The 42,951-nt window shown below is 70.8% G+C and carries 28 protein-coding genes; 17 read left to right on the top strand and 11 right to left on the bottom strand.

Annotation, left to right across the window (positions count from 1 at the left end):
• Window positions 1-723: 723 nt before the first annotated feature.
• Window positions 724-1,857 (bottom strand): ROK family transcriptional regulator, encoded by a 1,134-nt coding sequence (locus tag KGQ19_RS21330; protein WP_212010965.1) that lies wholly within the window; start codon window positions 1,855-1,857, stop codon window positions 724-726.
• A gap of 74 nt (window positions 1,858-1,931) precedes the next feature.
• On the opposite strand from KGQ19_RS21330, the gene KGQ19_RS21325 reads away from it, so the two are divergent.
• On the top strand, window positions 1,932-3,218 hold the full coding sequence (locus KGQ19_RS21325; protein WP_212010964.1) for an MFS transporter: 1,287 nt from the start codon (window positions 1,932-1,934) through the stop codon (window positions 3,216-3,218).
• Between the two features lie 74 nt (window positions 3,219-3,292).
• On the opposite strand, the gene KGQ19_RS21320 is transcribed toward KGQ19_RS21325, so the two are convergent.
• From KGQ19_RS21320 to KGQ19_RS21305, 4 genes are all read right to left on the bottom strand, one after another.
• Window positions 3,293-3,610, bottom strand: a complete 318-nt coding sequence (locus KGQ19_RS21320; protein ID WP_212010963.1) for a chorismate mutase — start codon at window positions 3,608-3,610, stop codon at window positions 3,293-3,295.
• A 79-nt stretch (window positions 3,611-3,689) separates the two neighbouring features.
• Window positions 3,690-4,262, bottom strand: coding sequence for a suppressor of fused domain protein (locus KGQ19_RS21315; protein ID WP_212010962.1), 573 nt, complete (start codon window positions 4,260-4,262; stop codon window positions 3,690-3,692).
• Window positions 4,263-4,311: 49 nt separating this feature from the next.
• Window positions 4,312-5,280: an aldo/keto reductase gene (locus KGQ19_RS21310; protein WP_212010961.1), complete on the bottom strand. Its 969-nt coding sequence runs from the start codon at window positions 5,278-5,280 to the stop codon at window positions 4,312-4,314.
• Window positions 5,281-5,376: 96 nt separating this feature from the next.
• Entirely contained in the window at window positions 5,377-6,519 is a 1,143-nt protein-coding gene (locus KGQ19_RS21305) for an FAD-dependent oxidoreductase (RefSeq protein ID WP_212010960.1), read from the bottom strand.
• A gap of 73 nt (window positions 6,520-6,592) precedes the next feature.
• Here KGQ19_RS21305 and KGQ19_RS21300 point away from each other — a divergent pair, with 73 nt between their 5' ends.
• A complete protein-coding gene (locus KGQ19_RS21300; RefSeq protein WP_307856470.1) occupies window positions 6,593-7,258 on the top strand; it encodes a TetR/AcrR family transcriptional regulator in 666 nt (221 codons plus the stop codon).
• A 93-nt stretch (window positions 7,259-7,351) separates the two neighbouring features.
• On the opposite strand, the gene KGQ19_RS21295 is transcribed toward KGQ19_RS21300, so the two are convergent.
• The 3 genes from KGQ19_RS21295 to KGQ19_RS21285 all read right to left on the bottom strand — a co-directional run bounded on the left by KGQ19_RS21295 (window position 7,352) and on the right by KGQ19_RS21285 (window position 8,791).
• The gene (locus KGQ19_RS21295; protein WP_212010958.1) at window positions 7,352-7,549 is read right to left on the bottom strand and encodes an IclR family transcriptional regulator domain-containing protein; all 198 of its coding nucleotides are present in this window, start codon (window positions 7,547-7,549) and stop codon (window positions 7,352-7,354) included.
• 17 nt (window positions 7,550-7,566) lie between these two features.
• Window positions 7,567-8,400: an SCO6745 family protein gene (locus KGQ19_RS21290; RefSeq protein WP_230419088.1), complete on the bottom strand. Its 834-nt coding sequence runs from the start codon at window positions 8,398-8,400 to the stop codon at window positions 7,567-7,569.
• 121 nt (window positions 8,401-8,521) lie between these two features.
• Complete coding sequence (locus tag KGQ19_RS21285) at window positions 8,522-8,791, bottom strand: helix-turn-helix domain-containing protein (protein WP_212010957.1); 270 nt, start codon at window positions 8,789-8,791, stop codon at window positions 8,522-8,524.
• A 104-nt stretch (window positions 8,792-8,895) separates the two neighbouring features.
• Here KGQ19_RS21285 and map point away from each other — a divergent pair, with 104 nt between their 5' ends.
• On the top strand, window positions 8,896-9,672 hold the full coding sequence (map, locus tag KGQ19_RS21280) for a type I methionyl aminopeptidase (RefSeq protein WP_212010968.1): 777 nt from the start codon (window positions 8,896-8,898) through the stop codon (window positions 9,670-9,672).
• 336 nt (window positions 9,673-10,008) lie between these two features.
• On the opposite strand, the gene KGQ19_RS21275 is transcribed toward map, so the two are convergent.
• Complete coding sequence (locus tag KGQ19_RS21275; RefSeq protein WP_368862130.1) at window positions 10,009-10,431, bottom strand: MarR family winged helix-turn-helix transcriptional regulator; 423 nt, start codon at window positions 10,429-10,431, stop codon at window positions 10,009-10,011.
• A gap of 163 nt (window positions 10,432-10,594) precedes the next feature.
• Between KGQ19_RS21275 and KGQ19_RS21270 the strand changes: the two genes are divergently transcribed.
• From KGQ19_RS21270 to KGQ19_RS21235, 8 genes are all read left to right on the top strand, one after another.
• A complete protein-coding gene (locus KGQ19_RS21270) occupies window positions 10,595-10,966 on the top strand; it encodes a cupin domain-containing protein (protein ID WP_212010955.1) in 372 nt (123 codons plus the stop codon).
• Window positions 10,967-11,337: 371 nt separating this feature from the next.
• Window positions 11,338-13,029 (top strand): MFS transporter, encoded by a 1,692-nt coding sequence (locus tag KGQ19_RS21265; RefSeq protein WP_212010954.1) that lies wholly within the window; start codon window positions 11,338-11,340, stop codon window positions 13,027-13,029.
• Window positions 13,030-13,255: 226 nt separating this feature from the next.
• Window positions 13,256-18,628 (top strand): type I polyketide synthase, encoded by a 5,373-nt coding sequence (locus KGQ19_RS21260; RefSeq protein WP_212010953.1) that lies wholly within the window; start codon window positions 13,256-13,258, stop codon window positions 18,626-18,628.
• Entirely contained in the window at window positions 18,629-21,979 is a 3,351-nt protein-coding gene (locus KGQ19_RS21255; RefSeq protein ID WP_212010952.1) for a type I polyketide synthase, read from the top strand. It begins immediately after the preceding gene.
• On the top strand, window positions 21,976-30,171 hold the full coding sequence (locus tag KGQ19_RS21250; protein ID WP_212010951.1) for a hybrid non-ribosomal peptide synthetase/type I polyketide synthase: 8,196 nt from the start codon (window positions 21,976-21,978) through the stop codon (window positions 30,169-30,171). Before KGQ19_RS21255 ends, KGQ19_RS21250 begins: the two co-directional genes overlap by 4 nt.
• A 39-nt stretch (window positions 30,172-30,210) precedes the next feature.
• Window positions 30,211-31,338 carry an LLM class flavin-dependent oxidoreductase gene (locus KGQ19_RS21245; RefSeq protein ID WP_212010950.1) on the top strand — a complete coding sequence of 376 codons (1,128 nt, stop codon included), beginning with the start codon at window positions 30,211-30,213 and terminating at the stop codon, window positions 31,336-31,338.
• Between the two features lie 141 nt (window positions 31,339-31,479).
• Entirely contained in the window at window positions 31,480-31,986 is a 507-nt protein-coding gene (locus tag KGQ19_RS21240; protein ID WP_307856468.1) for a flavin reductase family protein, read from the top strand.
• Between the two features lie 4 nt (window positions 31,987-31,990).
• Window positions 31,991-32,539 (top strand): MarR family winged helix-turn-helix transcriptional regulator, encoded by a 549-nt coding sequence (locus KGQ19_RS21235; RefSeq protein WP_307856467.1) that lies wholly within the window; start codon window positions 31,991-31,993, stop codon window positions 32,537-32,539.
• 72 nt (window positions 32,540-32,611) lie between these two features.
• On the opposite strand, the gene KGQ19_RS21230 is transcribed toward KGQ19_RS21235, so the two are convergent.
• Window positions 32,612-33,199: a TetR/AcrR family transcriptional regulator gene (locus tag KGQ19_RS21230; RefSeq protein WP_212010949.1), complete on the bottom strand. Its 588-nt coding sequence runs from the start codon at window positions 33,197-33,199 to the stop codon at window positions 32,612-32,614.
• 70 nt (window positions 33,200-33,269) lie between these two features.
• On the opposite strand from KGQ19_RS21230, the gene KGQ19_RS21225 reads away from it, so the two are divergent.
• From KGQ19_RS21225 to KGQ19_RS21210, 4 genes are all read left to right on the top strand, one after another.
• A complete protein-coding gene (locus tag KGQ19_RS21225; RefSeq protein WP_307856466.1) occupies window positions 33,270-34,427 on the top strand; it encodes an MFS transporter in 1,158 nt (385 codons plus the stop codon).
• Between the two features lie 199 nt (window positions 34,428-34,626).
• Window positions 34,627-35,823 carry a ricin-type beta-trefoil lectin domain protein gene (locus tag KGQ19_RS21220; protein ID WP_212010948.1) on the top strand — a complete coding sequence of 399 codons (1,197 nt, stop codon included), beginning with the start codon at window positions 34,627-34,629 and terminating at the stop codon, window positions 35,821-35,823.
• Window positions 35,824-35,890: 67 nt separating this feature from the next.
• Window positions 35,891-37,030 carry a glycoside hydrolase family 19 protein gene (locus tag KGQ19_RS21215; protein WP_212010947.1) on the top strand — a complete coding sequence of 380 codons (1,140 nt, stop codon included), beginning with the start codon at window positions 35,891-35,893 and terminating at the stop codon, window positions 37,028-37,030.
• A gap of 220 nt (window positions 37,031-37,250) precedes the next feature.
• Complete coding sequence (locus KGQ19_RS21210; protein WP_212010946.1) at window positions 37,251-39,155, top strand: arabinofuranosidase catalytic domain-containing protein; 1,905 nt, start codon at window positions 37,251-37,253, stop codon at window positions 39,153-39,155.
• Between the two features lie 140 nt (window positions 39,156-39,295).
• Here the strand turns inward: KGQ19_RS21210 and KGQ19_RS21205 are convergent, their stop codons facing one another.
• Window positions 39,296-40,114, bottom strand: coding sequence for a MerR family transcriptional regulator (locus tag KGQ19_RS21205; protein WP_212010945.1), 819 nt, complete (start codon window positions 40,112-40,114; stop codon window positions 39,296-39,298).
• Window positions 40,115-40,305: 191 nt separating this feature from the next.
• Between KGQ19_RS21205 and KGQ19_RS21200 the strand changes: the two genes are divergently transcribed.
• A complete protein-coding gene (locus KGQ19_RS21200; RefSeq protein WP_212010944.1) occupies window positions 40,306-41,334 on the top strand; it encodes an ornithine cyclodeaminase family protein in 1,029 nt (342 codons plus the stop codon).
• 1 nt (window position 41,335) lies between these two features.
• Complete coding sequence (locus tag KGQ19_RS21195) at window positions 41,336-42,904, top strand: aromatic amino acid lyase (protein ID WP_212010943.1); 1,569 nt, start codon at window positions 41,336-41,338, stop codon at window positions 42,902-42,904.
• The last annotated feature ends 47 nt before the right edge of the window (window positions 42,905-42,951 follow it).

Here is a 42,951-nt window from a genome sequence, read left to right as displayed (position 1 = left end):
CGGCTTCTCTAGACAAGAACCGATGTATCAGAGGTCTCGTTCACACCACCAACCAGCCCCTTGACACCCCCACCAAAACCTTAACTACGCGGCATTGTGCCGGTGGCCGGGGGTCAAGTTCGCGCTGAACAAAACCGCAGCTCAAATGGCCAACCGCCGCGCGCGGACTTTACCCCCGGACACCGGTGCTGTACCCATCGGGCTGACGACGCGACCGTGGGGAACGGACCGTAACCACCTCAGGGACCGCAGCCGCTGAGACTAGATCGGCCACCCTAGGGAACCGCGCTAGTTTCCCTGAGGTTGCCGAGGCCCGCCGGAGGCCCGGCTCTTCACCATGGCTCTTGACCTTGACCTTGACTGTGCTGTTGATCTTGTTCTTGATCTGGCCCTTTGCCCTTGCTCTGACTTGCTGGAGTTGAAGAGGCCTGAGGTGGGGCGGGGTTGTGAACGCGGAAACCGGCAGCCGAGTTACAAACCCACCGCCACGAACCCCGAACCGGCACAACTATGACCGAAGGCCGTAAAAATCGCCTTTCAACCCACACCCAAACCGCAACCCGGCCCACAAACCCCAGCACCCAGCAATCTCCACCCGCCAACGGATCCCACCCGCCGACCGGCACATCGCGATCCACGCCGCGAAAGCTCCCGGGCAAACGTTGCCTGATACAGCGCTACTAGTCCCAACGCCGCACCGTCGAGATCAATGCTCTGAGCAGGTCAGCCGCCGAATACCTCCTCGCGCGCCAGGTCGAGCCCGGTCAGCACGGCGCCGTGCAGCACGGCGTCACCCTCGACCGTGCTGGCCCGCACCTCGGTCTCGATCGGCGACTTGGTGGCCAACCGGGCCGCGACCAGGGCCGCGAGCGGTTCGCCGGCGGCCCGTCCGGCGCTGCCGCCGAGCACGACGAGCCCGGGGTCCAGGACCGAGATCGCGGCGAACGCGCCTTTCGCGATCCGCTCGGCGAGCTCTTCGGGAGCGATGGTCGCGCGGACCTCCGGTGCGATCGTGTCGCAGAACTCGGCGCCGTCGACCTCCAGCCAGCCGAGTTCGCCGGCGCCGCCTGAGGCGCCGCGGCGGAGCCGGCCGTCCAGTACGACCGCGCCGCCCACGCCCTCGTCCAGCCACAGCAGCACGAAGTCCGCGTGGCCGGCCGCCGCGCCGAGGCGGTGCTCGGCGACCGCCGCGAGGTTCACTTCGTTCTCCAGCAGTACCCTGACACCCAGGACGCGCTCGAGTTCGTCCGGCAGATCCGGTCGCCAGCCGGGCATGTCGGGTGCCGCGGTCGACTGGCCCGAGTGCGGGTGGACCATGCCGGGCGCGCCGATCACGACGATGTGCGGTTGGCGTCCGTTCGCGGCTTGCGTGATGGCTTCGGCCAGGGACGCGATCAGGTCGGGCGCGCGGCGCGGGCCGTTCGCAGGGGGCGCGATCGCTGGGGCGTCGGCGGCGTCGGCGGCATCTGTGGCATCGGCGGCTGCGGCGGTGTCGGCGGCGTCTGCGGTGTCTGTAGCGTCGAATCGCCGGGTGGCCGTCCCGACTGTCGCGCCGGTCAGGTCGGCGACGGTCGCTGTGAACCCGGTGCGGCGCAGGTCGACGCCGACGACGTGGGCCCGCTCGGCGATCAGCCGGTAGAGCCGGGCGTTCGGTCCGCGCCGGGTCTCCTCGGCTTCGCCCACCGACTCCACCAGCCCGGCCGTGCCCAGCCGTTCCACCAGGTCGGCGACGGTGGGCCGGGACAGTCCGGTCAGCTCCCGCAGCTGCGGCGCGGTCAGCGGGCCGCGCTCGATCAGCAGGTCGAGGGCCAGCCGGTCGTTGATCGCGCGGGCGGTGGCCGGGGTCGCGGTCTTCATGGGCCCATAGTAATCAGGAAGGGACCCTGATTATTTCACTTTCCATCAGGAAGGGTCCCTGATAGTTTCCTCCCGTGACTCAGCTCAGCACCCCGCAGCGCTCGGACAGCCCGCCGGCTCTCTACTCAGACGACCGGGACCAGGACCGGGTCCGGCACCGTGCCATCATGCTCATCTTCGTCGTCCACGGAATGGTTTCGGGCACTCTGGCCACCTCCCTGCCCTGGCTCCAGGCGCACGACCGGCTCAGCCCCACCGCGTTGGGCCTGGTGCTGTTCTGCGCGCCCATCGGCTCCTTCATCGCGATGCCGACGGCGAACCGCGTCGCCCACCGGATCGGCGCCGCGCGTGCCACGCGGTCGCTCATCCTCCTGTTGTGTCTGCTGCTTCCGGCTCCGGTCCTGGCCGGTGGCCCGGTCCTGCTCTTCCCGGCGTATCTGCTGCTCGGCATGGCCGCGGGCGGAAGCGACGTGATGATGAACGCGCAAGGCGTGGCGCTGGAACGGCGCTCGGGCCGATCGGTCATGTCCGGGCTGCATGGGATGTGGTGCCTCGGCAGCCTGGTCGCCGGTGGCGCCGGCATCCTCGCCGCGCAACTGCACCTGGATCTGCGCCTGCGCCTGATCGTCACGAGCGCCGTGCTGGTCGTCGGGGCCTGGTATGCCGGACGCGGGCTGAGCCCCGATACCTCCAGCCTCGGCGCGAACGACATCGGTGCGAACGGTCCAGACCAGAACGCTCCGGCGCCGCGCCGGTTCGCCCTGCCGACCCGCGCGATCCTCGGCATCGGCATCGCAGGCTTCTGCGGAACCTTCGCCGAAGGCGCGACCACGAGTTGGTCAGGGGTCTACGTCACCAAGGCGGTCGGCGCCGGGCCCACGGTCGCGGCCGCCGCCTACACGCTGTTCATGCTGAGCATGACCGCGACCCGGCTGTTCGGCGACGTGTTGGTGCGTCGGACCGGACCGGTCGCGGCGGTCCGCGCCGGGGGGATCGTGGCCGCGTGCGGCGGGGTTCTGGTCGTGCTGTTCCGCACGCCGTGGCCGTGCATGCTCGGACTCGCCCTGATAGGCATCGGGCTCGCGATGAACGTGCCCCTGGTGTTCAGTGCCGCCGGACGTAAGGGGAATTCGCTCGGTGAGAGCGTGGCCGGCGTCGCCACCATCACCTACCTGTCCGGGCTGATCGCCCCGGCGGCGATCGGTTGGACGGCCGGTGCCGCGGGCTATCCGGCGGCCTTCGCGCTGATCACCGTTTCCGCGGCGGCGCTGGCCGTGCTGGCCGGCGCGTTGCGGACGCGACCGGACCGCGCCCCGGCGTCTGCTCCCGTGCCGGGTCCGGCCGCCCCCGCTTGTTTGTAGCTCCCTGTGCGGCTCTGACTCCCTGTGGTTCTAACTCCCCGCGTGGTTCTCAGTCGTCGCTGTGGCGGTCGCGGTCACAGCGAGCGGTGGTTGCGGACCACCTCGTCGATGATGAAGGTCAGGAACTTCTCGGCGAACTCCGGGTCCAAGTGGGATTCCTCGGCCAGGAGCCGCAGGCGCCGGATCTGGACCGTCTCCCGGTCGGAGTCGACCGCCGGCATGCCGTGTTCGGCCTTGAGGCGGCCGACCTGCCGGGTGCATTTGAAGCGTTCCGCGAGCAGGTGCACGACCGCCGAGTCGAGGTTGTCGATGCTCGCGCGGAGCTCCAGCAGGCGGCTGTGCGCGTCCTGCGATGCGGCGTCATCTTGCCTGGTGGACAAATCGCTGGTCATGCCGGCAAGGGTATCGTCGCAGCATTCTTGGGTGCGTTACCCGCACAACCGTTGAGACGGTCGCGAGATCGGGGCACGGCTACAGGGCCGGAGCGCGGTTGATGTCCAGGATGTCGATGTCGTTGTCCCGGAAGACGTCCCAGAGGGCGTCGGCGCCTTCCTCGGCGACGAACTCGATCTCGGAGGGGGTGACCGGGATCAGGGTGATGATTTGCAGCTGGAGCCGGGAGACGCGGTCGTCGACCAGATCGAAGTCGGTGCCGAAGACCGGGTTGGGATAGGCGACCACGCCGTGGATCCGCGTGCCCTCGATGAGCGGGCTGTCGTGCTTGACGACGTCGTCGTACTCCAGCCCGGTCATCTGCCCGAGGACGGCGTCGGCGGCCATCGCGGTGAGGGTGCCGGCGGTCACGCGCTGGCTCTCGCGCAGGAAGCAGAACAGCTCCTGGGCCCGCAGCGTGCTGATCGGCTGGGTCCGCAGGCCGTTGGTGACCCAGGCGCTGACGCCGGGCTCCGGGAGCCGGTACTCGACCAGGTCGTATGGGCGCGGCGGCTCCTGCTCCGCTTCGCCGTCATAGACCCGGTGCTGCTCGCCCAGGAAGCGTCTGTAGTGGGCGAGCAGCCGGTCGGTGTTGCCGTCTTCGTTCCGCATGCGACCAAACCCTACCGGTGGTCAGGCAGGCCGTCGGCAGGGCAGTAGGTCAGCGGTTGATGAGCCGCTGCATGGCTTCCGGGTAGCGGTCGCCGGTGAGCTCGAACGCCGTGGCGGCATCCTGGATCTCCGCCAGGTCCTCGGCGCTGAGCGTGACGTTCGCCCCGCCGACGTTCTCCTGCAGCCGCTCGATCCGGCGCGTGCCGGGGATCGGCACCGCGTTCGGGTCCTCGGCGAGGATCCAGGCGATCGCGATCTGGCCGGTCGTCGCGCCGTGGCGCTTGGCGATCCGCTCCAGCAGGTGCACGAGCCCCTGGCTGGCCTGGATCGTCTCGTCGGTGAACCGCGGGAAGATCGAGCGGCGGTCGCCGGCGCCGGACACGTCCGCGGCTGAGGTGATGTTCCCGGTGAGGAAGCCCTTGCCCAGCGGGCTGAACGGGACGAAGCCGATGCCGAGTTCCCGCAACGTCGGCAGGATCTCCTGCTCCGGCTCGCGCCACCACAGCGAGTACTCACTCTGCAGCGCGGTCACCGGCTGGACGGCGTGCGCGCGGCGGATGACGTCCACCCCGGCTTCGGACAGGCCGAAATGCCCGACCTTGCCGGCCTCGATCAGTTCCTTGACGGTCCCGGCGACGTCCTCGATCGGCACCTCGGGGTCGACCCGGTGCTGGTAGAGCAGGTCGATGTGGTCGGTCCGCAGCCGGGTCAGGGACGCGTCGACGACCTCGCGGATGTGGTCCGGCTTGCTGTTCGCGCCGTTCTGCACGCCGCCCTCGATGTTGAAGCCGAACTTGGTGGCGATCTTCACCTGATCGCGCACCGGCTCCAACGCCTCGCCGACGAACGTCTCGTTGGTCCGCCCGCCGTACACCTCGGCGGTGTCGAAGAACGTCACGCCGAGGTCCACCGCCCGGCGGATCAGCGGTAGTGCTTCCTCCCGCGTGGTCAGGCTCATGCAGCCCAGCCCGACCGCCGAGACCTCCAGACCACCGCTGCCCAGGATTCGCTTGTCCATGTCCCAGTCCACCTTTCCGTTCCGGTCTCCATGACAATCGAACACGGGCCGGTCGGCGAGCGGGAGGCCCTGCTAGTACCTGGCAGCCACTACCTGTCAGGCGGCCTGGCCGCTGCGCCTGCCGCGGGGCCGGGGCCTGCCGCTGGGCATCACCCGCGCGGCGAGGTTGCGCGCGTCCACGCCCAGCCGGGTCTTCGGGACGAGCATCCCGGCCGCGAAACCGATGTTGCGCTGTTTCGGCGCGACCAGCTTGCGGTGCCGGTGCTCGTAGCCACGCAGCGCCTCGGCGACGTCGTCATGGTTCGCGAGCGCGTCGGCCAGTGTGTGGGCACCGGCGATCGCCAGGCTGGAGCCGTCGCCGAGCAGCGAGACGCACGAGGCGGCGTCGCCGACCAGCGCGATTCGGCCCCGGCTCCACGTGTCGAGCCGGACCGCGCTGACGGCGTCGAAGAAGAAGTCGTCGGCCTTGCGCAGCGCGTCGAGCAATCGGGGGACCTCCCACCCGGCGCCGGCGTAGGCGTCGAGCACGATGCCGCGGTGCCGCTCGGTGTCGCGGTAGTCGAGGTCGGGGAGCGCGGGGCCCCGGAAGATGAACGCGGCGATCGCCTCGCCGCGCGCGGGGTGGATCGACGCGAGCCGGCCGGGCGTGTTGTGGAGCAGCACCTCGTCGGCGTGTTCGGCGGGGCGGCCCAGGGGGAGCGTCGCGACGTAGAGGCCGAGGTGGTGGACGTGGTCGCGCTCGGGCCCGAAGGCGAGCCGGCGCACGGTCGAGTGCAGGCCGTCGGCACCGATGACGAGGTCGAAGCGGCGGTCGGGGGCGTGGTCGAAGCACACGTCGACACCGGTGGCGTCGGCGTGCAGCGCGGTGATCGAGTCGCCGAACAGGAACTCGGCATCGGGGCGGGCTGCCTCGTAAAGGATCGCGGCGAGGTCGGCGCGCGCTATCTCCACCTCGCCGCCGCGACCCCTGGCCGCGGGCGCGGGCATCCGTGCGATGCGCCGCCCGGACGCAGCGAGCAGCGTCACTGTCGTGGCCGCGGTCGCCGCCGCGCGCAGCTGTGGCAGGACGCCCATCGCCTCGGCGACGGGAACCGCCGGTCCCCGCACGTCAACGGGGTTGCCGCTGGAACGCGTGCCCGGCGAGCGTTCGACGACGGTGGGGCGCAGCCCGGCGCGGGCGAGCCAGTAGGCGAGGGTCGAGCCGGCGATGCCGGCCCCGCAGATCAGGACGTCGGTCATGGGGTCAGCGTAGATGCAATCACTGCAAAGATGCAATCACTGCAAAACTGCCGTCGATGCGTACACTGGCCCGGTGAGCGATCAGCCCGAGGCGCCGGGACCGGCACCGGCGCCAGTACCCGCACCGGCGCCAGTACCCGCACCCCTGCGCGACCGGAAGCGAGCCCGCACCCGCCAGGCGCTCATCGACGCCGCGGTCACCCTGTTCGACCGCGACGGCTACGAGCAGACGACCATCGCCGACATCACCGCGGCGGCCGAGGTCGGGGCCCGGACCTTCTTCAACTACTTCGCGAGCAAGGAGGACCTGCTCTTCTCGGAGAGCGACGCCCGGGTCCGCACCGCGCTCGATGCCATCGCCACCCGCGCGCCGCACGAGGCGCCGACCGAAGCGCTGCTGCGCGCGCTGCGCGACGTCGGCGCGGTGAGCGACGAGATGGCGAGCCCGCAAGGGGCGCTGCGGTTGAAGCTGAGCCGCAGCGTGCCGGCGGTGCGGGGCCGTGCGCTCCAGGCCCAGCTGGATGCCCAGCGTGAGATTGCGCGGCAGCTTGCGGCGGCGTACCCCGACACGCTGGACGAGGTCAGCGCGGCGGCCGTGACCGGGGCGTTCATCGGCGCGATCACCGCCGCGTTGCAGGTTCTGCTTGAGCGGTCGGCCCAGCCCGAGGATCCGGCTGAGTTCCACCGGGTTCTGGTCGAGGCTACGGATGTGGCGCTGGCTCCGTGGGCGGGCAAGTAAGGGTTCTTATTGGCTGAGGGGGGCGGGCTCTGGTGCCGGCTCTGGTACTGGATCCAGTGCCTGCCTTGGTACTGGCCTTGGTGCCGGCTCCAGTCAGCTCAGCAGCGCGAGATCGTCCTCGATCCGCTGTGCCGCGCGCCGCAGGATCGGCAACACGTTCTGCTGAGCCTCGGTCGCACTGGTGCGAGCGGCGTGCAGCGAGACGTTGATCGCGCCTACGGCCCGGCCTCGCGGGCCACGCACCGGCACCGCGATGGACCGCAGACCCTCCTCAAGCTCCTGATCCAACATCGGCGACCGCTGGAGCGCTAGTCCTGCGCGGCGATCAGCACCTTGGCAACAGGTTCGAGCGCCGCGATGAGCTCAGCAAGCTCGCCCGCCGCCAGCCCCGCGTAGGGCTTCGCCGCGAGTTCGTCGGTGAGCGCCTCGATCCGCTGCTTGACCGCGCGCCCCTGCTCGCTTAGCCATCCGTCGTCGCCGATCAGGCCCCGATCGCGCAGCCCGTCGATCACCGCGGCGAGTTGTGCCGCCGGAAGGTGGTGGATCCGACCGAACTTCTCCGCCGGCATGTCCATGTCGAGGGCTGCGAGTACGTGTGCCTCGGTGCGGCCGATGCCCTCGCTCATCAGGGCCACGATGTGCCCGTCGCCGCGGTGCTCCCGAAGCAGGGAACCGGCGTGGAAGAAGCGGATCGCCACGTCGTCGGGGAGTGGGAGGGCGCGCAGTGCGGCGTACATGGGTCGGCCTTCGCACGGAGCGCTGGTCGCCGCCTTGAGCAACAGTTCAGTGGTGCGGGCGAAGGCGGGCTCCGCGATGCGGTCGGCGAGGATCCGCCGCAGGGCGTTCGCGCAGCCCTGGCGTCGGGCGGCGATCGCCGCTTCGGGGGTGGTGGTGCGCCACACCTTCGGGATGTGGCGGGCCACCTCGCCGGGGGCGAAGTTGTAGAACAGCGCGTCCACCACCTCGGGGCCGGCCTGGCCCAGGGGCGCGGCGCGGCCGGCGAAGTAGGTGTCCCAGTAGTCGGTGAAGCCCAGGGCGAACATCGTCTCGTTGGGTTCGTCGGCTGTGTACGGCAGGAGGCCGATCGGCTCCACGAGTTCGTACATCCGGCGTGCGACGTTGTTCCGAGCGGCGCTGTTCATCGTCGACTCCTCCTGCGGCAGGTCCGGCGCCCGTTGCGGGCATGCTCAATCACTTGGACGACTGCGCGATGCGAAACTCATCGCTCGGAACCCAACTTATTGCGCCGCGCTGCCCGACCGCTCAGGAGACCGCTTCCAGCCCCACCTCAGCGCCGTGCCACGTGGCGGCCAGTTCCTGCACCGGCACGTCCAGGGCCGCGCCGAGGCACACGATGGTGCCGAAGCCGGGCGAGGGCAGCCGGCCGGTCTCGATCTTGCGCAGGGTCTCGGGGGAGATGCCCGCCGCGTTGGCGACCTCGACGAGGTCGCGGTCCGCCCGGGCCCGGCGCAGCCGGGAGCCCAGTCGGCGGCCGGCTTCGAGTTGCTGGGGGGTCAGTGGTTGGCGGACCATGGGTTCAGGATACGGCTGGTATTTCTATACCGGAAGGCGCTACGGTGACCGGTATAGAAATACCGTAGGCGTCCGTGGATGCCGAGTCCCCCCGCGAGGTAGCCATGATCGAGCTCAAGACCCCTGCCGAAATCGAGCGTATGCACGTCACCGGGCGGTTCGTCGGCGAGGTGCTGACCGAGGTCGGGCGGCTCGCCGACGTGGGCGTCAACCTGCTGGACCTGGAGCGGCACGTGCGCGGGATGATCAAGGAGCGGGGCGCGGTGTCGTGCTACTGGGACTACTCGCCCTCCTTCGGGCGCGGCCCGTTCCGCAATGTCATCTGCCTGTCGGTGAACGACGCGGTCCTGCACGGCCTGCCGCACGACTACGTCCTGCGCGACGGCGACGTGCTGAAGGCCGACATCGCGGTCACGATCGACGGGTGGGCCGCCGACTCGGCGCGCACGGTCATCGTCGGGACCCCGGCCGCTGATGATCTGCGCATCATCCGGGCCGCCGAGGAGGCGTTGGAGGCGGCGATCGAGGAGGCGCATCCGGGCCGGCGGGTAGGGGATATCTCTGAGGCGATCTCGTCCGTGGCCCGCGGTTACGGATACCCGGTCAACGGCGAGTTCGGCGGCCACGGGATCGGCCGCACCATGCACGAGGGCCCGCACATCTCGAACACCGGCCGATCGGGCCGTGGCCTGGTGCTTCGGCCGGGTCTGGTCCTGGCTCTGGAACCCTGGTTCGCCAAGAGCACCGACCGGATCGTCTACGACCCCGACGGCTGGACCATCCGCTCGGCGGACGGTTCGCGCGCCGCGCACGCCGAACACACCGTGGCCATCACCGAGGACGGGCCGATCGTGCTCACCCGTCGGGAATCAGAGAACTGATTCTGAGGGCCGCGCCCGGTCGGCCGGGCCCGCCGATCGGGGCGCCGGTAGCACCCCTGACCTGGTATCCAGAGGTATCGGGAGCCGGGGATATCCCGGTGCGGTGCGGCATTTCGGCGGCGTTCGTGAATTCACCCGTTGACACACTGAACGGGATATCTGTTCGGTGCGGCGGCAATGTGCCGAGCGCACCGATATTGCGCACATCTCGTGGAAGATCGGCGGCAATGTCCGGTCGGGACCGGGCCCGGCGGACGCCTGATCGTCGCCGGAGTCCGGCCGCGCGTTCGGACCGGTCCGCGTAACCTGTCCGACCGCCGGGCCGGGCCAGGCGCCTCACCACAGCGGCCGCAGAGGCGGCAGATCCTCACCGGCCATCGTCCGGATGACCGCGGCCAGGCCGGCCCGCGGCATGGTCAGCCCGCGCTCGCCCAGTTTCTCGTTCAGCTCCTCCTCCAGCTCGCGCAGCACCGTGCCGGCCACGGTGAGATGCCGTAAGGCCTTGTCGGTCAGCACCACCAGCTTGCGCCGGCCGCCGGCCGGGTGCGGCAGGCGGCGCACGTACTTGCGTTCCTCGAGATCGTCCACGATCTGCCCGGCGGCCTGTTTGGTGACGCTCAGCTTCTCGGCGAGTTCGGTGCTCGTCGAGCCGGTCGTGCCCAGGGCCTGGAAGACCAGACCGTGCATCGGCCTGAGGTCGGAGTACCCCGCGACGTCCAGCCGGCGGACGAATTCGGAGAGAACGAGCTGGAACGCCATACCCAACAGGAAGGTCAGTTCGGAGCCCTCAAGTGGATCGATCGGCTTCTCGGGCGGGTCTGTCGGGTCGGTGGCGTCCACCCACCCATGTTGACATACACCAATCCCTGTTGCTTTGCTTAGGGTGCAAGTAAAGCAGCTTTATACGAGGAGCGCTGAAGCGATGTACGTGGTTACCGAGACTGAAGAGCGCACCACCCGGACCCCGGCCGGCGGGATGTTCGGCCTGGCCGCGCCGAGCCAGGGCGGCACCGAGGTCAGCACGTGGCGGGTGGAGATCGCGGACGGCCTTTCCACCCCGGTCCACCAGATCGACAAGGAGCAGGTCTGGATGCCCATCGCCGGGGCCTTCGAGGTGGAGATCGACGGCGCGGCCGAGCAGGTCAAGGCCGGTCAGGCGGTGGTCATCCCGGCCGGCGCCACCCGGCAGCTCAAGGCGGTCGGCGACACCCAGGCGCTGGTCGCGATGGCGGTCGGCGGCAAGGCCATGATTCCCGGCAAGGAGGACAAGATCCCGCTGCCCTGGGCCGAGTGAGCCGCGCCGGATCGGTGTGACGCAGCCTGGCCAGGGGCGGCCCCAGCCCCCCCGGCGGCCAGGCTGCGGTGCCGTCTCGGATCCGGCGCCGACCCGGGGCGAGATCGCGCCGGTCTCGCGCCGAACCCGCACCGCATCGCATCGCACAGCGGGCAAACCCGCACCGCATCCGGACCCGCACCGCACGCAGAGACGCCAAACCCGCACCGGCACCACACCGCACAGCACAGACGCCGAACCCGCACCGCACCGCACCCGCACCCGCACCCGCACCGCACCACACCAACGCCGAACCCACGCCGAAAGCACCAATTCGCAGGGTCCCGCCTGGCACCCGTTCCCAGCAATCAGCCACAAGTCTCGAGGACGCAATGAATCCTGATCTCAGCACCGGGCGCCGCCGGGCGATTCTGGCGCTGCTCGCGGTCACCGTACTGATCGTGGTCATGGACCTCACGATCTTGAACGTCGCCATGAACCAGATCCAGGCCGGGCTCGGCGCCTCCAACGCCGACCTGCAGTGGGCGCTGGACTCCTACCTCATCACCTTCGCGGCGTTCCTGTTCACCGGGGGCGTCACCGCCGACCGCTTCGGCCGCAAGAAGGTCCTGATCGGCGGTCTGCTGATCTTCGGCACCACCTCCGGGCTGGCCGCGTTCTCCACCAGTATCGGGGCCCTGATCCTGTGGCGTGCGGTGATGGGGGTGGGCGCCGCCGTGGTGCCGACCGTCACGCTGGCGCTGATCATCGTGATCTTCCCGCCGATGGAGCGGGCCAAGGCGATCGCGGCCTGGGCGGCGGCGGCCGGGGTGGCCTTCGCGGTCGGCCCGGTCCTGGGCGGCCTGCTGCTCGACAAGTTCTGGTGGGGCTCGGTGTTCCTGGTCAACGTGCCGCTGATCGTGGTCGCGGTGGCGCTGATGATCTGGCTGGTGCCGGAGTTCAAGAACCCGAACCCGGCCAAGTTCGACCCGCTGGGCGTGGTGCTGTCCATCGTCGCGGTCGCGTCCCTGGTCTACGGCATCGTGATCGGCGGCGACAAGAACGACTGGACCCGCGCCGACGTCCTGGGCCCGATCGCGGCCGGCCTGGTGCTCGCCGCGGTCCTGGTGTTCGTCGAGCGCCGGATGGCCTCCCCGGCCCTGGATGTCAGCCTGCTGCGGAACTCGCGGTTCTCGGCCGGCACCGTGGTGATCGCGCTGTGCTTCTTCGCGCTGATCGGCGCGATCTTCATCACGCAGTTCTACTACCAGGCGGTGCTCGGCTACTCGCCGCTGAAGGCCGGTCTGCTGGTGCTGCCGATGGGCATCGGCTCGATGGTGGTCTCGGCGCGCTGCCCGAAGCTGGTCGCCAAGTTCGGGCCGCGCATGGTGGTGACGGCCGGCTCGCTGGCGATGGCGATCTCCTTCGCGCTCACCAGCTCCTTCGGCGCCGGCACCGCGCTGGTGGTGCTGATCGCCGCGCAGCTGCTGTTCGGTCTGGGCTGGGGCTGCATCATGGCCCCGGCGACGGCCTCGCTGATGTCCGTGGTGCCGCCGATGAAGGCGGCGGCCGGGCAGGCGGTGTCGCAGACCGGCCGGCAGGTGGCCGGGGCGCTGGGCATCGCGGTGATCGGCAGCATCCTGGGGGTGGAGTACCGGGACTCGATCGGCAGCGCGGTGAACGTGTTGCCGGCCCATCTGCGCGACGACGCCGCCGGCTCGATCGGCGGGACGCTGGAGGCGGTCAAGTCGGCCGGGCTGACCACGCAGGCCCCGGCCCTGATCCACAAGGCGATGGACGCCTACCTGTCCGGCATGCGGGTCACGATGCTGGTGATCGCCGGCGTCGCGGTGCTGGCCGCGCTGGTCTCGTTGCGCTGGCTGCCGAACCAGCCGCCGGCGCCGCCGATGCCGCCGCCCGCGCCGCCGGTTCCGGCCGCCGCCGAGCCGGAGGGCGCCGGGTCCGTCGGGTCCGCCGTGTCCGAGCCCGCCGCCGCACAGTCGGCCACCGCACAGTCGACCGCGCAGTCGACCGCGGGCACCAACCCGGTCACTGGCGCGAATCCGTCGGGGGCCCCGGCCTGATCTGGACCGTCCGTACCGCGGTCCGCGCTGAGTGCTCGCAAACCCTTAAGGGTTTGCGAGCACTTGGCTATCTGCTCGAAACATGCAGCTCTAAGGGGTTGTTCCCAGTGTAACCCGACCGTAAGACAAGTAGCTTGACTCGGCGTTCCGGGCTCCCGTAGGCTCTCGATTCGAACCCTGATATGAATTTTCTTTTTCGGGTTGGGGGATCGTGTCTAACAGTGAAATGCTGAGTGAACTCACCGTGCTGTCAACGGGAGAACTCGCCGAATGGTTGCGTTCGGAGATTTCCCGGCGAGTGGGCTGTGCCCCGGAGGAGATCCGCGACGACGAACCGTTCTCCGCGTACGGACTTGATTCAATGCGGGCGACCGATCTTGCCGTCGCCCTTTCGGAATTGTGCGGCGATCATATATCGCCTACTGTGCTCTGGGCCTATCCCACCGTCGGCGCCCTCGCCGGGCACCTGGTGGGAGGTGTCACGGCCGCGGCCCCACCGCGACCGCGCACCCGCCGGGACGGCCCGCCGGAGCCGATCGCCGTGGTCGGCCTGGCCTGCCGGTTCCCCGGCGGGGCGGACGTCAGCCAGTTCTGGCGGCTGCTGAGCCAGGGCCGCGACGCGGTCCGCGAGGTGCCCGCCGAGCGCTGGGATGTGACAGGCCTGGTGGACGCCGATCCGGCGGCCGCCGGCACGATGGTCACCGCCCGGGCCGGTTTCCTGGACCAGCCGCTGGACGGCTTCGACCCGCTGTTCTTCGGGATCTCCCCGCGTGAGGCCCAGGAAATGGACCCGCAGCAGCGGCTGTTCCTGGAGGTCGCCTGGGAGGCGTTGGAGGACGCCGGGCTGGCCGAGGAGCACCTGCACGGCACCCGGACCGGGGTCTTCGCCGGCAGCATCTGGCACGACTACGCCGACCTGGCGGCCGGCCACCGCGACACCCTGTCCACGCACTCCGCGACCGGCCGCGCCGCCAACATGGTCGCCAACCGGCTCTCCTACGCGCTGGACCTGCGCGGCCCCAGCGTGACGCTGGACTCGGCCTGCTCCTCCTCGCTGCTGGCGATCCACCTGGCCTGTCAGAGCCTGTGGACCGGGGAGTCGGTGCTGGCCCTGGCCGGCGGGGTGAACCTGCTGCTCAACCCGGACACCATGGTGTCGCTGACCAAGTTCGGCGGCCTGGCCCCGGACGGGCTGTGCAAGGCCTTCGACGCCCGCGCCGACGGCTTCGGACGCGGCGAGGGCTGCGGCGTGGTGGTGCTCAAGCCGCTGTCCCGGGCGCTGGCCGACGGCGACGACCTCTGGTGCCTGATCCGCGGCTCGGCGACCAACAACGACGGCCTGAGCAACGGCCTGACCGCGCCGAACCCGATCGCCCAGCAGGAGGTGCTGCGCGAGGCCTACCGGGTCGCCGAGATCGCCCCGGAGCGGGTCGGCTACGTCGAGGCGCACGGCACCGGCACCATGCTCGGCGACCCGATCGAGGTCGCGGCGCTGGGCGCGGTGCTCGGCCCGGGCCGGGCCGAGCCGCTGGTGCTGGGCTCGGTCAAGACCAACATCGGCCACTTGGAGGCCGCCGCCGGCGTCGCCGGGTTCATCAAGACCGCGCTCATCCTGCGGCACCGCCGAATACCGCCGAGCCTGCATTTCGAGCAGCCGAATCCGCATATACCGTTCCAGCGGCTCGGCGTTCGTGTGCCGGTGGAGTGCGAGGATTGGCCGGAAGGCACGGAACCGCTCGCCGGGGTCAGTGCCTTCGGCTGGGGCGGCACCAATGTCCATGTGATTCTTGAGAGATTCGAGGAGTCTCCTAAGCAGACTCCTCACGACTTTTCCCCGGCGTCCACCGAGACGCGCCCCAAGCTCGGCTTCATCTGTTCACCCTATGGCCAGCAGTGGTTCGGCATGGGGCGCCGGATGTATCGCACCGAACCGGTGTTCCGGGCCGTACTCGAAGAATGCGATAGAGAGCTTTCCCGCTATGTCGAGTGGTCCCTGGTAGAGGAATTACTGCGGGAGGAAACCTATGAGGGAACCGGTGACGTCGGCGTCGTGCAGCCGATCCTGTTCGCCCTCCAGGTGGCGTTGGCCCGGTGGCTGGAAGCCGCCGGTGCGCGTCCGGACGTCGTGGTCGGACACAGCCTCGGCGAGATAGCCGCGAGCGTCATCGCCGGAGTGCTCGACCTGCCCGACGCCGTACGCCTGGTCCACCACTACAGCGATCAGCAACGCCGGGTCGCGGGCCTGGGCGGCGGCATGGCGGTCGCCGAGATGGCCGCCGACGACCTGCGGGCCTATCTGGCCGAGCGCGGGGCGAGGGCCGAAGTGGCGACCATGAACGGCCCCCGCACCACCGCCCTGGCCGGGGAGCAGACCGAGCTGGCGGCGATCGTCGCGGATCTGAAGAGCCGAGGCGTGCTCAGCTCCCTGATCCGGGTCGACCTGGCCGCGCACAGCCCGGCGATCGACGCCGTCACCGCGGACCTCACCGCCGCCATCGGCACCCTGACGCCGCACCCGCCGAGGCTCCCGATGATCTCCACGGTCACCGCCGAGCCGCTGGACTGGCCGAGCGCCTCGGCCGAGTACTTCGTGGCGAACCTGCGCCGGCCGGTCCGGCTCGCCGAGGCCACCGGCCTGGCCCTGGCCGGGTACTGCGACCTGCTGGTCGAGATCAGCGCGCACCCGGTGCTGCTGGCCGCCTTGAGGCAGAGCGCCGAGGACAGCGCCGCCGAGACCGGGCGCGAGGTGCCGGTGCTCGGCGCTATGCGCCGGGACGACGACGACCGGTCCGGGCCGTTCGAGCTGCTGGCCGCGCTCGCCGGTCACGGCGTGGACGTCCGGCTGCCCGGCCGGGCCGACTCGCGCGGCGAGCTGTTCGTGCTGTCCGCCAAAGCCCCAGAGGCGTTGCGGGCGCTCGCCGAAGCGGTCGCGGACACCGGGCCGGATCAACAGGACCCTGATGTCCGTCTGCCGGATCTGGTCGAGGCCGCGAACCGGCGGGGCTTGCAGCCCTATCGGCTGGCTCTGCCCGCGCACGACATCCAGGGCCTGTTCCGGGACCTGAAGGACTTCGCGCTCGGCGGCGCGCCGGCCGGGTTGTCCGTATCCGAACAACCCGTCGGGACCTCGCCGAAGGTCGCGTTCGTCTTCCCCGGCCAAGGCGCGCAGTGGCTGGGGATGGCCCGGGCCCTGCTGCGCACCGAGCCGGTCTTCCACACCGCGATCCGCGAGTGCGACGCCGCGGCCGCCGAGTTCGCCGACTGGTCCATCGAGGACGAACTCGGGCGCGACGAGGCGGACTCGCGGCTGGAGCGCATCGACGTCGTGCAGCCGGTGCTGTTCGCGATCGAGGTCGCGCTCGCCGCGCTGTGGCGCTCATGGGGCGTCGAGCCGTTCGCCGTCGTCGGGCACAGCATGGGCGAGGTCGCCGCCTCCTACGTGGCCGGCGCGATCTCGCTGCGGGACGCGGCCCGGATCATCTGCCGCCGCAGCCTGATCATGCGGCGGCTCAGCGGCACCGGCGCGATGCTGGCCGTGGAGCTCACCGTTGACGAGGCCCGCGAAGCCATCGCAGGGCACGAGGACGTCGTGTCGCTGGCGGTGAACAACAGCCCGCGCTCGACCGTGCTCTCCGGCGACCGCGACGTCCTGAGCGGGATCGCCGAGCAGCTGACCGCCCGGGAAGTGTTCCATCGCTGGGTCAAGGTGGACGTGGCCTCGCACAGCCCGCAGATGGACCTGCTCCGCCCCGACCTGCTGACGGAACTGGCGGATGTGAGCCCGCGGGCGGGCACCGTGCCGATCTACTCGACGGTCACCGGCGAGGTGCTGGACGGCTCCCAGCTGCAGGCTCCCTACTGGGTCGCGAACCTGCGGGACCCGGTGCTGTTCGGCGACCAGATCGCCGCGCTGATCGGGGCCGGCGTCGAGGTCTTCGTGGAAATGAGTCCGCACCCGATCCTGCTGCCGGCCGTCGAGCAGGTGGCCGTCGAACACGGGACCGAAGTCGCCGCCCTGCCCTCGATGCGCCGCAACGAGACCGAGCACGACACGCTGCTGGAATCCGCGGGACGGCTGCTCGTCCGCGGGGGCCGGCTGGACCGTGCGAAGCTTGCCACGCCCGGCCGGCGCGGCGTACGGCTGCCCACCTATCCGTGGCAGCGGGACCGGCACTGGCTGCCGGACCTCGAAGGCCCGGTCGAGTCGGCCGGCGTCCGCGACACCGTCCGCGACGCCCTGCTCGGCCAGCGGTTCGACTCGCCGATCGAGCCCGGCACCTCCTACTGGCAGATGTCCTACGATCGCGACGTCGCCGCGGTCCGGGACCACCGCATCGGCCGGGCCGCGGTACTGCCCGGCGCCGGATACGTGGAGCTGGCGCTCGCCGCGTGCGCCGAAGTCCGTCCGGACCGCAAGCCCGTCATATCAGAGCTCTCATTCCGCGAGCCGCTGGTGATCCCCGAGCGGGGGACCCGCCGGGTTCAGGCGGTTCTGGAAGGCGGCGCCGACCAGACCGCGCGGCTGCGGGTCTTCGCACCGGGACCGGAAGGCGCGGCCTGCGTCGCGCAGATGCAGGTCTCGTATACCGAGGACGAAGCGCCGGCCGAGCGCGGCGACCTGACGACCCTGGAGAAGCAATTCGAGGAACGCGTATCAGGCCCCGACTACTACCGGATCCTGAGCGCGCACGGCCTCGACTACGGTCCGGCCTACCAGGGCCTCACCCGGATCTGCCGGCAAGGCGCCGAAGCCTTGGCGCTGGTCGAGCCCACGGCCGAGGTGGTCCGCTCCGGTGGAGCGCACCAGCTGCATCCGGCGCTGCTGGACGCGGCGTTGCAGGCCGCGGTGGCGCCGATGCTCGGCCCGGGTTGGGGCGGCGAGGACACCGAGGCCTTCCTCAGCGAGGGTCTGGGCCGGCTCGTCCTGCACCGATGTCCGACCGGTCCGTTCTGGGCCCACGCCGTCTGCCGGGCCGACGAGGACGGTCGGCACTGGGCCGCCGACGTCCGGCTCTACGACCCGGACGGCACCGTGCTGGCCGAGGTCTCCGGGTTGCGCGGAGTCCGGCTGGCGCAGATGCCGCAGCTGGCCGACCCCGCCGACATCGATCCGGACGGCGCCGATCTGGCCGCGATCGGTGAAGGGGCCGAACAGAGCGGCAGAGAGCTGATAGCCGCGCTGCCCTCCGGCCCCGAGCGGCGGGCGGCGCTGGAAGGAGCAGTCCGCGACGCCATCGCCAAGGTGGTCAGGATCGCCCCGGACCGGGTGGAGGCCAACCGGCCGCTGCGCACCCTGGGCCTGGACTCGTTGCTGGCCCTGGAACTGAGCAACCGCCTGGGCCGCATCTACGGGATACGGCTGTCGGCCACGCTCGCCTACAACTACCCGACCGTCCAGGAGATGGCGCCGTTCCTCGCCGAGCGTCTGGACATCCCGTTGGACGACCCGGCTCCGGTGCCCACACCGGCGTCCCCCACCCCCGGTGAAAGCCACCCCCATCCGATCGGCGAACCCGCCGACGGCGAACTGTCGGACAGCCCGGCGGCTCTGCTCGAACGCGAACTCGCCGAGCTCAACGTGCGGATGGAGACGATCTAGATGACCCCGCCTCGCCAGGCGCAGGCCACGGACGGCACCCTGAAACGAGCGCTGGCAGCCGTCCAGCAGTTCCGCAACCGGATCGACGCCCTGGAACTGGCCAAGCGGGAGAGCATCGCCATCGTCGGCATCGGTTGCCGACTGCCCGGCGGTATCTCTTCCGCGGCTGATCTATGGGACGCACTGGAGAAGGGTTTCGATGCCATCTCCCCGATCCCGGCGGACCGCTGGGACGCCGCCGCCTACTACGACCCCGACCCGCAGACCCCGGGCCGGATGCCGGTCCGCTTCGGCGCCTTCCTCGACGCCGTGGACCACTTCGACCCCTACTTCTTCGGCATCTCGCCGCGCGAGGCGGTCCGCATGGACCCGCAGCAGCGGCTCTTCCTGGAGGTCGCCTGGGAGGCGTTGGAGGACGCCGGCCTGACCCGGGACCGGTTGCGCGGCAGCGCGACCGGCGTGTTCGTCGGCGCCAACTCCTCGGACTATCTGCATCTGCAGATGGAGGAACCGGACGGCGCCGACACCTACACCGTGGTCGGCGGCGCCAACTGCATCATCTCCAACCGGCTGTCCTACCTGCTGGACCTGCGCGGGCCGAGCATGACGCTGGACACCGCCTGCTCCTCCTCGCTGGTGGCCGTGCACCTGGCCGCGCAGAGCCTGCGCAACCGGGAGTGCGACCTCGCGGTGGTCGGGGGAGCGAACCTGATCCTGTCGCCGACGATGACCGTGGCCCATGCCAAGGGCCTGCCACTGTCCCCGGACGGCCGATGTCGGACGTTCGACGCGCGGGCCGACGGTTACGCCCGCGGCGAAGGCGTGGCCTCGATCGTCCTCAAGCGGCTGTCCGACGCGATCGCCGACGGCGACGCGGTCTGGGCGGTCGTCAACGGCTCGGCGGTCAACCAGGACGGGCTGACCAACGGGCTCACCGCACCCAGCGGCCGGTCCCAGCGGGCAGTCATTTCGCAGGCTCTTGAGAACAGCAGACTGACTCCGGACCGGGTGACGCTGGTCGAGGCGCACGGTACCGGAACCGTCCTCGGCGACCCCATCGAGGTGGAGGCGCTGTGCTCGGTCTACGGGGCCCGCGACGCCGAATCGGCACCGTGCGCACTCAGCTCGATCAAGACCAACATCGGGCACCTGGAGGCCGGCGCCGGACTGGCCGGGCTGATCAAGGCGGCGCTGAGCATCCATCACCGGGTCCTCGTGCCGCACCTGTATCTGGAGCAGATCAACCCGCATATCAGCCTGGACGGCACCCGGCTGTTCATCCCCACCACCCGGCAGGACTGGGATGTGCCGGACGAGCGCCGGCACGCCGCCGTCAGCTCGTTCGGGGCCGGCGGTACCAACGCCCACGTCGTTCTCGGCCCCGCCCCACGGGTCGAGCATGACGAGGCAGACCAGGCCGATCACGCGGACCAGGCGGGCCCAGGGCCCGCCGGGCAACTGGAGCCGCGGCCACGGTCGCGGCCTCGGGTGATCCCGATCTCCGCCGCCACCTCCCAGGCGCTGACCGCGATGGCCGAGGCCTACCGCGACCATCTAGCCGCCCTCGACCCGCGAGCCGTGCCGCTGAGCACGCTGGCGCACACCGCCACGGTGCGTCGCACTCAGCTGGAGCACCGGTTGACCGTGGTCGCGGACTCGGCGGCGCAGGGCGCCGACCGGCTCACGCAGTGGCTCGACGGTGAAGCCCCGGTCGGGGTGCGCACCGGACGGGCCTCGGCGGACGTCGGCCGGGGCGTCGCGTTCGTCTTCCCCGGCCAGGGCGCCCAGCGCCTCGGCATGGGACGCGAGCTGATGGCGTCCTGCCCGGTGTTCAGATCCGCGGTGCGGGAATGCGACGAGGCCATGCGGACCTGGCTGGACCGCTCGATCCTGGACGAGATCCACGACCCGGATCCCGATGCCGCGCTGGAACGGATCGACACCATCCAGCCCGCGCTGTTCGCGATCGCGGTCGGCCTGGCCGCCCGCACCCGCGCGCTGGGGATCGAGCCGACCGCGGTGATCGGGCACAGCATGGGCGAGATCGCCGCGGCGTATGTGGCCGGGGCGCTCAGCCTGGAGGACGCCACCCGCATCAGCTGCCGTCGCAGCACCCTGCTGCGGCGGATCAGCAAGCAGGGCGCGATGTTGGTCGTGGCGCTGCCGATCGACGCCGTGGACACCTATATCAGTGACCTGAGCGACCTGGTCTCGGCGGCGGTGAGCAACAGCCCGACTTCGACGGTGCTCTCCGGCGACCCGCGGGCGCTGGACGCTTTGGCCGAGCGGCTCCAGGCCGAGAACATCTTTTGCCGTCCGGTGAAGGTGGACATCGCCTCCCACAGCCCGCAGGTGGACCCGCTGCGCGAGGAGCTGCTGGCCGAGCTGGCCGACATCAAGCCGCGTCCGTCCCGGATCCCGATCCTGTCCACGGTGACCGGAGAGCTCTGCGACGGCTCCGGGTTCGACGCCGAGTACTGGTGGCGGAACCTGCGGCAGCCGGTGCTGTTCTGGGACGGCGTGCGGCAGCTGATCGACGCCGGGCACGGGATCTTCGTCGAGATGAGCCCGCATCCCGCGCTGCTGTCGGCGGTGGAGCAGGCGTTCGAGGTGAGCGGCCGCAGCGGGCTGGCCGTGCCGGGGATGCGACGCGACCAGCCGGAGACACACGGTGTCGCCGAACTCTTCGGCGCCCTGCACGCGCAGGGGGTGCCGGCGCCGCTTGCGAACTTGCTCCCGGCCAGCGCCCCGGCTACCCGGCTGCCCGGCTACGCGTGGCAGCACGAGAGCTTCTGGTTCCGTCAGCTGGGTGCCTACCGGGCGCCGTCCGGCCGAGTCGGCACCGTCCCCACGACGGTGCCCGCGAAGCGGATTCCGGCCCGGACCGTGCGATCGGCAGCCGTCCCGGCGGCTGTCCCGGCAGCGGGACCGACCGGCATGTATGACCTCGTACTCGCCGCGGTCGCCGAGGTGCTGGAGATGGATCCGGACCGGATCGAACCCAGCGCCGGCTTCTTCCAGCTCGGCATGGACTCGATCATGGCGGCCCGGGTCCGCGGCCGCTTGGAGGCCGCGCTGGACCGCAAACTGCCGGCCCCGGTCATGTTCGAGCACCCGACGACCGCCGAGCTCGCCGAACACCTCGGGACCCTCGGCGTCCCGGCATCGAACCCTGATACGGCGCCGGCTACGCCGACGACGCCGATTCCCACGGCCGAACCGCCGACGGATCACCCCGATCCGCAGCCCGGCGGCCCGCGAGCCGTGGACGACCTGACGGAGGAACAGTTGCTCGCGGTACTGGCCGACGAGATCCGGATGGCGAACAGCGATCCGGGGGAGGACCGATGACCACCGTCGAGGAGCACGACCGGCAGTCGGTGCTGGCCCGGTCGGTCCACGAGATCAGAAGACTGCGGGGCGAGCTGGCCGCCGCCGAACTGGCCCGGAGCGAACCGATCGCCATCGTCGGCCTGGCCTGCCGGATGCCCGGCGGCGCCGAGGACCCGGAGGCGTTCTGGGAGTTCCTGCGCGCCGGCGGCGACGGCATCGGCGAGGTGCCGGCCTCACGCTGGGACGCCGAGGCCTTCTACGACCCCACACCCGGCGCACCCGGCAAGATGAACACCACCCGGGGCGGCTTCCTGGCCGACGTCGACCGGTTCGACGCCGCGTTCTTCGGGATCTCCGACCGCGAGGCCGCCTACCTCGACCCGCAGCAGCGTCTGTTGCTGGAGGTCAGCTGGGAGGCGCTGGAGCACGGCGGGCAGCGGCCCGACGCGCTCACCGGATCGGCCACCGGCGTGTTCTTCGGCATCACCACCAACGACTACGTCCAGACCATGTTGCAGCAGGTCGATCCGGCCGACCTGGAGGCCTACGGACTGACCGGCAACGCCTCGACCTTCGCCGCCGGCCGGCTGTCCTACTGGCTCGGCCTGAACGGGCCGAGCCTGTCGGTGGACACCGCCTGCTCCTCCTCGCTGGTCGGCCTGCACCTGGCCGTGCAGAGCCTGCGCTCCGGCGAGAGCTCGATGGCGCTGGCCGGCGGTGTCAACGTACTGCTGGCCCCGGAGTGGTCGGTGGTCGCCGCCAAGGCGCACATGCTCGCGCCGGACGGCCGATGTAAGACGTTCGCCGAGGCCGCGGACGGCTACGTCCGCAGCGAGGGCTGCGGGGTCGTCGTGCTCAAACGGCTCTCCGACGCCCAGGCCGCCGGGGACCGGGTACTGGCCGTGATCCGCGGCTCGGCCGTCAACCAGGACGGCCGCAGCAGCGGGGTGACCGTGCCCAACCCGCGGGCCCAGCAGGACGTGGTTCGCCGGGCCCTGAGTACCGCGATGGTGAGCCCCGACCAGGTGTCCTACGTCGAGGCACACGGCACCGGCACGCCGCTCGGCGACCCGCTCGAACTGCGCGCGCTGGACCAGGTGTTCGGCCCCGCGCGCGACGGTCGGGACCCGCTGCTCGTCGGCTCCGTCAAGACCAACATCGGCCACCTGGAGCCGGCGGCCGGTGTCGCCGGGCTCATCAAGGTGGTGCTCGCCCTGCAGAACGAGGAGATACCTCCGCATCTGCACCTGGACCGGGTCAACCCCGAGATCGGCATCGAAGACCTGGCGGTGGAGATCCCAACCGCCGGGCGACCCTGGCCCCGTGGGGACCGTCCGCGGATCGCGGGCGTGAGTTCGTTCGGTGCCAGTGGCACCAACGCCCACGTAGTGGTCGCCGAGGCGCCCGCCGCAGTGGCGCCGTCGCTGTCCGCTCCGGCTCCGATCGAGCCGGAGCGGACAGCCCACCTGCTGATCTTGTCGGCCAAGACCCCGGCGGCGCTCGACGCGCTCGCGCTGCGCTACCGGGACCGGCTGGCCGGCGCCGACCCCGCCTTCGTCGAAGACCTCTGCTTCACCGCCGCGACCGGCCGGGCCGGATTCCCACACCGGCTGGCCGTCAGCGGCTCCGGCCCGGTCGACCTCGCCGTCGGGCTGAGCGCGTCCGCCGCGCTGGGCGCGTCGGCGGTGCAGAAGGACGGCATCCGGCCCAAGGGCGTGTGGCGCGGCCAAGTCCGCGCCGCCGACGCCTCCGGCGTCGCCTTCGTGTTCACCGGGCAGGGCGACCAGTACCCCGGCATGGCGCGCACGCTCTACCAGACCGAATCGGTGTTCCGGCAGTTCATCGATCTCTGTGACGAGCTACTGCGCGAGCAGCTGGACCGGCCCCTGCTGTCCGTCCTGTATCCCGAGGACGAGGCGGACGCCGAACTGATCCACCAGACCCGCTACACCCAGCCCGCGCTGTTCGCCGTCGAGTACGCCTTGTCAGAGCTCTGGGGCTCCTGGGGCGTGCGGCCGTCGGCGGTGCTCGGGCACAGCGTCGGCGAGCTGGTCGCGGCTTGTGTCGCCGGCGTCATGTCCCTGGAGGACGGCCTGCGGCTGGCCGCCGGGCGCGGCCGGCTGATGAGCGAGCTGACCCCCGGCGGCGCGATGGCCACGGTGTTCGCCACCGAACCGCGGGTGCGCGAGCGGGTCGAGGCGATGACGGGCATGGTCTCGATCGCGGCGGTGAACGGCCCCGAGAGCGTGGTCGTCTCCGGCGCCGAGGACGAGGTCCAAGCCCTGCTGGACGCGTTCGCCGCCGAGGGCGTCAAGTCCAAGCGGCTCACCGTCGAGTGCGCCTTCCACTCGCCGCTGATGGACCCGATGCTTGAGGAGTTCGAACAGCTGGCGCGGACGATCCAGTTCTCCGCCCCCCGGATCCCGTTGCTCTCCAACGTCACCGGCGCGGTGCTGACCGGACCGGACGCCTTCAGCCCGGCCTACCTGCGCGAGCACGTCCGCGCCCCGGTCCGGTTCCACGACGGCATGACAGCCCTCTACGGCCGGGGCCTGCGGACCTTCGTCGAGATGGGCCCGGCCCCGACGCTGGTCGGGATGGCCAAGCGCTTCCTGCCGGCCGGCGACGAGCGGCGCGCGACCACGCTGTTGCCCTCGCTGCGCAAGAACCACGACGACTGGGCGGTCCTGCTGGACAGCGTCGGTGCCCTGCACACGCTGGGCATCGCAGTGGACTGGGACGCGTTCTACCAGGGCCGCCCGCGGCACAAGGTCAGCGCTCCGACCTACCCGTTCCAGCGCGGCCGGCACTGGTTCCGACCGAGTGTTCGAACGACGAACGCGGTGGCGTCAGCCGGGACCACTTCGGCAGCCGGTCCGACTTCGGAGGTCGGAACAAAGGCGGATTCGCTGCTGGGCCAACGGGTTGCCTCGCCCTTGGACGTCATCCAGTTCCAGACCCGGCTGTCGCCGACGGTCCACGAGTGCCTGGGCGACTGCGTGATGGACGGGCTCCCGGTGGTCAACATCGGGGTCTATCTGGAATCGGCGATCGAGGCCGCTCGGGAGCTGCACGGCACCGGCCCGCTGGTCGCCGAGGAATGCCTGGTCCTGCAGAGCCTGGTCCTGGACCAGGAGGCGCCGGTCAACGTGCAGCTGCTGGTCGAACCGGACGGCAACGGCGGCCTGGGCTACGGCTACTACGCCGAACACCCTGCCGGGACGTCGGACGCCGACCCTGAGTGGGTCCTGCACGCCCGCGGCCGCATCGCCCCGGATCCGACGCCGCCGGCCCCCGAGGTGGATCTCACGGCACTGCGATCCGACCTGACGCGGGAGACCACCGGTGATGACTTCTACCGCCAGATGTCGCGCCGCAAGCTCTACCTCGGCCCGACCGCCCGCTGGATCGACCACGTCTGGTGGACCGGCGGCGCGGCCCTGGCCCGGCTGCGGCCGCTGGCGCGCGAGGACGTGCGCCGCTACCGGCTGCACCCCGGGCTGACCGACGCCTTGTTCCAAGCGCTGTTCGTCGCGCTGCCGGAGTCCACGCCGGCCGAGGCGACGTACATGCTGGTCGGCCTCGACAGCTTCCGCTTCCGGCCCGACGACGGCTTCGACAGCCTGGCCCCGGCCTACTGCCACGTCCGCCTGCTGCCGACCACCGACCCCGACCTGCTGAGCGCGGAAGTCCGCCTCTACGACGAGCGCGGGCGGACGGTCGTCCAGGCCGACGGCGTCTACCTGCGGCGCGCCGACCGCTCGCAGCTGCAGCGGACAGGCGCCGACGGCCGGGCCCGGCCGACCGGTCGCGTCCCGGCCCGGGCGTCATCGAGCCCTGAGGCGAGCACCGGCACCGCTCCCGCACGCACCCCCGACGACGTCCGCGCCATCGTGCTGACGACCATCGCCGCCGCGCTGGGTTCGGCCGCCGCCGACCTCGACCCGGACGAGTCGTTGCAGAACCTCGGCCTGGACTCACTGATGGCGCTGGAGGTCAAGGAAGCCCTGTCGGCCCAACTGGCGGTCTCGCTGCCGATGGTCGCCTTCCTCGAAGGCCGCAGCGCCGATGCCCTGGCCGAAGAAGTGCTGTCCCGGATGGGATTGCGGGACGGCGCGGCAGCCGAGGCCGGTCAGGCGTCGGGATCGGGTTCCTCGGCCGGCCTGCCCACGCTGGTGGTGTCCGAAGCCGAGCGCTACGAACCGTTCCCGCTGACCGACCTCCAGCAGGCCTACCTGGTCGGCCGCTCCGGCGCCTTCGAACTCGGCGACGTCTCGACCTACTTCTTCCTCGAAGTAGACCTCGATGACCTCGACCTGGAGCGGCTGGAGCGGGCCCTGGGCGCGATGATCGACCGGCACGACATGCTGCGCGCCGTCGTCACCCCGGACGGCTACCAGCGGGTGCTGCCCGAGGTGCCCGCGTACCGGATCAAGACCGTGGATCTGCGCTCCGAACAGCCCGACATCAGGGAACAGAGTCTGCACGCGATCCACGAACAAATGCGCGACATGGTCTTCGACACGGCACTCTGGCCACTGTTCGAGATCCGGGCCACCCGGGTCGACGACCGGACCACCCGGCTGCACCTCGGCCTGGACGCGCTGATCATCGACGCCTGGAGCACGTCGCTGCTGTTCCGCGAGTGGGCCGCGGCCTACCGCGACGAGGAACTGCCGGACCTGCCGATCCGGTACCGCGACTACGTGCTGGCGGCGCGCGCCGTCGAGGGCACCGAACTGCACGCGAAGTCGGCGGCGTACTGGCAGGAGCGGCTGGATTCGCTTCCGCCGGCCCCGGATCTGCCGCTCGCTAAGGACCCTGCGACAGTGGGCAAGCCGGTCTTCAGCCACCGCTCCGGTCGGCTGGAGGCGGCGGACTGGGCCGCTTTCAAGGCCCACGCCGCGGCGGCGGGGGTGACGCCGTCGGCGGCGCTGTGCACGGCCTATGCACAGGTCTTGGCGGCGTGGAGCAAGACCAGCAAGTTCACTCTCAATGTCCTGTTCTTCAACCGGCTGCCGCTGCACGCCGCGGTGGGTCAGCTGGTCGGCAACTTCAGCAGCACTAGCTTGCTGGAGGTGGACAGCACGGCCACCGATCCGTTCACGGTACGGGCCGAGCGCACGCAGCACCGGCTGTGGACCGATCTGGAGCACAGCCACGTCAGCGGCGTGGAGGTACTCCGGCAGCGCAACCGGGCCGGCGGCGGTTCGCTGCGGGCCGGGATGCCCGTGGTGTTCGCCAGCACCGTGAACTTCGCGGCGAAGGAGGACTCCGCCGCGGCGACCGGCCTGGCCTGGCACCTGACCTCGCTGACCGGCGGCGGCCGGGAGGTCTCCAGCTCGATCCGCACGCCGCAGGTGTGGCTGGACCACCAGGTGGTCCAGGACGCCGATGCGCTGATCGTGAACTGGGACGTGGTCGAGGAGATCTTCCCGGCCGGGATGATCGACGACATGTTCGCGGCGTACCTGGCGGTGCTGCGCGATCTGTGCACCGACGAGGCGAGCTGGCAGCAGCCGGCGCCGGTGCTGGTCCCCGACGCCGCCTTGGCCGACCGCCGCGCGGCCAACGCCACCGCCGCCCCGCTGCCCGCCGGGCTGTTGCACGAGCCCTTCTGGATCCAGGCGGCGGCGTATCCCGAGCGGACGGCGGTGATCGCCCCTGACAGGGAACTGACTTACGGCGAACTCGCCGAGCGGGCCAACCGGCTGGGCCGCTGGCTGCGTGAGCGCGGCGCCCGGCCCGGCGCGCTGGTCGGCGTGGTGATGGAGAAGGGCTGGGAGCAGATCGCGGCCGTGCTCGGGGTGCTCGTCTCGGGCGCCGCCTACGTGCCGATCGACGCCGGGGTGCCCGCCGAGCGGCTGCGGTTGCTGCTGGACAGCGCCGACATCTCGCTGGTGCTGACCCAGCGGCGGGTGGCCGAGCGCACCAGTTGGCCCGATGGAGTCAGTGTGCTGAGCGTCGACTCGCCGCAGGCAACGGATCCGAGCGGGGCCGAGTTGCCGCCGTCCGGGGCCGTGGCCAGTGACCTGGCCTACGTCATCTTCACCTCGGGCTCGACCGGTCTGCCCAAGGGCGTGATGATCGAGCACTCCGGCGCGCTGAACACGGTGCTCGACATCAACGCGCGGTTCGGGGTCGGCGAGGACGACCGGGTCCTGGCTCTGTCGGCGCTCAACTTCGACCTGTCGGTCTACGACGTGTTCGGGCTGCTGGCGGCCGGCGGCGCGATCGTGCTGCCCGAGCCGGGCGCGCACCGGGAGCCGGGGCGCTGGCTGGAGCTGGTCACCGAACACGGCGTCACCGTGTGGAACACCGTCCCCACGCTGATGGAGATGTTCGCCGAGCACGCGCTGGCCGCGCCGGACTCCGGTCCGGTGCCGGTCCGGGTGGTCATGATGAGCGGGGACTGGATCCCGGTGGCGCTGCCCGCCAGGATCAGGACTCTGCTTCCGTCGGCCGACCTCTACAGCCTCGGCGGCGCCACCGAAGCCGCCATCTGGTCCATCTATCACCCGATCGGCGAAGGCGATCCCGGCTGGTCGAGCGTCCCGTACGGGGTGCCGCTGCTCAACCAGCAGTTCCATGTGCTGGACGAGGCCATGCGGCCGTGCCCGGAGTGGGTCCCGGGACACCTTTACATCGCAGGGTCCGGACTCGCGCGCGGCTATCTCGGTGACGAACGCAAGACCAAGGCGTCGTTCGTGCGTCATCCGAGCACCGGCGAGCGGCTCTACCGGACCGGCGACCTCGGCCGCTACCGCCCCGGCGGGATCATCGAGTTCCTGGGCCGCGAGGACTTCCAGGTCAAGGTGCAGGGCTACCGCATCGAACTCGGCGAGATCGAGGCGGCGCTGAGCCGGTGCCCGGGGGTCCGGACCGCCGTGGTCACGGTGCTCGGTGCGCGGGAGTCGGCCAAGCAGCTCGCGGCCTACGTCGTCATGGACGGCGGCGCCGATCCGGACGCCGATCGCGGCACGCTGGACAAGGCGCTGCGCCAGATGCTGCCGGAGTACCTGGTGCCGCAGCACATCGTGCTGCTCGACGCGCTTCCGTTGAGCAGCAACGGGAAGGTCGACCGGTCCGCACTCCCGGCCGTCGATCAGCAGGCTGAGAACGACGGCGACGTGGTCGCGCCGCGCGACGCGCAGGAGAGGATGCTCGCCGACGTCTGGGCCGAGTTCTTCGAAGCGGCCCCGCGCAGCGTGCACCTGAACTTCTTCGCGCTCGGCGGCGACTCGCTGCTGGCGGTGCGGCTGATGGCCCGGATCCGGGCCGAATCCGGGGTCGCGCTGCCGCTGTCGGTCCTGTTCGCCCGGCCGACCATCGCGTTGCTGGCCGAGGCGCTGCGCGATCGCGGGGAGCACGGTCGGCGCCGGGCGTTGGTGCCGGTGCGGGCCGAGGGCGACGCCACGCCGCTGTTCTTCGTGCATCCGGTCGGCGGTGACGTGCTCTGCTATTCCGAGCTAGCCGGTCTGCTCGGTGCCGGGCAGCCGTTCTACGCCTTGCAGACCCCTGATGTCGATGAACCCCTGGAGACCGTCGAGGCGATGGCGGCCCACTACCTCAAGGCGATCACCGAGGCCGCACCGAGCGGCCCGTACCGGATCGGCGGCTGGTCGATGGGCGGCGTGGTGGCCCTGGAGATCGCCCGGCAGCTGACGACGGCCGGGCACGAGGTGGACCTGGTCGCGGCCGTGGACCTGCTCGAACCGCCCGGCCCGGCGCCGGACGACGTCGATGACGCCGTGTTGCTCTCCTGGTTCGCCCGGGACCTGGCCGGACTCGCCGGTGCGGTCTGGGAACCGGATCCGGACCTTTTCCGGGGCGCAGGCGGCACCGCCGAGGAGTCGCTGTTGTTCGCCGAGGCGCGGCGGCAGGGGTTCCTGCCGGAGGACATAGACGAGGACACCGTCCAGCCGATCCTGCGACGGTTCCTACGGAACTTCCGTGCGCTGCTGGCCCACCGCCCCGCGGCCTACGACGGCGAAGTGCTGTTCCTGCGGGCCTCGGACGGCGGGGCGACCCCCGAGACCGCGGCGGCCTGGAGCGACCGGCTCGGCGGCGCCGTCGAGATCGTCGACCTGCCCGGCGACCACTTCAGCGTGATGCGGCAACCGCATCTGGACTCCCTGGCAGACCGGCTTCGCGACCGCCTGGCCGTCCGCCTTTCCGCCGGCCACTCCGCCGGCCTCTCCGCTCGCTGACCTCACGACACCCACATCCCTGATGGAAGGAAGCCCACGATGACTCTCCGCTTCGGCGCGTTCATCCCGCCGTTCCACTCTCTGAAGGAGGACCCGACCAGCAACTTCTGGCGGGATCTGGACCTGGTCCAGTGGCTCGATGAGCTCGGCCTGGACGAGGTGTGGATCGGCGAGCACCACTCCGGCGGCTGGTCCACCGTCAGCTCGCCGGAGGTGTTCCTGGCCGCCGCCGCCGAGCGCACCAAGCGCATCAAGCTCGGCACCGGCGTCGTCAGCCTGCCCTACCACCACCCGCTGACCGCGGCCAACCGGGTCGTGCAGCTGGACCACCAGAGCCGGGGCCGGGTGATGTTCGGCATGGGCGCCGGGGTCTCGCCGGCCGACGCGCACATGATGGGCATCGCGGCCGGCGACCAGCGCCGGATGATGTCCGAATCGTTGGAAGCGCTGGTGCATCTGCTGCACTCCGAGGAACCGCTCACCATGAAGACCGACTGGTTCGAGCTGAACGAGGCGCGCCTGCACCTGCGGCCGTATCAGAAGCCTTGTTTCGACATGATGGTCGCCAGCGCGGGCTCGGAGCGCGGCATGCGGCTGGCCGGCCGGCACGGTCTCAACTCCCTGACGTTCGCCGGCCGCCCCGGCATGGAGGAGCCGCCGCTGGCCAAGCTCTGGCAGGCGGCCGAGGAGGAGGCCGCCGCGCACGGCAAGACCGTGGACCGGGACAAGTGGCGGGTCGCGATCTGCGTGCACGTCGCCGATACCCGCGCCGAGGCGCTCGCCCAGGTCCAGGACGGCATGGCCAACTGGTTCCGGGAGTACGTCCGGGACACCATCGGCGCCGAGGCCAAGCTGCCGGAGGGCCGCGAGGCCGAGGTGGCCGTCGAGACCCGCACCGCGATCATCGGCTCGGTGGACGACGCGGTCGAGGCGATCGGCCGGATGCTGGAGGACAGCGGCGGCTTCGGCACCCTGTTGGTCAACACTCAGGACTGGGCCACCCGCGAGCAGACCAAGCACAGCTATGAGCTGCTGGCCCGCTACGTCGCCCCGAACTTCAACGGCGCGCTGGACAGCCGGCGGGCTTCGCAGCGCTGGGTGTCCGAGAACCGCGGGGACTTCGCGGCGCAGTCGCGCGAGGCCGCGCGCAGTGCGGGGAAGAGCTGAGCACCTGGGCTTGAGCCTGAGCTCGCGGGCGTGCCGCGCCCGCGAGCGTCCTGATCCTGATTCCGGATCCTGACTCCGAGTCCGGATTCGGACTCGGATCCTGATCCCGATCGAGCACCATCACCGTAGAAAGGGCCGGTCGTGAGCACGTCTGTCGACAGCGGTCTGTCCGCCGTGGATCCCGTCGTCTTCCGTGAGGCGATGTCCCGGCTGGCGGCGCCGCTCGCCATCATCACCACCCGGGGCCCGGACGGGCGCCCCTGGGGGTTCACCGCGAGTTCGGTGGCCTCGATGTCGCTGGACCCGCCGCTGGTCGTGGTCGGGGTGGCACACACCTCCAGCTGCTACGGCGCGCTGGCCAAGGCCGAGGGGTTCGCCGTCAACCTGCTGGGCGACCAGCACCGGGAGCTGGCCCGCCGGTTCGCCGAGCACGGCGCCGACCGGTTCGCCGGGCGGGAGTTCGAGGCCTGTCCGGTGACCGAGCTGCCGTGCCTGTCCGACGCCAACGCGGTCTTCAAGTGCCGCACCGCCGAGCGGATCACGATCGGCGACCACGACCTGCTGGTCGGGGAACTGATCGCGGTCCGGCTGGACTCCGTCACCCGGCCGCTGCTGTGGTATCGGCGGGACTTCCACGTCCCCGGCTGACCCGGTGCGGGGATCGATCGGGTCGGACGCGGCGGTACCGCGGGGCTCGGATCTGCCGCTGCTGTTGCTGCGGGGATTCCGGGCCCTGGTCGACGATGCGCAGGTCGGGCTCGCCGAGCCCGCGGAGCTTGCCGAGCCGGCGGAGCTTGCCGAGGCGGCGAATACCGTGGTCGCGGCCACTGAACCGGACCCGCGGCCGCTGCACGGCATGGTCCTCGACGCCATCGGGGAGGGCACCACGGCCGCCGAACTCGGCCGTCGGTTCGGCATGTCCAAGCAGGCCGCGGCCAAGACCGTCGCAACCCTCGAACACGCGGGCTACGTGGAGCGGGTGCCCGACCCGGCCGACGCCCGCGCCAAGCTCGTCCGGATCACGCCCCTGGGCCGCCGTGCGCTGTGGCGGACCGCCCAGACCATGGCCCGGCACCGGCGGATGTGGGTAGAACGCCTCGGCGCGGAGTTGGTCGACGGTATGGAGGAGGCGTTGCGCACGATGACTGCCGAGGGATGGGGCCGAGGCCGAGGACACGGCAGCCGGGAGAGCGCTGGATGAGGCTGTCACCATCGGGGAACACACAGCCACGCGCCGGTCGCCGGCTCTGAGCTGCTTCCGATTCCCTTCGGGTCAGCTCGCCGGTGTCGCCGCCCGCAGGAGCGCCGCTGCCGCTTTCCGCGCGTCCGCGCCGGCGTCGGTCGTCCCCTCGATGGTGACGACGACGCTGGCGCCCTCGATCAGCAGCAGCAACTGCCTGGCCAGCGTCTCGGGATCGGCCACGGCGAGGCCCGCGAGCAGGTCTTCGAGCAGGTCGAGGTAGCGGTGCAGGTGGGCGCGCGCGATCGCGGCGACCTCCGGATCGGCGCGGGTGTCGGTGACGCCGTTGACGATCGCGCAGCCGTGGTAGCCGGGCTGGGCGAACCACTCGGTGAGGACGTCGAAGACCGCCAGCACGCGGTCCGGCCCGGACGCCGCCGCCAGTGCGGTCTTGCGCGCCAGCCAGGCGTGGATGCGGTCGCTGTGCTCGGTGAGCATGGCCCGGACCAGCTCCGCCTTGGACGGGAAGTACCGGTACAGGCTCAGCTTCGAGGCGCCCGCCGCCGCGGCGATCTCGTTGACGCCGACCGCGTGCACGCCGCGTTCGTAGAACAGCGACGTCGCGGTGTCCAGGATCCGCGCGCGGGTGGCGGACGGGTTGGGCAGCACTCCTTGGGCCACGGTCGGACCTCCTTCCCGCTCTACGATACCGACTTGTACTGTCACAGTACCGATCGGTACTGTCAGTCGGGTGGCACCGACACGACGACTCTGGCTGGCAGTGCTGAGCGGTTATCTCGCGCTCGGCGCGACGCTACAGGAACTACCGCCCTTCCTCTCCGCGAAGTTCCACGTCGGACCGGCGATGATCGGCCTGGTCGTCGGCGCCGCGTTCGCCGCCGCCGCCGCGGGCCGCCCCTTCGCCGGCCGCTGGGGCGACGCCGGCCGCTCGCGCGCCGTGGTCGTCGTCGGCGGCCTGCTGGCAGCGGTGGCCGGCGTCGGAACCCTGTTCGCTCCGGACATCGCAGTGCTCTTGCTCTGCCGGCTGGTGATGGGCGCTGGCGAGGCGGCGCTGTTCTCCGGCGCGCTCCCGTGGGTCCTCGCCGACACCCCGCCCGACCAGCGCGGCCGCGTCGCCGGCTGGTTCGGCCTGTCGATGTGGGGCGGGCTGACACTGGGCCCGGTGCTGGCCGCGGCCGTCGCCGGGGCGGCCGGCTCGACCGCGGTGTGGTGGACGGTCGCCGCGCTGCCGCTGCTGTCGGCGGTGCTGGTGGTGACGGCGCAGAAGCCGACTTTCGTGGCCGGCACTAAGAATCCGGGCCCGCTTCTACCTCCAGGCGTAACGCTGCCCGGGTCGATCATCGGCCTGGCCGCGTACGGCTACGGCACACTCGCGGCACTGCTGGTCCTGTCGCTGGGCCACTCGGCCGGCCGAGTCGTGGCGCTGCCGGTCTTCGCCTGCGCCTTCCTGGTGGTACGCGGCTTCGGCAGCCCGCTGGTCGACGGCCACGGCGGCGCGGCCGTGGCGCGCGTGACGCTGGTCGTCCAGGCCGCGGGTCTGGCCCTGCTGGCCGCGGCACCGGACCTCGCCGTGACCCTCGTCGGCGCCGCGATCACCGGAGCCGGACTCGGCCTCATCTACCCGGCGACCGCCGCGATGACCCTGCACCGCGCCCGGACCGAGTCCGGCGGCGCGGCGGTCGGGGCGATGACATCGTTCTGGGACATCGGCATCCTGATCGCCGGCCCGGTCGGCGGGTCGATCGCGGCGGGCATCGGCTACCACGCCGCCTTCGCCACCGCCGCTGTGGTCACGGTGGTCGCGCTGGTACTGGCGGTGCGGGCTTCGAGGGCTGTTTCGAGCGCGGCTTCGGCTGCCGGTGCAGGTGCTGCTGCGGTATCGCGGTAGCGCTGGAACGTCGGCAGCACATGCTCTCCATCGCGATGACTTTGGTCTAGACCCTTGACCCGCCCGGGCGTCGGGAGTTCAATCCTGACGTGAACTAAGTCGTGAATTAAAGGACTGTCACAGTCCACCTCTCGACTGCCACCCACCGCAGGTCTCCCGTGCGGTGCCGCCATGCCTCATTCGGTAAGGGGCTCCTCCCATGTTTCGAAGACTGTCGATCCGCTCTCGCGTCCCATCCATCTTCGTGGCGGTGTGCGTGGCGCTCGCCGTGCCCGCCATGACCGTCGGGTCCGCGCACGGCGCCGCGGCTCCCGCGGACGTCACCAACTGCCAGCCGCAGGGCTCCGTCAGCCTGGCCGGCGGCGAGTACACGTTGCAGAACAACGAGTGGAACTCCTCCGCTCCGCAGTGTGTGACGGCCACGTCCGGCACCGCGTGGACGGTGAGTACCGCGAACTTCAACCTCAGTGGTGGTGCTCCGGCCACATATCCCTCGATCTACAAGGGGTGCCATTGGGGTGCGTGCACCACCAACAGCGGGCTGCCGATCCAGGTCGGCAACCTGGGCAGCGCGACCTCGTCCTGGTCGACCACGCAGCCGGGCTCCGGCGCGTATGACGTCGCCTACGACCTGTGGACCAACTCCGCGCCCACCACCGGCGGCCAGCCGGACGACAGCGAGATCATGATCTGGATCAACAGCCGGGGCGGGGTGGGGCCGTTCGGGTCGAAGGTGGGCACCGTGTCCGCCAGCGGCCTGAACTGGGACGTCTACACCGGCCGCCAGACGTCCTGGAACATCGTGTCCTACGTCCTGCAGGGCGGCAGCACGTCGGTGACGAACCTGGATGTCAAGGCTCTGATCAATGACTCGGTGCAGCGCGGCGTCACCGGCGCGAACTCCTACTTGATCGACGCCGAGGCCGGGTTCGAGATCTGGCAGGGCGGTCAGGGGCTGGGCACGAACTCCTTCTCCTTCAACGCCACGCCGGGCTCCGGCGGGGGTGGCGGCGGTACCGGTCCGATCACAGGCATCGGTGGCAAGTGCGTGGACGTCGCGGGCGCGAACACCGCCAACGGCACGGCCGTCCAGCTCTACGACTGCAACGGCACCGGCGCGCAGCAGTGGACCGTCGGCACCGACGGCACGATCCGAGCGCTCGGCAAGTGCCTGGACGTCACCGGGGCCGGCACCGCGAACGGCACGCAGGTCCAGCTCTACGACTGCAACGGAACAGCCGCGCAGCAGTGGGCGGCGGGCGCGAACAACAGCCTGCGCAACGCGAACTCGGGACGCTGCCTGGACGCCACCGGCGCCAGCAGCGCCAACGGCACTCGGCTCCAGATCTGGGACTGCACCGGGTCCGGCAACCAGCAGTGGAACCTGCCCGGCTAGGAGGTACGGAGGCACCGGTTCGTCAGGGCTCATCATCGCTCACGTCAGGAAGGCAGGAAGTGACCGGATGAAACCGAACAAGAACTCGCTGATACCCAGGTTCAGACGCCGCGCGGTATCCGTCCTCGGGGCGCTCGCGCTCGTGGCCGGCATCGGAATCGGCACCGGACTCGGCGCCGCGGGCGTCGCGCACGCGGCCAGCGGCACCGGCCAGATCACCGGCTATCAGGGGCTGTGTCTGGACGATCGCGCTGCCAGTACCGCGCTGTCGAACCCGATCCAGGTTTACACGTGCAACGGCACCAACGCCCAGCAGTGGACGGTGGGATCCGGTAGCACGCTGCAGGTCCTCGGCATGTGCCTGGACGTGACCGGCGCCGGCACGGCTAACGGCACTCTGGTCGACCTGTACACCTGCAACGGCACCGGCGCACAGGTGTGGCAGCCGCAGTCGAACGGCGCGCTGCTGAACCCGAACTCCGGCAAGTGCCTGGACGACACCGGCTATGGCGGCTCGGGCACGCAGGTGCAGATCTGGGCTTGCGGCGGCACCGCCAACCAGTCCTGGACGCTGCCCGGCGGCGGGACCGGCGACGGCGGTTTCGTGGTGAGCGAGGCGCAGTTCGACCAGATGTTCCCGAACCGGAACGCCTTCTACACCTACAGCGGCCTGGTCTCCGCGCTCAGCGCCTACCCGGCGTTCGCCACCACCGGCAGCTCCACGACGCAGCGCCAGGAGGCGGCGGCGTTCCTGGCCAACGTGGACCACGAGACCGGCGGGCTGGTGTACATCCGTGAGATCGACCAGTCCGGCGACTACTGCGACACCAGTCAGTCCTACGGCTGCCCGGCCGGCACGTACTCCTACTACGGCCGCGGACCGTTGCAGCTGTCCTGGAACTTCAACTACCACGCGGCGGGCCAGGCCATCGGCCAGGACCTGCTGGACAACCCGGACCTGGTCGCCACCAACTCGGCGATCTCCTGGGAGACCGCGCTGTGGTACTGGTTCACCGGAACCGGGAACGGTTCGGTGACCTCGCACCAGGCGATGGTCGACGGGAACGGGTTCGGCGCCACCATCCGGGCCATCAACGACATCGAGTGCGACGGCGGCAACACCGGGGAGATGCAGGACCGGGTCAACGACTACGAGTCCTTCACCTCCATCCTCGGCGTCACCCCGGGCGGCAATCTGACCTGCTGACCGCCCGGATCGCCCGGCCCGGCTCCCCGGCGGCATACCCGTCGTCGAGGAGCCGGGCATTCGCCTGCCCGGCAAGGCCAAGCGGCCAAGCGGCTAGCGGGGTTATGCAGGAGATCCACCGAAACACCTCCGCCAGATTCCGCGCCGAGTCTTGACTTATGTCAATAGTCGGATGAACGTGTCCGGTGTGTCATAGGCCTGACGTCTTCCGGAGGTATCTGTGCTGGCCAAGATCAGAGTCTCGCCGCGTCTGCGGCTGCTGCTCGGCTTCCTGCTCGCGCTGGCGCTCACGGTGCCGGTGCTCGCCGCGACCACGACGAGGGCCACGGCGGCGACGCAGGGGCCGTGCGACATCTACGCGTCCGGCAACACACCGTGCCAGGCCGCGTACAGCACCACCCGGGCGATGTTCGGCTCGTATGACGGCCCGCTCTACCAGGTCCAGCGCGCCTCCGATAACAGCACCCTGAACATCGGCCTGGAGTCCGCGGGCGGGGTGGCGAACTCGGCGCCGCAGGTGTCGTTCTGCTCCGGCACCACCTGCACCATCACCCAGCTCTACGACCAGAGCGCCAACGCCAACAACCTGCCGGTCTCGCCCGGCAAGTCGTGTTCCGGCTGCTCCGGCGGGCTCGGCGGTCCCGGCCCGAACGGCGCGGACATCGGCGCGAACGCGATGGCGCTGCCCGTGACGGTCGGCGGCCAGCCGGCGTACGGCGTGCTCGTCAACGACGTCGGCACCGGCTACCGCGACAACGCCGCGAAGAACGTGCCCACCGGCGCGCAGCCCGAGGGCGAGTACATGCTGACCTCGTCCAACCTGACCAGCGGCAGCTGCTGCTTCGACTTCGGCTCGGCCGAGACCAACGACAGCGACGACGGCAACGGCACGATGAACGCGATCTACTACGGCACCGCGTGCTGGACCGGCGGCTGCACCGGGAGCGGCCCGTGGGTCGGCGGCGACCTGGAGAACGGCATGTACTTCAGCGGCAGCGGCCCCAACCCCTCGGGCATCCCCAGCGAGACCGGATCGTTCGTGACCGCCTGGGAGAAGAACAACGGCACCACGAACTTCACGCTGAAATACGGCAGCGGGCAATCCGGCGGGTTGACGCAGGCGTATTCGGGGGCATTGCCGAGTCCGGGATACAACCCGATGAAAGTGCAGAACTCGATCGAACTGGGCACCGGCGGGGACAACAGCGATCTGGGCAAGGGCGAGTTCTTCGAAGGCGCCGTCACCTCCGGCTTCCCCTCCGACGCGACCGAGAACGCGGTGCAGGCGAACGTCACCGCCGCCGGCTACGCGAACAACAACACCACGTTCAGCACCAGCGCCTCCGTGGTCAGCCTGAAGGCGCACGCGAACGGCAAGTACGTCGACGCGGCCAACAACACCACGGCGCTGATCGCGGACTCCGCCTCGATCGCCAAGCCCGAGGAGTTCGAGCTGGTCACCGGCACCGACGGCACCGTGAACCTGATGGCGTTGTCCGACAACAGCTGGGTGACCGCCGACAACGACGGCGCCGCACCGCTGATCGCCAACCGCGGCGGGGTCGGCAACTGGGAGGTGTTCGGGCTGATCCACAACGCGGACGGGAGTGTCAGCCTTCGTTCTTACACGAATCAGAACATTGTCACGGCCGACAACGCCGGTGCCTCGCCGCTGATCGCCGACCGCACCTCGATCGGGCCGTGGGAGGAGTTCGACCTGGTCCGGGACACCGTCCCGGTCAGCCTCCGGGCCAACGCGAACAACGACTACGTCACGGCCGACAACGCCGGCGCCGCACCGCTGATCGCGAACCGCACCTCGGTCGGACCGTGGGAGACGTTCGACCTGATCCCGAACAGCGACGGCAGCGTCAGCCTGCGGGCCCACGCGAACAGCGACATCGTGACGGCGGACAACGCCGGTGCCTCGCCGCTGATCGCCAACCGCACCTCGATCGGGCCGTGGGAGGAGTTCGACCTCGTCGCCAACGGCATCGGCAGCGTCAGTCTGCGGTCGCATGCGAACAACGACTACGTGACGGCGCCGAACGGCGGCTCGTCACCGCTGATCGCCGGCTCGACGTCGATCGGCCAGGCGGAGCAGTTCGGGCTGAGCTTCGACTGACGGCGGACAGCCGACGGTTGACGGCTGAGGGACGAGGACAGACATACGGCCGGGTCCACCGTGCACGCACGATGGACCCGGCCGCCGAACTCAGTCCCCTGACGCATGGACCGCCCCAGGAATCACCGAGCCCGCGCGCCTCACCCGCGCAAACCCACCGCCAACTCATAGACCGCGTCCATGGCTTCGGCCGTCGCCGGGTCGCGCAGGAAGATCTGGCGGGGCAGCCAGTCAGCCTCCTCCTCATTGTCGGTCAGCCACTGGTGCAGCGACTCGAAACCGACCGCGGTCATCATGTTCGCCTTGGGGACGCTGATGTACGCCTCGCGCCCCGCCTCCTCGCTGACCGTCGCCATGTCGGGGTAGCGGCGGGTCAGGTCGGCTTCGGCGGCGGCGTTGATCGGGCAGCAGAACTCGATCGGGCCGTCGCTGTCGTTGCTGATCTCGCCGTGGTAACGCAGGAACGGCCGGCCCGCCTCGCCTTCGGGGCGGTCGATGGTCGGGCCGCTGAAGAGTGCGAACAGGGGAGTGGCGAAGGCGCCGATCTGGTCCGGCGTCAGGTGTTCGGTGATGGTCAGCAGGGTCCGGGCCGGGAGGGCGCGGACGTTGACGTCGTACATGGTGATTGCCTTTCCTGTCAGGTGGTTGATGAGGTAGTCGACCAGTTCCTGCTTGGCCTGCCAGGCCTGGCGCTGCTCGGTCCAGTAGGCGCCGACCTCTGCCGCCACCCCTTCGGGCGGCAGGTCGATGACCGTCCGGATGCGGGCCAGCGGCATGTCCAGCTGACGCAGCTGCGCGACTCGGCGGGCGCGTCCGAGCTGGCCCGGCGAGTACCAGCGGTAGCCGGAGGCCGGGTCGACGTGCGCCGGTGCGAGCAGACCCAGTTCGTCGTAGAGCCGCAGGGCCTTGGGCGAGAGCCGGGTCAGGTGCGCGAACGCGCTGATGCTGAGCAGGTCCATGGTCTTCTCCCTCGTTCCCGGGTGATCGCCCGGTGTCCCTGACTGTGGACTCGGCCCCTGGGTGAAGGTCAAGAAGCGGTTATGGTGGCATCCCGCCCTCGATCACCACCGAGCACCGCCGATCATCTCGATCATCTCGATCATCCCGATCATCCCGACCGACACCGCCGATCACCACCCCGGGACGTCCCATGCACCCCCATCCCCAGCAAGAAGGCATCTGGCTCAGGTTCCTGTCCGGTCCGGACGTGGAGGAACTGGGCATCGGGCAGGCGGAGATCATCGACGCCGTCGAACAGGTCGTGGCCGCCCACGGCCGCGGCGAGACCGTCTTCGAGCCGCGCACCCACCTGGTCCCGGACAACGGCGGCATCGGCCACTTCAACGTCCTGCGCGGCCACGTCGCCACCCTCGGGGAACACGGCGTCAGCGGGGTGAAGGTGGTCGGCGACTTCGTGCCCAACTTCCAGCTCGGCCTGCCCAGCGAGCTGGCCCTGCTCACCCTCTACGACCCCACCACCGGCGTGCCGCGGGCCATCATCGACGCCACCTTCATCACCGAGGCCCGCACCGGCGCCATGACCGCGGTCGGCGCGCGCCACCTGGCCCGGCCGGATGCCGGGATCCTCGGCCACGTCGGCGCGCGCGGCACCGCGTTCTCCAACGTCACGATGCTCGACGCGCTCTTCGAACTGGACGAGATACGGGTGACGAGCCGGCGTCCGGAGTCGCGGGAGGCGTTCGCCGACCAGCTGCGCGCGGCCACCGACACCCCGGTGCGCGTCGTCGACACCGCCGCCGAGGCCTTCGACGGCGCGGACATCCTCGTCGAGGCCACCCGGCTCACCGAACCCTCCCCGCTGCTGCACCCGGGGCTGGTCAAGCCGGGCGCGTTCGTCGTGCCGTACGGCACGATCAGCGCGGTCTCGGAGGACCTGCTCGACGTCATGGACAAGGTCGTCGTGGACGACTGGCGCGAGGCGCGGTCCGGCCGGTTCGGCGCGCTGCGCCATCACGTGGACACCGGCAAGCTGTCTTCGGAGACGTTGTACGCCGAACTGGGAGCCGTGGTGTCAGGACAGAAGCCCGGCCGGGAGAAGCCGCAGGAGCGCATCTTGCTGTGGCACCGCGGGCTGTCCATCCTCGATGTCGCGGTCGGCCACCTGATCCTGGAACGGGCCGAGCGCGGCGAGGTCGGCACGATGCTGCGGTATCGGTGAGATGAGCGCGCGACGACCTGCACCGCGCCGCATCGCCATCGAGACCGCCGCCGATCTCGGAGCATCGGCGATCCTCCGGATCGCCCGCGCCGGCGACGTCCCGGAGCTGTCGGCCGCACTCACCGACCGCGTCGCGGCCCGCCGCGCCCGGGTTCTGCACGCCCTGGAATCCGGCACCCCGGTCTACGGCGTCAACACCGGGATGGGAGCGCTCAGCGAGCGCCGCCTCGACCAGTCCGAACAGGCCCGGCATCAGGAGGCGCTGATGCTCGCCCGGTCGGCCGGCGGCCCGCCGTGGCTGACGCGCGGGGAGACGCGGGCGGTCCTGGCGGTCCGGCTGCGCACGTTCCTCAACAACGACAGCGGTGTCAGCGCAGGCCTGTGCGAGCAGCTGGCCGCCATGCTCGAACACGACGTGCTGCCCGCCGTTCCCCGCAGCGGCCTGGGCAACTCCGGTGAGATCATCGCGCTGGCCCACCTCGCGGCACCGATCAGCGGCCGCGGCCTGGTCCTGTCCGGCGACGGTTCGGCGGCCGGCTCAGGGGCTCGCGAGCCTGCTGTTGATGCGGTCCCCGCTGAAGCGGTCCCCGCTGAAGCGGCACTGGACGCCGCCGGTCTCGCACCGCTGCGCTTGGGAGCCAAGGAGGGCGTCGCGCTCATCCAAGGCGTGCCGGTGACCACCGCTCTAGCGATCCTGCACGCCGAAGACGCCCGCACCCTGCTGCGTCAGTGCGTATCGCTCGTGGCGGCGGAGTTCGCCCTGACCGGAGCGGCGCGCGACGCGATCGATCCCGTCCTGGCCCGAGGTGACGAGGTACTACGGCAGGTGACCGCCGAGCTGTCCCGCCTGGCCGGAACTCCGGAAGCAGCGGCGCGCGCCCTGCAACCACCGGTGTCGTTCCGGGTCTCCGGACAGGTGCTGGCCCACCTGGAGCGGGCCGTGACGATGCTGGACGCGGCCGTGCAGCGGGCGTTGGAAGGCATCACCGACTCCCCGGCGTATGCGGAAGCGGACGACGGCGGCGGCGGCCGCTTCCTCGGTACCGCAGGCTTCCACGGCTACGACCTCGCGGCCCACCTGCACATCCTGACGGTGGCCGTGATCGGCGCGGCAGAACTCGGCGCGACCCGCCTGCACCGGCTGCTCGACCCCAAAACGAGCGGCCTGAACCCCCAGCTCTCACCCGACCCCGGCCCGCACACCGGGCTCTCCCCGGTCCACAAGCGCGCGGTCGGCGTGGTCCACGCGCTGCGCCGCCTCGCCGCGCCCTCGACCGTCGGCACGATCGAGACGTCGGCGGGGCAGGAGGACGTGCAGACCTTCTCCGTGGAGGCCGCAGAGGACTGCCGCCGGGCGCTCGACGGCCTGCGGGAGGTGCTGGCCTGCGAACTGCTGGCCGTGCACCAGGCCCACGCGCTGGGTGCCCGGTCGCCGCGCGGCGCGGACTGGCTGTCCGGAGCGCTGGCGGAGACGGCCGCCGTGCTGCCGTCCGGCACCGGCGACCGGTTCTTCGGCCAGGACGTCACGGTCTTGCTGGAACTGCTGGCGCGGGGCTGGCCGACGGCCTGAAGCCGGGGTCGAAAGGCCGGCTCGCGGCCGATGGCCCGCCCCCAAGC

Origin of the sequence: Catenulispora pinistramenti (assembly GCF_018274385.1) — a bacterium.
Classification (GTDB): domain Bacteria; phylum Actinomycetota; class Actinomycetes; order Streptomycetales; family Catenulisporaceae; genus Catenulispora; species Catenulispora pinistramenti.
The sequence above is the reverse complement of the archived record's forward strand: the minus strand, read 5'-3'. Positions and strand labels throughout refer to the sequence as shown.

Excerpts from the sequence above, each read along its gene's own strand:
- KGQ19_RS21270 (WP_212010955.1), top strand. The coding sequence starts at position 10,595 with ATGTACGTGGTTACCGAGACTGAAGAGCGCACCACCCGGACCCCGGCC.
- KGQ19_RS21275 (WP_368862130.1), bottom strand. The coding sequence starts at position 10,431 with ATGGCGTTCCAGCTCGTTCTCTCCGAATTCGTCCGCCGGCTGGACGTC.
- KGQ19_RS21200 (WP_212010944.1), top strand. The coding sequence starts at position 40,306 with ATGCACCCCCATCCCCAGCAAGAAGGCATCTGGCTCAGGTTCCTGTCC.
- KGQ19_RS21215 (WP_212010947.1), top strand. The coding sequence starts at position 35,891 with ATGAAACCGAACAAGAACTCGCTGATACCCAGGTTCAGACGCCGCGCG.
- KGQ19_RS21290 (WP_230419088.1), bottom strand. The coding sequence starts at position 8,400 with ATGAACAGCGCCGCTCGGAACAACGTCGCACGCCGGATGTACGAACTC.
- KGQ19_RS21220 (WP_212010948.1), top strand. The coding sequence starts at position 34,627 with ATGTTTCGAAGACTGTCGATCCGCTCTCGCGTCCCATCCATCTTCGTG.
- KGQ19_RS21295 (WP_212010958.1), bottom strand. The coding sequence starts at position 7,549 with ATGTTGGATCAGGAGCTTGAGGAGGGTCTGCGGTCCATCGCGGTGCCG.
- KGQ19_RS21315 (WP_212010962.1), bottom strand. The coding sequence starts at position 4,262 with ATGCGGAACGAAGACGGCAACACCGACCGGCTGCTCGCCCACTACAGA.
- KGQ19_RS21320 (WP_212010963.1), bottom strand. The coding sequence starts at position 3,610 with ATGACCAGCGATTTGTCCACCAGGCAAGATGACGCCGCATCGCAGGAC.
- KGQ19_RS21255 (WP_212010952.1), top strand. The coding sequence starts at position 18,629 with ATGACCCCGCCTCGCCAGGCGCAGGCCACGGACGGCACCCTGAAACGA.
- KGQ19_RS21265 (WP_212010954.1), top strand. The coding sequence starts at position 11,338 with ATGAATCCTGATCTCAGCACCGGGCGCCGCCGGGCGATTCTGGCGCTG.
- KGQ19_RS21250 (WP_212010951.1), top strand. The coding sequence starts at position 21,976 with ATGACCACCGTCGAGGAGCACGACCGGCAGTCGGTGCTGGCCCGGTCG.
- KGQ19_RS21330 (WP_212010965.1), bottom strand. The coding sequence starts at position 1,857 with ATGAAGACCGCGACCCCGGCCACCGCCCGCGCGATCAACGACCGGCTG.
- map (WP_212010968.1), top strand. The coding sequence starts at position 8,896 with ATGATCGAGCTCAAGACCCCTGCCGAAATCGAGCGTATGCACGTCACC.
- KGQ19_RS21305 (WP_212010960.1), bottom strand. The coding sequence starts at position 6,519 with ATGACCGACGTCCTGATCTGCGGGGCCGGCATCGCCGGCTCGACCCTC.
- KGQ19_RS21245 (WP_212010950.1), top strand. The coding sequence starts at position 30,211 with ATGACTCTCCGCTTCGGCGCGTTCATCCCGCCGTTCCACTCTCTGAAG.
- KGQ19_RS21195 (WP_212010943.1), top strand. The coding sequence starts at position 41,336 with ATGAGCGCGCGACGACCTGCACCGCGCCGCATCGCCATCGAGACCGCC.
- KGQ19_RS21260 (WP_212010953.1), top strand. The coding sequence starts at position 13,256 with ATGCTGAGTGAACTCACCGTGCTGTCAACGGGAGAACTCGCCGAATGG.
- KGQ19_RS21205 (WP_212010945.1), bottom strand. The coding sequence starts at position 40,114 with ATGGACCTGCTCAGCATCAGCGCGTTCGCGCACCTGACCCGGCTCTCG.
- KGQ19_RS21310 (WP_212010961.1), bottom strand. The coding sequence starts at position 5,280 with ATGGACAAGCGAATCCTGGGCAGCGGTGGTCTGGAGGTCTCGGCGGTC.
- KGQ19_RS21285 (WP_212010957.1), bottom strand. The coding sequence starts at position 8,791 with ATGGTCCGCCAACCACTGACCCCCCAGCAACTCGAAGCCGGCCGCCGA.